Here is a 57671-nt window from a genome sequence, read left to right on the forward strand (position 1 = left end):
AAGACGACCCATGCCGTCAATGGTGATGACAGCAAAGTCTTGCTGGAGATGAAAAGTACTAGTTATTGTGGATAACCTTGTGCATTCACCCCAAGATATAGACAGGCCGATCCAGATCAGATCGGCGCTGGTGGAATTATAGGGATCATCGCGATCCCTTTCCAGCCCTTTAAGATCGCGGATTTAGCTAAACCCCCATAACGATCCCCTGATCGGATCCTGCGGCAAAGATCAAGGATCATTTCTGGGGATAACCTCCTGGTTTGCTATAGCGATCACTGCCCAAGGCGGGTAAAATTGATCCTCTTTTGGACTGACAACCTTGGGGCTTTTGCGGTGAGTTTACCGGTATGGCAGCAGTGCGTTGAGCGACTCCGCGATGAGTTGCCGGCACAGCAATTCAGCATGTGGATCCGCCCTTTACAGGCAGAGCTCATGGGCGACACCCTGGTCCTCTATGCACCGAACCGTTTCGTGCTGGACTGGGTGCGGGACAAATACCTGAACTCCATCACTGCGTTCCTTGCGGAAACTTTGGGCGACCAGGCCCCGGCGCTGCAGTTTGATATTGGCAGCAAGCCGGAAGCGCGTCCCAAAGTGGACATCGGCACCCCGCGTCCGGCGGCGGCCGTTCCGGCCAGCCCCGTTCGTACTGAGCCGCCGGCCAGCAGCAACCAGAGCGTTCGCAGCAACATCAACCCCAACTACCAGTTCGACAACTTTGTAGAGGGTAAGTCCAACCAGTTGGCCCGTGCTGCGGCCAGTCAGGTGGCGGACAACCCCGGTGGCGCGTACAACCCGCTGTTCCTCTATGGCGGCACTGGCCTGGGTAAAACGCACCTTCTTCATGCTGTGGGTAACGGCATCATGAAGCGGAAACCCAACGCCAAAGTGGTTTACATGCACTCTGAACGCTTCGTTCAGGACATGGTAAAAGCCCTGCAGAACAACGCCATTGCCGAATTCAAACGCTACTACCGTAGCGTCGACGCCCTGCTGATCGATGACATCCAGTTCTTTGCCAACAAGGATCGATCCCAGGAGGAGTTCTTCCACACCTTTAACGCGTTGTTGGAAGGCAATCACCAGATCATCCTGACCTCAGATCGGTATCCGAAAGAGATCGATGGCGTGGAAGATCGCCTGAAGTCTCGCTTCGGCTGGGGTCTGACCGTGGCGATTGAGCCGCCGGAGCTGGAAACCCGGGTGGCGATCCTGATGCGCAAGGCGGAGGAGAGCAATATCCACCTGCCGGACGAAGTGGCGTTCTTTATCGCCAAGCGTTTGCGCTCCAACGTCCGTGAACTGGAAGGGGCACTGAACCGGGTTATCGCGAACGCGAACTTCACCGGACGCCCGATCACCATTGATTTCGTTCGTGAAGCCCTGCGAGACCTGCTGGCATTGCAGGAAAAGCTTGTTACGATTGACAACATTCAGAAGACGGTTGCCGAGTACTACAAGATCAAGGTGGCCGACTTGTTGTCAAAACGTCGTTCGCGTTCCGTGGCGCGGCCGCGCCAGGTGGCGATGGCCCTGGCCAAAGAATTGACCAATCACAGCCTGCCTGAGATAGGCGATGCCTTTGGTGGCCGCGACCATACTACGGTGCTTCATGCCTGCCGCAAGATTGAACAGTTGCGGGAGGAGAGTCATGACATCAAAGAAGACTACGCGAACCTGATCCGTACCTTGTCCTCCTGATGGGTGAGTGAACATGCAATTTGTCATCAACAGGGAAACCCTGCTGAAACCGCTGCAACTGGTTTCTGGAGCCGTTGAGCGGCGACACAACCTGCCGATTCTGGCCAATGTGTTGCTGGAAGTAAGTGGTAACTTACTTAAGGTGACCGGCACCGACCTGGAGGTCGAACTGATCGGCCAGGTTGAAGTGGAAGGGGATATCCAGCCGGGCCGCACCACCGTGCCTGCCCGCAAATTCCTCGATATCTGTAAAAGTCTGCCTGACCAGGCCGAACTGCGTATTGAGCAGCAGGACAACCGCTTGCTGATCAAGTCCGGCCGTAGCCGATTCTCGCTCTCCACCCTGCCGGCGGATGAGTTTCCGGAGATCGGCGACTGGAAAGGCGAGCTTCAGTTTACTTTGCCGCAAGGGGTACTGAAGTCGTTGATCGAGGCGACTCAGTTCTCCATGGCGCATCAGGACGTCCGTTACTATCTCAACGGCATGCTGTTTGAAACCGAAGGTAATGTACTGCGTACCGTGGCCACCGATGGCCACCGTCTGGCGGTCAGCCACCGGGTGATTGAAGCCTCTCTGCCGGAGAAGCAGGTGATCGTACCCCGCAAAGGGGTGATTGAGCTGAGTCGTCTGTTTGAGGACGAGCAGGCTGAGATCACTCTGTGCATCGGCGAAAGCAGCATCCGCGCGGTGACTCGTGATGCCATCTTCACCTCCAAACTGGTGGATGGCCGGTTCCCGGACTACCGTCGCGTATTGCCCAAAGATGGCGATAAAGTGGTGGTGGCTGAGCGTGACGCGCTGCGCCAGGCGTTTGCCCGTGCCTCCATTCTCTCCAATGAGAAGTTCCGTGGCGTTCGCCTGTTGCTGGAGAACGATCGCCTGACCATCACCGCCAACAACCCTGAACAGGAAGAGGCGGAAGAGGTACTGGACCTGGCTTACCCCTACACCTCACTGGAGATCGGCTTCAACGTCTCCTACGTGCTGGACGTGCTGAATGCCCTGAAGCAGGAGAACGTCAAGATGGTGCTTGGTGAGGCCAACAGCAGCGCCCTGTTTGAGAACGCGGATAACGATGAATCACTCTACGTGGTGATGCCGATGCGACTCTGATGGGGATTGACCGTCTTCATATCCAAAATCTCCGTAATATTCAGGCCGCCACGCTGGAACCAGCCGGTGGCCTGAACCTTATTTACGGCGATAACGGCAGTGGCAAAACCAGTGTGCTGGAAGCGATCTGGTTTCTCAGCGTGGGCCGCTCTTTCCGCACTCACCTCGCGCCTCGGGCGATCCGCCACGATGAACCTAACCTGGTGTTGTTTGCCCGTACCACGGCAGGCGAGAAGTTGGGTTTACGACGGGGAAGGGATGGCGACAATGAGGTGCGGATTAATGGTGAGCGGCCGGAACGGCTGGCGGATTTGGCGGCGTGCCTGCCACTGCAGTTGATCAGCCCCGAGAGCTTCGCACTGCTGCTGGAGGGCCCCCAGGCCCGACGTGAATTTATCGATTGGGGGGCGTTTCACTCAGACCCTCAATTTATCGGCATCTGGTCGCGCTACCGGCGTCTGCTTAAGCAGCGTAATCAGTTATTGCGACAACAGGCGCCCGATCACCAGTTCGCCATTTGGGACAAGCAGTTAAGCGAATATGGCGAAGCGCTGACGGCGATACGGAAACGCTGGGTAAGCTCGTTAAATGACACTTTGACGGGTATAATAAATCAGTTTTTGCCCGACCTTCCGATCCGGGTCAGCTTCAGCCAGGGGTGGGACAGTAAATCCCCGCTCTCTGCGCAGATCCAGGGTCAACTGGAGCGCGACAAACAGCTTGGGTATACGGTGTCCGGTCCGCACAAGGCGGACCTGCGCCTGCGGGTGGGCAACCTGCCGGTGCAGGATGGATTGTCCCGCGGTCAGCTCAAGTTACTGGTGTGTGCGCTCAAGATCGCTCAGGGCAAGATCCTGGGACAGAAAGACACCAGCCGAGGTTGCATCTATCTGGTGGACGATCTGGCATCCGAGCTGGATGAGAGCCACCGGACGCTGTTGCTGGAACAGCTTATCTCCACGGGCGAGCAAGTGTTTGTGACCGCCATTGAACCGGGCCAGCTGGCCATGATCCCCTGGGATAAACGGTTTCACGTGGAACAGGGTCGGGTAACCGAACAGAATTAATCAACGAGACAGGCGAATGGCAGAAAATAGCTACGATTCCTCGAGTATTAAGGTACTCAAAGGCCTGGACGCAGTGCGTAAGCGCCCGGGTATGTACATCGGTGACACCGACGACGGTACCGGTCTGCACCACATGGTGTTTGAGGTCGTGGATAACTCCATCGACGAAGCCCTGGCGGGTCACTGCAGCGACATCGTGGTCACCATCCATGCCGACGGTTCTGTTTCCGTACAAGATGATGGCCGGGGTATCCCGGTGGACATGCACCCGGAAGAGGGCGTGTCCGCGGCTCAGGTGATCATGACCGTACTGCACGCCGGCGGTAAGTTCGACGACAACTCCTACAAAGTCTCCGGTGGTCTGCACGGGGTGGGTGTGTCGGTGGTGAACGCGCTGTCCGACAAGCTGGAACTGACCGTTCGTCGTCAGGGCCACATCCATGAGCAGGAGTACAGCCTGGGTGACCCGGTTGCCCCGCTGAAGGCCGTAGGCGATACCGACAAAACCGGTACCACCATCCGATTCTGGCCGAGCTCTCAGATCTTCTCTGACACCACCTTCCATTACGACATCCTGGCCAAGCGCCTGCGTGAGCTGTCGTTCCTGAACTCCGGTGTCTCCATCCGTCTGGTGGACGAGCGTGATGCCAAAGAGGATCACTACTGCTACGAAGGCGGTATCCACGCCTTTGTTGAGTTCCTCAACCAGAACAAGACCCCGGTGCACCAGCAGGTGTTCCACTTCACCATCGAGCGCGAAGATGGCATCGGTGTGGAAGTGGCGATGCAGTGGAACGATGGTTTCCAGGAAAACATCTACTGCTTTACCAACAACATCCCGCAGCGGGATGGTGGTACTCACCTGGCTGGTTTCCGTGCCGCGCTGACCCGTACCTTGAACAACTACATGGACAAGGAAGGCTACAGCAAGAAGGCCAAGACCAGCGCTTCCGGTGATGATGCCCGTGAAGGTCTGACTGCGGTAATCTCGGTCAAGGTGCCGGATCCGAAGTTCTCCTCCCAGACCAAAGACAAGCTGGTGTCCTCCGAGGTGAAGACCGCGGTAGAGCAGACCATGGGTGAACAGCTGCAGGACTTCCTGCTGGAGAACCCGGGCGACGCCAAAACCGTTGTAAGCAAGATCATCGATGCAGCCCGTGCCCGTGAAGCGGCCCGTAAAGCCCGCGAGATGACCCGCCGTAAAGGCGCCCTCGACCTGGCTGGCCTGCCCGGCAAGCTGGCGGACTGCCAGGAGAAAGACCCGGCACTGTCCGAACTGTACATTGTGGAGGGTGACTCTGCGGGCGGTTCCGCCAAGCAGGGTCGTAATCGTAAGTACCAGGCCATTCTGCCGCTGAAGGGTAAGATCCTGAACGTAGAGAAGGCCCGTTTCGACAAGATGCTCTCCTCTCAGGAGGTGGCCACCCTCATCACCGCGATGGGCTGTGGTATCGGTCGTGACGAGTACAACCCGGACAAAACCCGCTACCACAACATCATCATCATGACGGATGCTGACGTGGACGGCTCCCACATTCGTACTCTGCTGCTGACCTTCTTCTACCGTCAGATGCCGGAGCTGATCGAGCGTGGCTACATCTACATTGCTCAGCCGCCGCTGTACAAAGTGAAGAAGGGCAAGCAGGAGCGCTACATCAAAGATGAAGCGGCCCTGACTGAGTACCTGACCAGCCTGGCTCTGGACAACGCTTCGCTGCACGTGAACCAGGATGCCCCGGGCATCAGCGGTGAGCACCTGGAGCGACTGGTGAATCAGTACCGCGAAGTTCAGGATGTAGTTGAGCGTCAAAGCCGCCGTTTCCCCAAGAGCCTGCTCAACAAGCTGGTCTACGTTCCGGGACTGTCTGAAGGCAGCCTCAAGGACAAAGCGGAGATCACCGAGTGGACTGAGCGTCTGGTGTCTGAGCTCAACGAGCTGGACCTGGAAGGGGCGACCTACCGCTACGAACTGCAGGAAGAGAGCGAGCGTGGCCTGTGGCTGCCTAAGCTGGTGCTGCGTCAGCACGGTGTGGAAAGCAACTACCTGCTGACCTTCGACTTCATCAACTCCAGCGACTACGGCCGCATTGTTGCCCTGGGCAACGCCATTGGTGACCTGATGGAGGAGGGCGCTTACGTCCGCCGTGGCGAGCGTACCCTGCCGGTAGACAGCTTCGAGAAGGGCCTGACCTGGCTGATGAACGAGTCCAAGCGTGGCCTCTACATCCAGCGCTATAAAGGTCTGGGCGAGATGAACCCGGACCAGCTGTGGGAAACCACCATGGATCCGGAAACCCGCCGTATGCTGCGCGTGACCATCGAAGACGCCATCGGTGCCGATCAGCTGTTCACCACCCTGATGGGTGATCAGGTAGAGCCGCGTCGCGACTTCATCGAGAAGAATGCGCTGTTGGTGGCGAATCTGGACGTGTAATCGCGCACAGCCTCAGACAAAAAAGCAGCCTTCGGGCTGCTTTTTTATTGGCTGTATTCCGCTCTCTGCTGCCGTTGAGCAAAAGCGCCAGATATGTTTCACGTGGAACATGGCAAAAAAAACGCTGCCCCTGGGCAGCGTTTCTGTTTCGCGTTGGTTCAGGCCGCTCAGTTAAAGATGCGGTTTTCCTGCTCCTGTACGCGGATAAAGGTGGTGCGCTTGGTCAGCTCTTTCAGCTTGGAGGCGCCCACGTAGGTGCAGGTGGAGCGAACGCCACCAAGGATGTCCTGGACGGTGTTCTCTACCGGACCACGGAAGGGCACCAGAACGGTTTTGCCTTCGGATGCGCGGTAGGTGGCAACACCACCGGAGTGCTTGTTCATGGCGGTGTCAGAGCTCATGCCGTAGAACTGCATCATCGGCTTGCCGTCTTTCTCTACCAGCTCACCGCCGGCTTCTTCGTGGCCAGCGAACATGCCGCCGATCATCACAAAGTCGGAACCACCGCCGAAGGCTTTGGCGACATCACCCGGACAGGTGCAACCGCCGTCAGAAACGATCTGACCACCCAGGCCGTGGGCTGCATCGGCACACTCGATAACGGCAGACAGCTGCGGGTAACCCACACCGGTCTTAACACGGGTGGTACATACGGAACCCGGGCCAATGCCCACCTTAACGATGTCGGCGCCGCTGATGATCAGCTCTTCCACCATCTCACCGGTCACCACGTTGCCAGCAACGATAACACGGGTCGGTTGGGCTTCACGTACTCGGCGAACAAAGTCGACAAAGCTCTGCTGGTAGCCGTTGGCCACATCGATGCAGATAAAGCGCAGTTTCGGGTTGGCTTTGAGGATGGCACTCAGCTTTTCGAAGTCGGCCTGAGAGGTGCCGGTGGACACCATCACGTGGTCGAAAATGGTCTCCGGTTGAGTGGCCAGCCAGGCAGTCCACTGCTCGACAGTGTAGTGCTTGTGTACGGCGGTCAGCATCAGGTGCTGCGCCAGGGCTTCGGCCATCTCAAAGGTACCGACGGTATCCATGTTGGCGGCGATAACCGGGATGCCGGTCCAGCTGCCTTCGGCGTGCTTGAACTGGAAGGTACGGCGGATGTCGACCTGAGAACGGCTGGACAGAGTAGAACGCTTAGGACGGAAAAGTACGTCTTTAAAGCCCAGTTTCAGATCCGCTTCGATATGCATGGAGATACCCTATTTCAAATATAAACTTCTATGAAATCAGGGCAGATGACGGGAATAGAGGAGGCTATTCAACCGGTACATCTGGCCTAATCAATTAGCACGCGCACCGGTTTTGGGCATTCTAACGACAGATCCTTCTGAAGCAAGATCTCTCGTTAGAACACTGTGTTCCGTAGAAAGGAAAAAGGCCACCCGAGGGTGGCCTTTTGTTTAAATACAACAGCTTACTGTTGAAGCAGGGAGATATCCGCGACCTGCATAAACAGTTGGCGCAGCTGTTTGAGCAGCGCCTGGCGGTTGGCGCGCAGGGCCGGGTCTTCCGCATTCACCATCACGGCTTCAAAGAAAGCGTCCACCGGTTCGCGCAGATCGGCCAGGGCCAGCAGCGCATTCTGGTAGTCGCCAGCGGCGAACATCGGCTCTACTTTGGCGGCCACCTGGGCCACGATATCAGCCAGTACCTTCTCGGCATCATCCTGCAGCAGGGCGGCATCAACCTGATCGGCAATCGGGCCTTCTACTTTGGCCAGGATGTTGCCCACGCGCTTGTTCGCGGCTGCCAGAGCTTCTGCGGCGTCGAGGCTGCGGAAGTGCTGTACCGCTTTCACGCGGCGGTCGAAGTCCACCGGACGGGTCGGACGAACGGCCAGCACGGCCTGAATTACGTCAGCCGGGAAACCCTCTTCCTGATACCAGGCGCGGAAACGGCCCAGCATAAAGTCGACCACCTGGTTGCAGATCTCGGCGCCTTTCTTGCCGTCGGCATCCAGTTTTTCCTGCTCGGCGAACAGGCTGTAGCTGAAAGCGGCCAGGTCAAACAGGTCCAGCGGCAGCGCTTTATCTACCGCAATGCGCAGGATACCAATGGCAGCACGACGCAGGGCGAAGGGGTCTTTATCCGCTTTCGGCGGCTGGCCGATGCCGAAGATGCCCACCAGGGAATCCATCTTGTCAGCAATCGCCAGTGCCTGAGCCACACCGGAGGAGGGCAGCTCATCGCCGGCAAAGCGCGGCTGATACTGCTCATTCAGAGCAACGGCAACGGCTTCAGCTTCGCCATCATGGCGGGCGTAGTGCATGCCCATGATGCCCTGGGTGTCGGTAAACTCGAACACCATGTTGGTCATCAGGTCGCACTTGGAGAGCTGACCGGCACGGGCGGCGTGAGCGCGGTCAGCGCCAATCAGGCCAGCGATGTGCTCAGCCAGAGCCTGGATGCGGTCGGTCTTGTCTTTCAGGGTACCCAGCTGTTTCTGGAACAGCACGGTTTCCAGACGCGGCAGCAGGGATTCCAGAGTCTGCTTCTTATCGGTTTCGAAGAAGAATTCGGCGTCGGCCAGACGGGGACGCACCACCTTCTCGTTACCGGCGATCACCACAGCGGGGTCTTTGGACTCCAGATTGGAGACAAAGATGAACTTCGGCAGCAGCTTGCCTTCGGCGTCGTATACCGGGAAGTACTTCTGGTCACCCTTCATGGTGTACACCAGTGCTTCAGCAGGGACGGCCAGGAACTTCTCTTCGAAGGAGGCGGTCAGCACCACCGGCCATTCAACCAGAGAGGTTACCTCTTCCAGCAGCTCGTCATCGAGATCCGCGTGGCCGCCGATCTCGGCAGCCGCAGCCTGGATGTCGGCAACGATTTTGGCTTTACGACGCTCGTAATCGGCGATCACCTTGCCTTGCTCTTCCAGCAGGGCCGGGTACTGTTCGGCGTGCTCAATGGTAAGTACCTGCTCACCCATAAAGCGGTGACCCAGCAGGGTGTTACCACTGGCTTTACCCAGAATGGTGGCCGGCAGCAGGTGCTCGCCCAGCATCAGGGTCACGGTTTGTACCGGACGGATAAACTGGGTGTCGTAGGCGCCCCAACGCATCGGCTTGGGGATAGGCAGCTTGGCCAACGCTTCGCTGACCATCTGGGGCAGCAGCTCAGCAGCACTCTGGCCTTTTACCTCGGCTTTGTGCAGCAGCCATTCGCCCTTATCGGTAGCGATGCGGCCCGCTTCAGCCACGGTGATGCCGTTGGAACGGGCCCAGCCTTCAGCGGCTTTGGTGGGGTTGCCGTCGGCATCGAACGCGGCCTGTACTGCCGGGCCACGTTTCTCAACGATTTTGTCAGCCTGTTGGGCCGCCAGCGCGCTGACCTTGATAGCCAGGCGACGGGGGGAGGCGAACCAGGTCAGGTCACCGTAAGGCAGCTCAGCCGCATTGAGGCTGTCCACCATATTGGCGGCAAAGGATTCGGCCAGGGTACGCAGCGCCTTCGGCGGCAGTTCTTCGGTACCGATCTCTACCAAAAAAGTCTGTTGTTCCATTACTGCCTCATTTCGCCGGTTTGCACATCGGGAAGCCCAGGGCTTCACGGGACGCGTAGTAGGCTTCCGCCACGGCCTTGGTCAGGGTGCGGATGCGCAGGATGTAGCGTTGACGCTCGGTCACCGAGATCGCCTTACGGGCGTCCAGCAGGTTGAACGCGTGAGCGGCATCGAGGATGCGCTCGTAGGCGGGCAACGGCAGCGGCTTCTCCAGCGCCAGCAGCTTCTGACACTCCTTCTCGGACTGGTCGAAGTGGGCGAACAGGAAGTCGACGTCGGCGTGTTCGAAGTTGTAGGTGGACTGCTCAATCTCGTTCTGCAGGAACACGTCACCGTAGGTGATGGTGCCGAACGGGCCGTCACACCAAACCAGGTCATAGACGTTGTCGACGCCCTGGATGTACATGGCCAGACGCTCAATACCGTAGGTGATCTCACCGGTTACCGGCTTACACTCGAGGCCACCAACCTGCTGGAAGTAGGTGAACTGGGTCACTTCCATGCCGTCGAGCCACACTTCCCAGCCCAGACCCCAGGCACCCAGAGTCGGGTTTTCCCAGTTGTCTTCCACAAAGCGGATGTCGTGCACCTGAGTGTCTACACCCAGTGCGCGCAGGGAACCCAGGTAGAGATCCTGGATGTTGTCCGGGCTCGGCTTCAGCATCACCTGGAACTGGTAGTAGTGCTGGAGACGGTTGGGGTTTTCGCCGTAGCGACCGTCGGTAGGACGGCGGGAGGGCTGAACGTAAGCGGCGGCAAAGGGCTCCGGGCCCAGAGCACGCAGGCAGGTGAGTGGGTGGGAGGTTCCTGCTCCCACTTCCTTGTCCAGAGGCTGGACAACGGCGCAGCCTTGCTGGGCCCAGTAGTCCTGCAGGGCAAGGATCATGCCCTGGAAGGTCTTGGTATCATACTTCTGCATGGGATCGACCTGAATGCGGTAGAAAATGACGGTAAATGGGGGTGATTATACCCTGTGCTACGGTCGAATGTAGGTTAAATTTTATGCCCGGAGCCGTTGAGCCATAAGGAAAAGCGATGAGTGAAGGACGATGCACTTGGTGCGGGGACGATCCCCAGTATGTGGCCTACCACGACAATCAGTGGGGCCGACCGGTCTACGACAAATATGAGCTGTTCGAAAAGCTGTGTCTGGATGGTCAGCAGGCGGGACTATCCTGGCTGATCATTCTGCGCAAAACCGAGCACTACCGAACCGCTTTTGACGGCTTTGATCCGGCCAAGATAGCGCAATACGATGAGGCCAAAGTGGAGGTCTTATTGCAAAACCCCGGCATTGTCCGTAACCGGCTTAAGGTGAACTCCATCATCCGTAACGCCAAAGCCTTTTTGGCGATGGAGCAACAGGGCATCGATTTCAGTGCGTTTCTTTGGGATTTTGTCGGAGGGCAGCCAAAACTGAACCATTGGCAAACCACCGCCGAATTGCCCGCCACCTCAGCCGAGTCTGATGCCATGAGCAAAGCGCTGAAGAAGGCGGGCTTTAACTTTGTGGGGTCCACCATCTGTTATGCCTTTATGCAGGCGGTGGGGATGGTGAACGACCATCTGGTCAGCTGCCCACAGCACGCGGAATGTCAGCGCTGATCGGATTGCAAAAAAAGGGGAGCCGCAGGCTCCCCTTTTTGGTTGGGCCATCAGTTACAGGCGGGTCTTCTCGAAGAAGAAGGCCTGTCGCTCTTCACCCTTGCTGTCGATGCGGTCCATGGTCGCGGCATCGTACAGGCGGCCGTTGACCATGGTGTACTGCACCTTGTCACTGTCGCGAATGTTCGCCAACGGGTCACCGTCAATCACCACCAGGTCAGCCAGTTTACCCGGCGTGACGGAGCCAAGCTGGTGATCCATACCGAAGTGGATGGCTGGATTGAGGGTGGCGGTTTTCAGCGCTTCAAGGTTGCTCATGCCGCCCTGGGCGAACATCCAGATCTCCCAGTGGGCACCCAGACCTTCCCGCTGTCCGTGGGCACCGATGTTGCTGTGAACGCCAAGGTCGCCCACCTCTTTGGCTCCGCGCGCCACATTAAAGTGGTTGTAGTGCTCATCCGGCGCCGTCGGGCGACGCATGGCGCGGCTGCGCAGAATGTCATTGGGGACATAAGCGGACAGGCGAGGGTGGTTCCACACCTCGGTTTTGTCGTACCAGTAGTTCTCGCCCCAGATGCCACCATAGGCCACCACCAGAGTGGGGGTGTAACCCACTTCGGTCTGAGACCAGAACTGTTTGATGTCGTCATACAGTTTGGCGGCGGGCAGGGAGTGTTCGATGCCGGTATGACCGTCGGCGATCATGCTCAGGTTGTGCTGCAGCAGTGAACCCCCTTCCGGTACCACCATCATCTCCAGTTCACGGGCGGCGGCCACCACCTGCTGACGTTGGTTACGGCGGGGCTGGTTGTAGCTCTTCACACTGAACGCGCCCACGGCTTTCAGACGCTCAAGGTGGAATTTGGCGTCCTCGTAGCTGTCGATGTGGGCGGTGTAGCCCGGGCTGTTGGCACCGTACAGAATGGTGCCGGTGGAGAAGATGCGGGGACCGGCGATGATGCCGGCTTTTTGCATCTCGCTGGCGGCGAACACCTCTGTGGTGTCGTTGGAGGGGTCGTGGATGGCGGTGACCCCCAGTGCCAGACCGGCGTAGTTGATCCAGTTCTGCTGAGGGATGATCTCGTCCTGACCCTGGGAACCGTGAGCGTGGGCATCGAAGATCCCCGGCATCAGGGTTTTGCCCTGGATGTCGATCACCTGAGCACCCTCGGGCACGGCCACCTCATCGCGGCTGCCGACGGCGGCAATCTTGTTGTTTTCAACAATCACCACGGCGTCCTGCAGGACGTTGTCGCCCTCCATGGTGATCACCTGGCCACCCACAAAAGCGATGGTTCCACGTGGAACATCCGCGTCGGCTTTAAAGCCAATGTTGGTGATGCTGGGTTCCGCTTCCAGTTCGCTGCCGGGATCCAGCAGGCCGTCCAGAGACACCTGGTACAGGTTCGGGCCCAAGCTCCAGTGCAGGGACTGGCCATCGAGGCGCCAGCTGATGTTTTCACCGGCGCGTTGGGACAGCTGTTTCACTGGCAGGCTGCCACCGTCCGGGCCCAGGTGCAGGGTTTCACCGTGTTGGGCAAACGGGGTGAGGAACACCTTAAAACGCTCGGCAAAGGCCAGGTGCTTGCCGTCCGGGGACACATGCCATTCGCTGGCGTGATCGGAGGTAAAGTGCACCCGCTCTTCGAAACCGTGGGTGCCGACGCTGGCCAGGGCGGTTTTACCCCCCTCCATGGTGGAGAAGAACACGCGGTCAGACTGGCCCCCGAAGTGCGGGGTGTGGCCGCGGCGGCTGATGCGCTGTGGCTCCGCTTTCTTGGCATCGAGGTCGACCCAGTAGATGCCCGGCTCGCGGTTCCAGCTGCGGGGGGTGATGTAGTAGCCCTTGGACTTGCGGAACACCAGCGCCTCACCATCCGGAGAGAAGGCCGGTTCGACGTACTTGCCTGGTTCAACGGTAATCACGGTATTGCGCTTGCGACGCAGGTCGCGCACCACCACCTGGCCCTGCTCTTTATCGTCCCAGGTGACGTAAGCCAGTTTGCGGCCATCGCGGGACCAGGCCGGGAACAGTTCGAAGGTGTCGTCTTGGCGGGTCAGTCGCTGGGGTTTGCCATCGGGCAGGCTGCGCAGCCAGATCTTGCCGAGGGCTTCAAAGGCCACCTGCTCGCCATCCGGGCTGATCTGCACCTGGCGCAGCATCTTCAGGTCGAAGCGGTCTTCGTCCAGGTTTTGCTGGAAGCGCAGAGCCGGCTGCACCTGCTTATCCACGGTGACCTGGAAGGGGATCGCTTCCACCTCACCGGAGTCGAGGGTGAGCTTGCGGATCTCGCCGCCCGCCCAAAACAGGATGGCATCGTTATCCGGAGTCCAGGCCATGGTCGGGTACACACCGTGGATGGCCCAGGTCTCCTGCATATCGCGGTCGAGGTCAGCGTACACCTGACGCTTGTCGCCGGATTCCAGGTCATAGAGGTAGAGGGCGCTCTGGAACCCGTCGCGGGCGATGTAAGCCAGCTGGCGGCCATCCGGGCTCGGGGTGGGGCGAATGGCCCCGCCGCTGCCCTCCAGCAGCACTTCGATCTCACCGGTCTGGCGGTCGTAGCGCTGAATCTTGTAGATCCCTTTTACCGAATCCTTGGAGTAGTGGAAGGTTTTTCCAGGCGTGGCGTCCTGGGAGAAGTAGATGTAGCGACCGTCCGGAGAGAAGGCGGGCTCACCCAGGTCTTTCTGATCATTGGGGCGCTCAGTCAGCTGAATCCCTTTGCCGCCACTGATGTGGTACATCCACACCTCACCGGCGCCGAGACTGCGTTGGGCGGTGTAGTGTTTGCGGCCCACCAGGTATTGGCCATCCGGGCTCCAGGCCGGGCTGTTCAGCAGGCGGAAGGTCTCCTTGGTGACCGGCTGCATATCGCTGCCGTCCAGTTTGACGGTCCAGATGTTGTCGCCGCCATCCTGATCGGAGGTAAAGGCGATGCGCGTGCCGTCGGGGCTGAAGCGCGGCTGCATATGCCAGGCGATGCCTTTTACCAGCGGCGTGGCGTCACCGCCGCCGATGGGCATGGTGTAGATGTCGCCGAGCAGGTCGAACACCAGGGTCTTGCCATCCGGGCTGATGTCCAGGTTCATCCAGGTGCCTTGGGAGACATTAATCTGGATGGTTTCCATCGGACCTTGCGGGGCATTGACGTCCCAGGTGGGCTTATCGTCGGCGGCGAGAATCGGGGTACTGATCAACAGGCCGGCGCCGAGCAGGGCGGCGGCGAGGGGGGAGGTTCGAAACATGACACGTCCTGTAGTCTTGTTGTTATGCCTATGTATACAAAATTCATAGTACCAAGATCACAGGAAAAACGAATAGGGCGGCCGAAGCCGCCCCATGGGAATTTGTGTTGGGATGTGTCAGAGGCCCTTGCGGATCAGGTAACGGTAGGGCGCCTGCTCGGTTTCACTGGCCACCAGAGTGTGGTCCATAAACTGGCAGAAACTGGGAATGTCGCGGGTGGTGGACGGGTCATCCGCGGTCACCAGCAGGGTTTCACCGTCGGCCATATTGCGCACGGTTTTGCGCACCATCATCACCGGTTCCGGACAGCGCAGTCCGATGGCATCAAGGGTGTGTTGGGCGCTAACAAAAAGTTCTGACATGGTGAAACTACCGAAGACTTAACGATGAGGCGGCTATGATACGCCGACGCGGTATCCGATCAACTCCTGCTCATTTTTTGAGCCTAGCAGAGTGATCCGGGTATCAAAAAAGGGCAGCCTGAGCTGCCCTTTTGTGGTTATCGCGTTGGACGCGTTATACCCGCTCAAACACCGTGGCGATGCCCTGACCCAAACCGATGCACATGGTGGCCAGACCCAGGGTGGCGTCCTTGTGCTCCATCAGGTTCAGCAGGGTGGTGGAGATGCGCGCGCCGGAACAACCCAGCGGGTGCCCCAGGGCGATGGCGCCACCATTCAGGTTCACCTTGTCGTCCACCTGATCCATCAGGCCCAAGTCTTTCACGCAGGGCAGGGACTGGGCCGCGAACGCTTCGTTCAGCTCCACCAGGTCGATGTCCTGGATGGTCAGGCCGGCACGTTTCAGCGCCTTCTGGGTCGCCGGTACCGGACCGTAACCCATGATGGAGGGATCGCAGCCTGCGATGGCCATCGACTTGATGCGGGCACGGATAGGCAGCCCCAGCGCTTTGGCCTTGGCTTCGCTCATCACCAGCATGGCGGCGGCGCCGTCAGACAAGGCTGAGGAGGTGCCAGCGGTCACGGTGCCGTTGACCGGGTCGAACACCGGGCGCAGTGCACCGAGGCTCTCGACGGTGGTCTCCGGACGAATCACCTCGTCATGGCGCACCTGGATCAGGCTGCCGTCGGCGTCGTGACCTTCAATGGCGACGATCTCGTTGTCAAAGCGGCCTTCCAGAGTGGCGGCGTGGGCACGCTGGTGAGAGCGGGCACCAAAGGCGTCCTGCTGGGCACGGGTGATGCCGTGCATCTTACCCAGCATCTCTGCGGTCAGGCCCATCATGCCGGCGGCCTTGGCCACGGACTTGGCCAGTCCCGGGTGGAAGTCCACACCGTGGTTCATCGGCACATGACCCATGTGCTCGACACCGCCGATGATAAAGGCGTCGCCATCACCCACGGCAATGGCGCGGGTGGCGTCATGCAGTGCCTGCATGGAGGAGCCGCACAACCGGTTCACGGTCACTGCGCCAACCGATTTGGGCAGGCCCGCCAGCAGAGAGGCGTTACGGGCAACGTTGAAGCCCTGCTCCAGCGTCTGCTGAACACAGCCCCAGATCACGTCTTCCAGTTCGTTCGGGTCCAGCGCCGGGTTGCGGATCAGCAGCTGGCTCATCAGGTGAGCGGAAAGGGTCTCCGCTCGTACGTTGCGAAATACCCCGCCCTTGGAACGGCCCATCGGGGTACGGATGCAATCGACAATAACAGCCTGGTTCATCTTCTCGCTCCTTACTGTCCTTGATAGAAACGAGCGCCCTGGGCGGCCATTTCACGGAGTTTATCGGTGACCTGGTACAGCGGGCCCAGGTGGGCGTACTGGTCGGCCATGGCGACAAAGCGGTCGAGGCCGATGGTATCCAGGTAGCGGAAGATGCCGCCGCGGAAGGCGGGGAAACCGATACCGTACAGCAGTGCCATGTCGGCTTCCGCCGGGGAGGCGACGATGCCCTCTTCGAGGCAGCGCACGGTTTCGTTGATCATCGGCACCATGGTGCGGGCGATGATGGTTTCGGCATCGAACGACTTGGGTGCGCCGTAGGCGTCGGTCAGCATGGCCAGCGCCGCGTCATCAACGGTCTTCTTCGGCTTGCCCTTGCGGTCCGGGGCGTACTGGAAGAAGCCTTTGCCATTCTTCTGGCCGTAGCGGTCAGCCTTGAACATCAGGTCAACCGGATCGTTTTCCATCTTGCCCATACGCTCCGGGAAACCGGCAGCCATTACGTCGAGGCAGTGGTGGGCGGTGTCGATGCCGACCACGTCGAGCAGGTAAGCCGGGCCCATCGGCCAGCCAAACTGCTTGCTCATGACTTTGTCGATCTGCTGGAAGTCGGCGCCCTCTTTCAGCAGCAGGCTGAAACCGGCGAAGTAGGGGAACAGCACACGGTTAACGAAGAAGCCGGGGCAGTCGTTGACCACGATGGGGGTTTTGCCCATCTTGGCGGCGTAGGCGACCACTTTGGCCACGGTCTCGTCGCTGGTCTTGGCACCGCGAATCACCTCAACCAGGGGCATACGATGCACCGGGTTGAAGAAGTGCATACCGCAGAAGTTCTCCGGACGCTTGAGGCTCTGGGCCAGCAGGTCGATGGAGATGGTGGAGGTGTTGGACGCGAGCACCGCATCCTCCGCCACGACGCCTTCCACTTCGGCCAGCACAATCCCTTTCACCTTGGGATTCTCCACCACCGCTTCCACCACCACGTCGGCGTGGGCCACCGGGGCGTAATCCAGGCTGGGCACGATGTTGTTCAGTACCTTGGCCATGCCATCGGGCTTGAGACGACCGCGCTCAACCTGCTTACCCAGCAGCTTGGCGGCTTCGTTCAGGCCGAGATCAAGCGCCGGTTGGGCGATGTCTTTCATCACCACCGGGGTGCCTTTCACGGCAGACTGGTAGGCGATGCCGCCACCCATAATGCCGGCACCCAGTACCGCTGCCTGCTCGACCGGTTTGGCCAGCTTGGTGGCTTTCTTGGCTTTGCCTTTGACGTACTGGTCGTTGAGGAACAGGCCGATCAGCGCAGTGGCCACATCGGTTTTGGCCAGCTTAATAAAGGCGGCGTGTTCACCCTGCAACGCTTCAGCACGACCCTGGCCGGACACCTGCTCAATCAGCGCGACTGCAGCGTGTGGGGCGGGGTAGTGCGGGCCGGCTTTCATCGCCACCATACCTTTGGCGGTGGTGAACGACATGGCCGCTTCAATCTTGGAGAGGGTCAGGGGAGCCTGCTTGCGGGCACGACGGCTCTGCCAGTCGATCTCACCGGCAATGGCACGTTTCAGCATGGCCACGGCGGCGCTGCTGAGCGCGTCCGGTGCCACTACGGCGTCAATGGCACCCACCTGCAGCGCCGCGTCAGGGCGGTGCTCTTTACCGGTGGTGATCCACTCCAGCGCATTATCGGCGCCAATCACGCGGGGCAGGCGAACGGTGCCGCCAAAGCCGGGGATCAGGCCCAGCTTGGTTTCCGGCAGGCCGATGCGGGCGCTGCTGTCCGCCACTCGAAGGTCACAGGCGAGAATCGCCTCGCAGCCGCCACCCAGAGCGTAGCCATTGATGGCAGCAATGGTGGGAACCGGAAGATCTTCGAGCTTATTGAAGATGAGGTTGGTCTCTTCCAGCCAGTGTTGCAGCACCGATTCGGGCTCAGCAAACAGGGTCAGGAATTCGGTGATGTCGGCACCGACGATAAACGCGCCTTTGGCGGACGCCACCACCAGGCCCTTCAGGTCAGGCAGGTCATGGAGAACATTGAGGGCGTTGTGGAAGTGCGTCAGGGTGTTGCGGTCGAACTTGTTGACGGAGCCTTCGGCATCGAAGGTCATCTGGGCGATGCCGGGTTCCAGCCAATCGACGCTGAGGGCATTACTCTCAAAGATCATGGTTGGGTTCCTTTTTTACCACATCCGAGTGATGGCATTGTGAGCAAGTGTGAGGCGGGTCACGGTAAATTGCAACACCTATTTAAAACGGGTGTTTAAACTCCGTGGCATGAATTGCCCCAAGCCCGGTGATACACTCCGGGCATTCAATGCTGAACGACTGCCGAGTACGCGATGGAACGACTAGCCCACACCTATCCAGACCACATCCAGACCCTGCGCCAACGTGCCGATGCACTGCTCGCTGAGCATGAGCTGGAGGGGATGATCATCCACGCCGGTGAACCGCACCGAATCTTCCTGGATGATATGGACTACCCCTTCAAGGTTAACCCGCATTTCAAGCACTGGGTGCCGGTAGTAGACAATCCTCATTGTTACCTGGTGGTGAAGGCGGGCGAGAAACCCACTTTGCTGTTCTATCGTCCGGTGGATTTCTGGCACAAGGTGCCGCCGCTGCCGACCGAATACTGGGTTGAGCAGGTCAACCTGGTGGCCTTTGCCAAGTTGGATGAGGTGGCCGGCCTGCTGCCGGCAGAGCGCAGCCGGTTTGCTTATATTGGTGAGCATTCACAGCGTGCTGCCGAACTGGGGCTGAACCTGATCAATCCGCAGGCCCTGATGGACGCGCTGCACTTCCGTCGCAGCATTAAGACTGACTACGAGATCGCCTGTATGGATGAGGCCAACCGCATTGCGGTACTGGGCCACATCGCGGCCCGCGATGCCTTTCTGGCTGGCGGTTCTGAGTTTGCCATTCAACAGGCTTATCTGACGGCCACCGAACACGGTGAGAACGATGTGCCTTACGGCAATATCGTCGCCCTGAATGAGCACAGCGCCATCCTGCACTACACCAAGCTGGAGCGTCAGGCGCCCGAAGAAAGCCGCAGCTTCCTGATCGATGCTGGTGCGGCCGTTAACGGCTACGCCGCTGACATCACCCGAACCTACGCCAAAGACCCGGACAGCCGCTTTGGTCGCCTGGTGGCCGCCATGGATGAGGCTCAGCTTGAGATCATCGACGCCATCCGCCCGGGCCTGCGTTACACCGAGCTGCATGAGATGATGCACCGCAAGGTGGCGGAACTGATGGTGCGCTTTGAGCTGGCCAACGCCACTGCCGAGCAGGTGTTTGAATCCGGCCTGACCCGCGCCTTCTTCCCCCACGGTCTGGGCCACCCCATCGGCCTGCAGGTGCATGACGTTGCCGGCTTTATGCAGGACGAGCAGGGTACCCACCTGGCGGCACCGGAGGCATACCCGGCGCTGCGCTGCACCCGTGTGCTGGAGCCGGGCATGGTGGTCACCATCGAGCCGGGTCTGTACATCATCGACACCCTGATCGAGGCTCTGCCTGCCGAAGCCCGTGCGCTGCTCAATACCGCCGTGATCGACGAGTTGCGTCCCTTTGGTGGCATCCGCATCGAAGACGATGTGGTGGTGACCGAAAACGGCATCCTCAACCTGACCCGGAAGCACGGCCTGGCCTGATGACCGAGGCGTTCGTGGTACCGGCCGCGCCGGTGCAGGTGGAGGAGATCATCAAACGCAGCCGTTTTCTGACGGTGATTGAGCGCATCCACAATGGCGCGGAAGCCCGCGCCCTGCAGGCGCGTCTGAAAGCGCAGCACCCGGAGGCCAGCCACCACTGCCTGGCCTTTGTGGCGGGCCCGCCCGGTTGCACCCGGGATATTGGTGCCTCGGACGATGGTGAGCCGGCCGGTTCTGCCGGTCGGCCAATGCTGAATGTGTTGCTGGGGGCCGAGGTGGGTCAGCTGGCGGCGGTGTCCGTGCGCTACTACGGCGGCACCAAGTTGGGGGTGGGGGGCTTGGTCCGGGCTTACGCCGGTGGCGTTAAGCTGGCGCTGGAATCCCTCACCACCATCCCCTTTGTGCCTATGGCGACCGCCAGGGTGCGGGGTGGCTACGGGGACGTTACCCTGTTGGAATATCTGGTGGCCCAGCATCAGGGCGAGGTGGTTGAGCAGCAGTTCAGCACCGAAGTGTGCCTGACCCTGTCACTGCCTCAGGCGGCGCTGTCAGCGTTCGAGGCGGATCTACGCCAACGCAGTGGCGGAAGACTATCGCTGGATAAACCGTCTCAGGGGTGAATACGGTGCCGCTCTCAAGTATCCTAGCGGCAAAGTAATTCATCAAACTGTCAATGGAATACCGGACCATAACCCGGATCATCGGCCTGTTGGTGGCGCTGTTCAGTACCACCATGCTGCCTCCGGCCCTGATTGCCGTGATCTATAAAGACGGAGGCGGTACCACCTTCGTTCAGGCCTTTGTGCTCTCCTTAGTATTGGGGCTGCTGCTCTGGTACCCCAATCGTGATGCCAAACAGGAGCTTCGCTCACGCGAAGGCTTCCTTATTGTGGTGCTGTTCTGGACGGTACTGGGCTCCATCGGTGCAATCCCGCTGGTGCTGGCGGACTCTCCTAACCTCAGCTTTACCGACGCCATGTTTGAGGCCTTCTCGGCCCTGACCACAACCGGCGCCACGGTGATCACCGGACTGGATAACCTGCCCAAAGCGATCCTGTTCTACCGCCACCTGCTGCAATGGCTCGGCGGCATGGGGATCATTGTATTGGCGGTCGCGGTACTGCCGATGCTGGGCGTTGGTGGCATGCAGCTGTATCGCTGTGAGACGCCGGGGCCGGTCAAAGACAACAAGATGACGCCGCGCATCGCTGAGACCGCCAAGGCGCTGTGGTACATCTACCTGACGCTGACTATCGCCTGTGCACTGGCGTACTGGCTGGCGGGAATGAACCTGTTTGATGCGGTAGGCCACGCCTTTTCCACCGTATCCATCGGTGGCTTCTCCAGTTACGATGCCAGTATGGGCCACTTTGACAGTCGGCTGATCAACGCCATCTGTGTGGTGTTCCTGCTGATTGCGGGGGTGAATTTCAGCCTCCACTTTACCGCCTTCGGTCGTCGTGGCGTCAACCTGAAGACCTACTTCCGCGACACCGAAGTGAAGGTGTTCCTCGGCTTCCAGCTGGGGGTTACTGCGATCTGCTTCCTGGTACTGCTGAACAGCGGCATCTACGATTCTCCGGAATCCACCCTGGACCACGCCATGTTCCAGGCGGTATCGATCTCCACCACCGCCGGCTTCGCCACCCAGAGCTTCTCCGAGTGGCCGCTGTTCCTGCCCATTCTGCTGATCCTGGCCAGTTTTATTGGTGGCTGTGCCGGCTCGACCGGTGGCGGCATGAAGGTGGTGCGCATTGTGTTGCTGCTGAAGCAGGGCGGACGTGAGGTGAAGCGCCTGATCCACCCCCGGGCGATGTACGCCATCCGCCTGAACAACAAGGCGGTGGGCGACCGGGTGATTGATGCGGTGTGGGGCTTCTTTGCCGCTTACGCTGGCCTGTTTGCCCTCTTTATGGTGGCGCTGATCGCCACCGGCATGGATGACATCACCGCGTTCAGTGCCACCGTGGCCTGTCTGAATAACCTGGGCCCGGGTCTGGGGGCGGTGGCCAGTCACTTTGGTGACATTACCGATACGGCAAAATGGTTGCTGGTATTGGCCATGCTGTTTGGCCGACTGGAGATTTTCACGCTGCTGGTGCTGTTCTCACCGGCGTTCTGGAAGAGCTGATAAGGAGCGGGTAATGACGCGGGTATTGATTCTCTATTCCACGGTAGATGGCCAGACCCGGCGCATTGCTCAGCGTATCGAAGCGCAGCTCCAGGCTCAGGGCCAACAGGTGACGCTGGCGGATCTGAGTGAGGGGGCGGCGCTGTTGCCTCAGGCCGATAAAGTGGTGCTGGGGGCGTCGATTCGCTACGGCAAATTCCGGCCTGAGCTGATGGCGTTTATTGAGGCCAATCTGGCGGCGTTGTCAGAGCGGCCCAGCGCGTTTTACAGCGTCAATCTGGTGGCCCGAAAAGCCAACAAGAATACGCCACAGACTAACCCCTACATGCTCAAGTTCGTGGCCCGGAGCCCGTGGCAACCGACGTTGTTGGGGGTGTTTGCCGGTAAGCTGAATTACCCCATCTACGCCTTCTGGGACCGCCAGGTCATCCGCTTTATCATGTGGATGACCAAGGGGCCCACCGCCGCAGATGCGGTGGTGGAGTACACCGATTGGGAAGAGGTCGAGCGCTTTGCCGGGCGGGTTGCCGCGTTATAAGGCTTCCGGCGCGCAGTAGATGCTGTGCAGGGTGGAGAGGATGGCTTCCACTTCGCGGCTGGCCAGGCGATACCACACCATCTGTGCCTCTTTGCGGGTGCTGACCAACCCCTCTTTGCGCAGCACCGCCAGATGCTGAGACAGGGCTGATTGGCTCAGCGGCACCTTATCGTTCAACTCCCCTACCGTGAGCTCTTTCTCAAGCAGCAGGCAGAGGATCATCAGGCGATGACCATTGGCGATCGATTTAAGCAGACGTGAGGCCGCTTCGGCGTTTTCCGCCATGTCGGAAATATCGATGTTCAGCGCCATAACCACCTCGTAGAAAAATTAGACAGGACTAATATTAATTCTATCCGCCAGGTTTGTTAATACTTAGAGCCAGATCCCGTTTTTTCGTTAACCCTTGTCCTAGGTCCGGGGCTTTGTGATCCCCGGCTCTGCAAAGGGCGAGGGCTGGGGTCACACTGAAAGACCCAATCCCGTTTCACCAACCAGGAGAGCACATGTCACGGACATTGGTGTTGTATATGAGCCGCGGAGGCCACACCGCCCGGGTGGCTCGCACCATTATGGAAACCCTGCAGGAAGCCGGTGAGCCCTGCGATATGATGGACCTGATGGAAGCGGAACGGGAAGGCATTGAGTGGGCCCGCTACCAGCGTGTGGTGCTGGGCGCTCCGGTGCTGTACGGGACTTACGACAAAACCGTGTTTGCCTTTATTGAGGCCAACCGGGCGGAGCTGGAAGCCCGTCCCAGCAGCTTCTTCAACGTTTCCGTGGTGGCCCGGACCCCGGAAAAAGCCACGGTTGAGGGCAACCGCTACATGCAGAAGTTCCTCGAGCTGTCGCCCTGGCGTCCCACTGACCTTAAGGTGATTGCCGGTAAAGTGGATTACCCCAACTGGGGGTTCTGGGACAGCCTGGCCATTCGCCTGATCATGAAGATGACCAATGGCCCGACCGATCCCAAAACCGTGCTGGATTACACCGATTGGGATGACGTGCGCGACTACGCCCGCCATCTCGCGACCCTGTCCTGATTCAGTAACCCCAGAAGGTACGCAGGAACAGCACGGCGACGGTCACGATCTCGAGCCGTCCCAGCAGCATGCCCACACTCAGGGCCCATTTGGCCGCGTCCGGCAGTGACGCGAAATTGCCAGCGGGCCCTATCACCTCTCCCAGCCCCGGCCCCACATTCGTTACCGCGGTGACCGCGCCAGTCAGGCTCGATACCGGGTCCACTCCCACCAGCACCAGAAACAGCGCCAGTACGGCGATGGTGGCCATAAACAGCATGGTAAAGGCGACCAGAGAGCGCAGAATGTCTTCGTTGATGGGGCGTCGGTTATAGCGCTGCGGCACCACCGCATGGGGATGGATGTGCTGGCGCAGGGCTTTGAATACCACGGCTCCGGCAATCTGGAAGCGGAAGATCTTGATCGCCCCGGAGGTGGAGCCGGAACAGGCGCCGACAAACATCAGCAGGAAGAAGATGATGTTGGCCGCCGGGCCCCACTGGCTGTAGTCGGTGGAGGCAAACCCGGTGGTGGTCACTACCGACACCAGGTTAAAGGCGGCCAGGGTCAGGGCAGGGAAGAAGGCCATGTCCTGCTCCCGCGCCAGCCAGATACCCAGCACCACGGACGCGACGATGACAAAGCGGGTAAAGCCGATCACCTGTTGGTCACGCCAGGGCGCCCAGGAGCGTCGGTAGAGGCTCTGTACGTAGAGCAGCATTGGCAACCCACTGAGGAACATAAACAGGGTGCCGTTCCAGTGGGCGGCCACGCTGAAGTGGGTCATGGAGCTGTCGGAGGTGGAGTAGCCGCCGGTGGAGACTGTGGTCATGGCGTGGTTGATCGCCTCGAACACTGTCATCCCCGACAGGTAGTAACCGACGCCACACAGCAGGGTAAGCAGCAGGTACACTTTCACCAATGCGCGGCCAATCTCTTTGGTGCGCGGCATCGATTTGTCCGACCAATCGGAAGATTCGGTGCGGAATAAGCGCATCCCGCCCACGTTAAGCAGGGGCAGAATCGCCACGCCCACCGCAATGAAGCCAATGCCTCCCATCCACTGCAACAGCGAACGCCAGATCAGTATCGACCAGGGGGCCGAGTCCAGGCCGGTCAGCACCGTGGAGCCGGTGGTGGTGATGCCGGACATGGTTTCAAAAAAGGCGTCGGTGTAGCTGATGGCGTGGAAGAAGGTGAAGGGCAGGGCGGCGAACATGGCCACCACAAACCAGGTCAGGGTGGTGAACAGGTAAAAATCGCGGGTGTGCAGGGTGACTTTGCAGCCCCAGCTGCTGCCGAGGGCGACAAACGCCACGCCGCCGGTGAGGGCGGCGGACAGCATGAAGTCCTGAACCAGGCCTTCATTGTGATAGAGGGAAAACCCCACTGGCACCAGCATCAGGCCTGCCAATACTGCCAGGAACAAACCGAGCAGCAGCAGCAGGGGTCTGACATTGATCATCCCGGTCTCCTTATGAGCCTCGAAGATCAGATAAACAGCGCGCTTGGCTGGAACAGTTTTTCCACTTCCCGAATGTGTTTCTTATCCACCAGGAACAGGATGACGTGGTCGTCCTGCTCGATGACCGTGCGGTCGTGGGCCATCATCACTTCGTCCCGACGAACGATGGCGCCGATGGTGGTGCCCGGCGGCAACTTGATCTCCTGCACCTGGCGGCCCACCACCTTGGAGGTGCTGGGATCGCCGTGGGCCACCGCTTCGATGGCCTCGGCTGCGCCCCGGCGCAGGGAGTAAACGTTATTGATGTCACCCTGGCGGACGTGGGTCAGCAGGGCGGAGATGGTGGCTTGTTGCGGCGAGATGGCGATGTCGATGTTGGCGTCCTGCACCAGATCGACATAGGCTTCGCGCTGGATCAGCACCATCACCTTTTTCGCCCCCATGCGCTTGGCCAGCAGTGCCGACATGATGTTGGCCTCATCGTCGTTGGTGACGGCGATAAAGACATCCACCTGGCTGATCTGCTCATCGCTGAGCAGCTCCTGATCGGAGGCGTCACCGTGGAACACCGTGGTGTCTTCCAGGTACTCCGACAGCTGGCTGGCGCGCTCGGCATTGCGCTCAATCAGCTTAACCTCGTGGAACGGCTCTAGCGCTTTGGCCAGGCCAAAACCGATGTTGCCGCCCCCGGCGATCATGATGTTGCGGTAGCTGGACTCCAGCTTCTGCATCTCACTCATCACCGCTCGAATGTGCTTGGAATCGGCCACGAAAAACACTTCGTCGTCCGCTTCAATCACCGTGGTGCCCCGGGGCATGATCGGCCGGCCCTGGCGGAAAATCGCCGCCACCCGGGTATCAATATTGGGCATGTGCTCTTTCAGTGCAGAGAGCGCACTGCCCACCAGGGAACCCCCGTAGTAGGCCTTAACCGCGACCAGGCTGGCCTTGCCATCAGCAAACTCCAGAACCTGCAAAGCGCCCGGATATTCTACTAACCGGCGTATGTAATTGGTCACTAACTGTTCGGGGGCGATCAGTTCGTCGATAAAGAACCGACCCCGGCTGTCCGGGTCGGCACCGCCACTCTGGAACAGCTCGGCCCGCTTGGACAGGTAAGCCGGACTGCGGATACGGGCGATCTTGGTGGGGGTGCCGTAGAGGGTGTACGCCAGGTGGCACGCCACCATATTGGTGTCGTCCGAATTGGTCACCGCAATCAGCATGTCGGCATCCTCGGCACCCGCGTCACGCAGCACATGGGGGAACCCGGCGTGGCCATGCACCACCCGCAGGTCCAGTTTGTCCTGCAGGGCCCGCAAGGCCGCGATGTCGTTGTCGACGATGGTGATGTCGTTGTTTTCCCCGACCAGGTTTTCCGCCAGGGTGCCGCCGACCTGGCCGGCGCCGAGAATGATGATCTTCATGCTGTCTGGGTGGCCCCGTCCTGCCGTTTAATCAAGCGCGCGTAATAGAAGCCATCACCCCCCTCAACGGTTGGCAGCAGCTGCCAGCCGGGAGTGGTGTCGTCTTCGCCCGCGACGATGGGATCGAGCATAGCATCGGGGGTATTTTGAAGAAACGCTTGGATCTGCTGCACATTTTCGTCCGGCAGTACTGAACAGGTGGCGTAAACCAGAGTGCCGCCGGGCTTCAGCATCTGCCAGCAGGCACGCAGGATTTTGCCCTGCAGTTCGGCCAGTTGGGCGATGTCTTCGTCGCGACGCAGCCACTTGCTGTCCGGGTTACGACGAATAACGCCGGTGGCGGAACAGGGAGCGTCCAGCAGGATGCGGTCAAACGCCTGGCCGTCCCACCAGCTTTGTGGGTCGGTACCGTCACCGCACTTGAGGGTGGCGGTCAGGCCGAGACGGTCCAGGTTCTGTTGCACCCGGGTCAGGCGCCACGGGTCCACATCCAGGGCCACCAGCTCAGCCAGTTGCGGCTGCTGCTCCAGGATATGGCAGCTCTTGCCGCCGGGGGCGGCACAGGCGTCCAGCACCCGCTCGCCCGGTTGGGCATTGAGCAGGCGGCCGCTGATCTGGGCGGAGTGGTCCTGCACGGACACCGCGCCTTTGGGGAAACCGGGCAGGCCAGTCACATCCCGCGGCTTGGGCAGGCGGATCGCTTCCTGCTCCTCACCGGCGACGGCTTCCACCCCGGCATCGGCCAGTTGCTGCAGGTAGGCGTCGCGACTCTGCTGCAGAGCGTTGTTGCGCAGCCACAGCGGCGGAGCCTCGTTATTGGCATCGAGAATGGCGGCCCACTGGTCCGGATAGGCCTGTTGCAGACGCTTGATAAACCAACCGGGATGACGATAGTGCACGCTCGGGGCATCGAACTGCTCCGCCTGCAGGGCGTCCATATCCCGGTCCAGCGCGCGCAATACGCCATTGACCAGTCCGGTCATGCCCGGTGCACCGATTTCGCGGCAGGCATTCACCGATTCGGCCACCACCGCGTGAGAGCCCACCCGGGTGTGCTTAAGCTGGTACAAACCGGCCAGCAGCAGGCCATGGATGATGCGTTTCTTACCGCTGAGCGGCTTCTGCAGGCAGCGGCGCAGCTGAGTGTCCAGCTGGGGCAGCTGACGCATTACGCCGTAGGCGATCTCGGCCAGCAGGGCTTTATCGCGGGCGTCGCGCAGTTTGCTTTGGGCTTTGGGCAGAGCCTGGGACAGCGAGTGCCCCTGGTCAATCACCTGGATCACCACGGAGGCGGCCAGGGCGCGCAGGTTGGGTTGGCTCATGACAGTTGGGTTCCTACCTCAAACCACTCTTTGCGGGCGTTGAGGATGTCCGCGACTGCCATCGCTTTCTTGCCGGGCAGTTGCAGGTTGGTGAGGTTCAGAACTCCGTCGCCGGTGGCGACCCGGATGCCCTGTTTGTCCGCGCCGATAATGGTGCCTGGAGCGGCATCATGTTGCTGTTCCAGCACGTCACAGGCCCACAGCTTGATGGTCTGCTCTGCCACCTGGAAGTGGCTGACCGGCCAGGGGTCGAAGGCACGGCACTCGCGCCACAGCGCCAGCGCGGATTTGCTCCAGTCCACCGCCGCTTCCTCTTTGGACAGCTTCTCGGCGTAGTTGGCCAGGGTGTCATCCTGCACTTCCGCCACCGCAGTGCCATCGGCCAGCGGCGTCAGCGCGTCCAGCAGCGCCTTCGGACCCAGCTCAGCCAGTTTGGTGTAGAGGCTGGCGGAGGTGTCGGTGTCTTCGATGGGCAGTGCGGCTTTGTGCAGCATGGCGCCGGTGTCCAGACCTTCATCCATCTGCATGATGGTGACGCCGGTTTCGGCATCGCCGGCCCAGATGGCACGCTGAATCGGCGCGGCGCCGCGCCAGCGGGGCAGCAAGCTGCCGTGCACGTTGATGCAACCCAGGCGGGGCATCTCCAGCACCGCTTTGGGCAGGATCAGGCCGTACGCCACCACCACCATCAGGTCGAAGTCGATGGCGCTCAGCTCCGCCTGGGCCTCGGCCTTACGCAGTGATTGGGGCTGGTAAACCGGTAGGTCGTGTTGCAGCGCCAGCTGTTTCACCGGGCTGGCGGTCAGTTTCTTGCCACGGCCCGCCGGACGGTCCGGCTGGGTGTAAACCGCGACCACCTGATGGTGGGAATCCAGCAGGGCTGCCAGATGTTGAGCGGCAAAATCCGGCGTACCGGCAAAGACAATTTTCAGTGCAGTCAAAGTGGTGTCCTAGGAAGCGTGTTTGGCGTCAAGGCGGGCCTGTTTCTCCAGCTTTTGCTTAATGCGCTGGCGCTTCAGGGGAGAGAGGTAGTCCACAAACAGCTTGCCCAACAGGTGATCCATCTCGTGCTGGATGCAGATGGAGAGCAGCTCGTCCGCTTCCACGGTAAAGGGGTTGCCTTCACGGTCCTGAGCTTCAAACACGACGTGCTCGGCGCGCTCAACTTTGGCGTACACGCCCGGCACGGAGAGACAGCCCTCTTCATTGGTGAAGTGGCCTTTCTCTTCGATGATTTTGGGGTTGATGAACACTTTGGGCTCGCTGCGGTCCTCGGAGTGGTCCATCACGATCACCTGAACGTGCTCATTGATTTGGGTAGCGGCCAGGCCGATACCGCGCTCTTCGTACATGGTGTCGAACATATCGTCCACCAGCTGCTGAAGGGCCGGGCCGAAATCGGTCACCGGTTCTGCGACGGTGCGCAGGCGTTCATCGGGAAAACGCAGAACTTCTCTAACGGCCATTTCCAATCTCATTAATTTCTATAAAAAATTTGACAACAACCGGTCTACAATTAGGCTGTTTTGGGGTAATTTTAACCCTTTGCTGCCGCCTTTTACAGGTAAGGGAAGCTCCGGGATGGTGGAACAAGGACGTAGGATGAGAATTGCAATAATAATGCTGGCAGCGCTGCTCAGCCTGCCATTGGCTGCAGACACCCTGACCCTTAAGCCTGGTCACCCACAAACCTATGTGGTGAAAAAGGGGGATACCCTCTGGGACATCTCGGCGTTGTTCCTCGATGATCCCTGGCGTTGGCCGACATTGTGGGGGGCGAATCCACAGATTGCCAACCCCCATCTTATCTACCCGGGCGATCGCCTTAACCTCGTTTACCTCGATGGCCAGCCCCGACTGGTGCGCAAACCGATGAAGCGGATGTCACCGCAGATGGATGTGCAGCAAAAAGGCGGTGCGATTCCGGCCCTGCCCCTGTCGATGATTGAGCCCTATCTGAGCTTCCAGCAGATCCTCGGTGAGAAAGCGCTGGCGGATACCCCGCAGGTGATTGGTGGCGAGCGCGATGCGGTGCGTTACGCCAAAGGCGACGTGGTGTTCATCAATGAACGCCTGCCGCTGGGGGAGAAGTTCGGCATCTACATGCTGGCACGCCGTTTTGTCGATCCGGACACCAAAGAGTTTCTGGGTCAGGAGGCGCTGATGACCGCCACCGGCCGGGTGATTGAGAGCGGCACCGTATCCCGTATTGAGCTGCTGAGCATGCGCCAGGAGGTGAAGACCGGGCATCGGGTTATGGCACTGGAGGATGACCTGCTGCTGCCCGCCTATATGATGCCGACGGCGGCACCGCACGGCGCGGACGGCCGGGTGATCGCCTCCGATGCCATGGTGCGTGAGATTGGTCCGCTGGAAGTGGCCATCATCAACCGCGGCAGTGAGGATGGCGCTGCGGCGGGCCAGGTTTATGCCATTTCCAAAGAGGGCACCGAAGTGGTGGAGCAGGGGGATGGCGAGTTTGTCCAACCGGAAGACCGCCGTGCCTATGACGAGATGGTGGCCACCCTGTCCGATGGCCGAACCATCAAGCAGCCTGAGGTCTACCGTGGTGAACTGATGCTGTTTAAGACCTATGACCGGGTCAGCCTCGGGCTGATTGTGAACGGTCGCCACCCGGTGCGCCTGCTGGATGTGTTGAGCCGGCCGGAACCGCTGGTGTTTGGCAGTGACTCCGACTAATGAGTTAGCCCGCTGGCTTGCCCTGGACGCGGTGTCCAGGGTGAGTCGGGTGCGGAAGAGGGCGCTGCTGGAGCGAATACCCTGGCGCCAGCTCTGGACCGAGGCGGAGCGGGGTCGAATACCCGGCTGGTCGGCGGCACAACACCGGGCTCTGTTGGAGCCGGACTCAGCCGCGATAGACCAAGCCCTCAGTTGGCTCAACGCTTCTCCCCATCATCACCTTGTTACTCTCTCCGATTCGCTCTACCCCTCTTCACTAAAACACCTTCCTGATGCGCCCATCCTGCTGTTCGTGGCAGGCAACCCCGATCTGCTTCAACACAGTTCTATAGCCATGGTTGGCAGCCGCAACGCTTCACTCGCTGGTCGGCAACTGGCTGAACGGTGGGCGAGCCAGCTGGCGGAGCTGGGCTGGTCGGTGGTGTCCGGGCTGGCGGAGGGGATCGATGGTGCGGCCCACCGCGGTGCACTGGCGGTGGGAGGCGTCACCATCAGCGTTGAGGGGTGCGGCCTGGACCGCATCTATCCGCGACGCCATCGTACTCTGGCTGAACAGATTGAACAGCAGGGCGCCCGGGTTTCGGAGTTCTGGCCCGGTATCGCACCGCGTCCCGCCCACTTTCCCCTTCGCAATCGCATTGTCAGTGGCCTGAGCCTGGGCACCATTGTGGTGGAGGCGGGGCTGCGCAGTGGCTCGTTGATCACCGCCCGGCTGGCGGCTGAGCAGGGGCGGGAGGTGTTTGCCGTACCGGGCAGTGTGCAGGACCCGAACCGGATGGGATGCCATCAATTGATTCAGAATGGTGCCAAATTGGTCACTGATCCGGTCGATATCCTTGAGGAGCTGATGTTGCAGTTGCCGCAGGCGGCACTGGAGCGGATGATCAGCTCGTCGCAGGGCGACGTACAAAGTTTGCCTGTCCCGGCGTTGTTAGATAGTGTGGATTACGACGCAACACCTATCGATAACGTGGTGGCTCGCAGCCAGTTACCGGTGGAGGTTGTGCTAGAGCAACTGACCGAGATGGAACTGGACGGGTGGGTTGCAGCGGTGCCCGGTGGCTATGTTCGGCTTAGGGGGAAATGATTATGTTCGACATTTTAATGTACCTGTTTGAGACCTATGTACAGAGCGATGTTGAACTTTTGTTCGACCGCGAAGAGTTGACCGATGAATTGAGCCGGGCTGGCTTTCGTTCCGACGAGATTGGCAAAGCGCTGATCTGGATCGAAAAGCTGGCGGCATTGCAGGATTCGGACCGCCACCCCTATCTCACCGGCGTAGAGCCCGGCAGTTTCCGGATCTACACCGCTGAAGAGGTGGCTCGTCTCGACACTGAAAGTCGGGGCTTCCTGATGTTCCTGGAGCAGATCCAGGTACTCTCCGCCACCACCCGTGAAATGGTGATTGACCGGGTTATGGAGCTGGATGGAGAACCGTTGTCACTGGATGACCTGAAATGGGTGGTACTGATGGTGCTGTTCAATGCCCCGGGCAACGAACAGGCTTACACCCAGATGGAAGACCTGATATTTGAGGAGCCGGAAGGGCTGCTCCACTAAGGGCAAAAAAACAGGGCGCCAATTTGGCGCCCTGTTTGCGTTCAGAAGTGAAGGTGACCTTCACTGTTGGCCAGCTGTGCCGGACGCAGGTAGTCACGGTAGCCATAGCGGTTCAGCTTGCGCGGGTAGGGCGAGGCATCCGCCTCTTCTGGCAGCGGTGCTGCTGCCCACTCCGTCAGCCACTGGCTGAAGCCGGCCTGGTGGGCCTCGGCAGTGTCACTCAGGATGGTGGCGTACCCTTCGGCGTAATCCCCTTTAAGCGGCTTGGTGATCGCCACCAGGCTGTCGGGCGCCTGCTCTGCCAGGTAACGCACCGCCATGTAGCTCCAGCGGTAGGTGCGGTCCAGCCCGTCGTCATATTCGGTGGCAAAGATGGTCTCCAGACTCGGCCACTCCGCCGGATCGGTATCCTGCAGCAGCTTCTGGGCCTGGCGGTTGTCCTCACCCTTTGAGATGTATTCCGCCATCCCTTCAGCCCACCACACCATCTGGCCGGGGAAGTGCCCGAAGCCGCCGTACTTGATGTAGCGACCGTCGAGATAGTGGATGTACTCGTGGTTCAGATTCCAGACATTGAACTCCGGCAACCACCAACCACGGAACGCAAAGAAGCGGGCCTGGTTGCCCTCCGCCTGCGGCGTGCCCTCAATGTACATCCCACCGTTGTCGGTGCTGATATCAAACAGCAGCTGGCCGTAGGCGTTGTACTGGCTCCAGTTCTTAAACACCACCACTTCCAGTGCGGTGTTGTAGTCGTTGACCACCGGGGTCATGCCGGTGCCCAGCAGCTGGTGGAAGTGATCCTCCTGGGAGGTCAGCTTGTCGCAGCTTTCGGCCAATTCGGCTTCATTGAGATCCTGAGTTCGAATCACCAGGCGTTCGGTACAAGCGTGGGTGATGGGCAATACCGCTTCCGGCTCGGGGATGGCGCACAGGTCGCCATAGGTCTCTTTGCAGGCTTCCTGACCCAGGAAGGCGTTGACCAGATAACCGAGGGTAAAGGCGGTTTTGGCTGCGTCACCGCGTTGGCTGAGATCCTGGCGGGCGATGGCAGCCACGGCCTGATCCTGGGCTTCGCCCTTCTCTTCGGACAGCAACAGGCGCTGGTGGGCCAGTACCCAGTAGGCGTTCTGCAGCGGCCAGTCCTGGCCCTGATAGTGGGCACCGGCGCTGGCGGCGTAGCGGGTCAGGGCCTCGGTCAGCTCACGTTCCGTCAGGGCAGCGTGCAGCGGATTCTCAGCGTCTTTGCGACGCACCTGGTGCATCAGCAGGCCGGGGGCACGCAGCAGTTCCCATAGGGCGTACTCCTGAGCCAAGGTTTGCGGTGCCTGTTCAGCGAAGCGGTCCAGTTGGCGGATCAGGCTGGGAAGGAGCGCTTCAGCATAAGGCTGCATCGCTTCCTGACCGTAGTAGCGGTAGAACGCCACCGCCCACTGTTCGGCAAGACGGGGCTCAGCCAGTGCATCGAGGGATTTGCCCTGAGCCAGCATCGCGCTGTGCAGTTGCTGCTGTTGCGCTTCGGTCAGGGTGTCGGGATCACCGAAATAGGAGAAGGCGCGCAGGTAATCCAGTGCCGGTTCGGCTTCGCCCCGGCTCAGGTTATCGAGTGCCAGTGGCAGTTGGGCCGGGTCCGGTTGCTGCCAGTTGGTGAGCGTAACCGGTTGGGGTTGAGGCAGGGTGGTACAGGCGCCCAGCAGGCCGGTTAGGGCCAGGGGGAGAAGTAAACGCATTGTCAGTCCCTTGTTTATTTTTGTATACAATATTCCACTGTGCGACCCCAATGCAATCCCACCCCGAGTGCTGGTAAAATCAACTCAGTTCATTGAGTGGTTGGAAAAGGTTCATGTCCAAGATCGACCAGCAGCTGTTCACGACCCACGAACATGCCCTGGAACGGGAATACGGTGTTTGCCCTGAATGCGGCAGCGAACTGGCTGTGCGCCACGGTAAGCACGGCGCCTTCCTGGGCTGCCAAAGCTACCCCACCTGTGAATACCACCGTCCCCTGGTGGAGAAAACCACAGTAGAAGCCGAGATCCTCGAGGGCACTGAGTGCCCGCTGTGTGGGCACCCCCTGGCCCTCAAGTCGGGACGCTACGGTTTCTACATCGGGTGCAGTGACTTTCCCCAGTGTCACTACATTGCCAAGGATGAGCCTGAAACGCCGGCCACTAAGGTTGCGTGCCCAAGCTGTCGAAGCGGTGAGTTGATGGAGCGAACCAACCGGTTTGGCAAGAAGTTCTACGCTTGCAGCGGTTACCCAAAATGCAAGTATTTGCTCAATTTCCCGCCGGTAGCGGAGCCCTGTCCCGACTGTGGATGGCCGCTGCTGGTTGAGAAAAACGTGCGTGGACAGCGGCGTTGGGTCTGCCCCCAGCGTTCATGCAAATATCAGTCTGAGACGATATAATCCGCGCCACAATAACAATACTTCTGTCACCCACAACAAGGATTACCACCATGAGCACCCCGTTTGTTGCCGTACTGATGGGCTCCGATTCTGACCTTCCGACCATGCAGAGCACCCTCGATGTGCTGAAGGGCTTTGGCATTCGCTACGAAGCCAAAGTGACCTCTGCTCACCGCACTCCAGCCGCCACCCACGCCTACGTTCAGGACGCGGAAGCCCGTGGCTGTAAGGTGTTTATCTGTGCCGCTGGTCTGGCTGCCCACCTGGCTGGTGCCGTTGCCGGCATCACCACCCGTCCGGTGATCGGGGTGCCGATCGACAACGGGCCGTTGCAGGGCCACGATGCACTGCTGTCTACCGTTATGATGCCGGGCGGCGTACCGGTAGCGACCGTGGCCATCGGCAGTGCCGGTGCCAAGAACGCCGGTTACCTGGCTGCCCAGATGCTGGCGGTGGGTGATGACGAACTGGCCGCTGCCGTTAAAGCGGAGCGCCAGAAGAGCGCCGAGGCCGTTCAGGCCAAAGACGCGGCCCTGCAGGCCAAGCTGGCCGGTTAAAACAAGGAGGTACTGGTGAGTCGTATGCTGACCGTCAGTGAGGGCGCTGCCCTGATGGCCAAAGGTGGGGTCGTTGCGTACCCCACCGAAGCGGTTTTCGGATTGGGATGCGACCCCAGTAACGAGGAGGCGGTGTCCCGCCTCCTCGACATTAAGCAACGGCCGGTGGAGAAGGGACTTATCCTGATCGCCGCCAACTACGGTCAGTTGCTGCCCTTCGTCAATGATTCCGCCCTGCCAGACGCCCGCCGTGAAGCGGTGATGGCGCGCTGGCCGGGGCCGACCACCTGGGTGATGCCGGCACAACCGTCGGTACCCGGTTGGGTGACGGGTCAATTTGATACTCTGGCGGTTCGGGTGACCGATCACGCCATTGCCGCGGATCTGTGCCGCGCCTTTGGTGGCCCGGTGGTTTCCACCAGCGCTAACCTGACCGGTCAACCACCGTGTCGCAGTGCCGATGAGGTACTGGCTGCACTGGGCGACCGGGTGGATGGTGTGGTGATGGGTGACGTAGGGGGCCGCAAAGACCCCTCGATGATTCTCGATGCGATGACCGATCAGGTCTTCCGCACCTAAATTCCCTGTTCAAAAGGACTTGATATGGCTCCGGACGTGAACGCCGTAAAGCATTACCTTCTCTCTCTTCAGAACCAGATTTGTGAAGCCCTCGAGGGTGCCGATGGCGAAGCCCGCTTTCAGCGCGACCAGTGGCAGCGGGAAGAGGGCGGCGGCGGTGAGAGCCGGGTGCTGCGTGATGGCGCGGTGTTTGAACAGGCCGGGGTCAACTTCTCCCACGTGATGGGCGCCCAGATGCCGGCATCGGCCACCGCCCATCGCCCTGAGCTGGCGGGTCGTCGCTTTGAAGCGATGGGGGTGTCCCTGGTGATCCACCCGCACAACCCGCACATTCCCACCACCCACGCCAACGTGCGCTTCTTTATTGCCGAGAAGGATGGGGAAGATCCGGTGTGGTGGTTTGGCGGCGGTTTCGACCTGACCCCCTATTACCCGGTGGACGAAGACATTCGCCACTGGCACCAGGTGGCCCACGACCTGTGTGCGCCTTTTGGCGACCAGGTTTACGATGAATACAAAGCATGGTGTGACCGCTACTTCTTCCTGAAGCACCGGGATGAAACCCGTGGCGTGGGCGGACTGTTCTTTGATGACCTTAATGCGCCGGGCTTTGAGCAGAGCTTTGCCCTGATGCAGGCGGTGGGCAACGGGTTCCTCGATGCCTACCTGCCCATCGTGGCGCGCCGTAAAGACGATGCGTATGGTGAGCGGGAGCGCCAGTTCCAGCTGTACCGACGCGGTCGCTACGTGGAGTTCAACCTGGTGTATGACCGGGGCACCCTGTTTGGCCTGCAAACCGGTGGTCGCACCGAGTCCATTCTGATGTCGATGCCGCCGCTGGTGCGTTGGCAGTACCAGTACCAGCCAGAGGCTGACAGCGCGGAAGCCCGACTGTACGACTACCTGCGCCCGCGCGACTGGCTGGCAGAACTGCGCTGAGTTACTCGGGTGCCCGAACCGGGCACCCCTCTTCGGTATTGCGCATATGGTCGGCTAGGGGGATCAGCGCCTCCAGCATGGCGCGCCGCACCTGCCGATCTTTCACCTCCTGCTCCAACGCCCGCTTCATGCAGTGCAGCCAGAGATTGCGCTGGCGCTTATCCACCCGGAAGGGCAGGTGGCGGGCGCGCAGCATCGGGTGACCATACTTCTCCTCAAACAGTGGCGGCCCACCCAGCCAGCCACTGAGAAACTCAAACAGCTTAAGCTCGCTGCCGCTGAGGTCATCCGGATGGATGGCACGCAGGTCAGCGTAGTCCGGGTCATCCGCCATCAATTGATAGAAACGGTGGGCAATGGCTCGCACCGTGGGTTCGCCCCCCATCCTTTCATAAGCGGACGCGGGTTGCTTGCGGCTCAGGTGTCGGCGTATAAGTGACAGCATCTTCTTTCCTACAGCGATCAGGCAGGACCATGGATCAGTACGCGGTGTTTGGTCACCCCATTGCCCACAGCCAATCTCCCTTTATTCATCAGGCCTTCGCCGGGCAAACCGCCCAGGAGCTGGAGTACCGGGCCATCCTAGCACCAACCGATGGCTTCGCCGAAGCGGTACGGCAGTTCCGACAGCAAGGCGGATTGGGAGCCAACGTCACCCTGCCGTTTAAGGAGCAGGCGGCGGCATTGTGCGATCAGCTGACCGAACGGGCTCGTCTGGCCGGAGCGGTGAACACCCTGCACTGGCTGGCGGATGGCTCACTGCTTGGAGACAACACCGATGGGGCCGGCATGGTGGCGGATCTGCACCAACATGGTGTGACGCTGACCAACCGCCGGATCCTGATCCTTGGCGCTGGGGGGGCGGTACGCGGTGTCTTGGAACCGGTACTGGCCTGTCAGCCTCGTCAGCTGGTGATCGCCAATCGCACTGCGAGTAAAGCGGAAGCACTGGCGCGGGATTTCGCCGGGCTGGGAGAGGTGGTTGGTTGCGGCTTCGACCAGATAGAGGGGGCGTTTGATCTGATCATCAACGGCACCTCTGCCTCGCTGTCCGGAGACCTGCCGCCGCTGCCTCCCCATTGCCTGATTGCTGGTGGGATCACCTATGATATGGCTTATGGGGTTAACGCAACGCCGTTTCAGTGCTGGGGCGAGCGCCATGGCGGGCGACTCAATCTGGCGGGACTTGGCATGTTGGTCAACCAGGCGGCGGAGAGCTTTTATCGCTGGCGCGGGGTGCGGCCGGACACCGGTCCGGTGCATCAGGCGTTGCTGGCGCGACTGGAGGAAAAACAATGAATCAGCAGATCCTCTTTAACGACCATGTCGAAATTGAGTGGGAGCAGGGCTGGGCGAAGTTTCACGCTATGGTGGCGGGTCAGCAGGTGCCCTGCCTGGTCGGGCTGAATGTACTGGCCAATAAACTGGACAGCACATTAACCAGTGCCGAAGAAGCGGCGGCCGCGTTTGAACAGCTGCGCTTTGATCTGGAAGCGGAGGCGGAAATGCTGATTGAAGATGAAGCGTATGATGCACAAGGGCGGATCTGGCTGGGCCATCCGCCCATCTGAATCAGTCGGCCTCAGCCAGATACTTATCTTTCAGCCGCACATAATGTGCGGCTGACTCTTTCAGGAAGGCGAACTCCCCCTCGGTCAGCGGACGAGCCTGCTTGGCCGGGCTGCCAACATAGAGGTAGCCACTCTCCAGACGCTTGCCCGGTGGCACCAGTGCGCCGGCGCCAATGATCACATCATCCTCTACGATCACGCCGTCCAGAATGATGGCGCCCATGCCAACCAACACCCGGTCACCAATGGTGCAGCCGTGCAGCATCGCTTTATGGCCGACGGTAACGTCATCGCCAATGATCAGCGGAAAGCCATCAGGGTGGCCGTTGCCCGGACGGGACACGTGGAGAACGGACGCATCCTGGACATTGGTTCGTGCGCCGATGCGGATAAAGTTAACGTCGCCACGAGCTGCAACCAGGGGCCAGACACTGCTGTCCTCAGCCAGAGTAATGTCACCGTACAGAACGGCACTGGGTTCAACAAAGACGCCTTGGGCCAATTGAGGCAGCTGCCCCTGATAGGGTTTGATCGTCATTGTGGGCTCCATTTGGGGGGTAGGGGCCGCCATTATAGCGCCCATTGCTGGCGGAATATGCAGGATTGGCGACTTTTGAAGCAGTCAGAACTTTTGTGTGGTAAAAGCCTTGCGCCCGTAAATTCCCTCCCTATAATGCGCCCTCACGTTGACGGGGAAGGCGGCCAAGCGCAGAGCCACCGGTTAACGAGGCAGCAGCCACTCAATAAACTTCATCAAAAAGGGCTTGACCCGATGAGTTAACTGAGTAAAATGGCGCTCCGCTTCAGGGAAAGAGCCGAAAGGCACAAAACCTGAAGTTTTGAAGTTCAACGCTTCGCTTCGAAAGAACGAAAAAATGCTTGACTTCACTAAGGGACAGCGTAGAATGCGCATCCCGCTTCGGTAAGAAAACGAAGCGACGCTCTTTAACAATTTGTCAGACAATCTGTGTGGGCACTCACGCAGTGTTGAGAAATCATCATTTTCTCGATGCTACTGAGTGACACCAAGTTAATTCAGTATTCATTGAGTAGCTTCTACGGAAGCAAATCAAAATCTTTAATTGAAGAGTTTGATCATGGCTCAGATTGAACGCTGGCGGCAGGCCTAACACATGCAAGTCGAGCGGCAGCGACAACATTGAACCTTCGGGGGATTTGTTGGGCGGCGAGCGGCGGACGGGTGAGTAATGCTTAGGAATTTGCCCAGTCGAGGGGGACAACAGTTGGAAACGACTGCTAATACCGCATACGCCCTACGGGGGAAAGCAGGGGCTCTTCGGACCTTGCGCGATTGGATAAGCCTAAGTGAGATTAGCTAGTTGGTGAGGTAATGGCTCACCAAGGCGACGATCTCTAGCTGGTTTGAGAGGATGATCAGCCACACTGGGACTGAGACACGGCCCAGACTCCTACGGGAGGCAGCAGTGGGGAATATTGCACAATGGGCGAAAGCCTGATGCAGCCATGCCGCGTGTGTGAAGAAGGCCTTCGGGTTGTAAAGCACTTTCAGCGAGGAGGAAAGGTTAGCGGTTAATACCCGCTAGCTGTGACGTTACTCGCAGAAGAAGCACCGGCTAACTCCGTGCCAGCAGCCGCGGTAATACGGAGGGTGCGAGCGTTAATCGGAATTACTGGGCGTAAAGCGCATGCAGGCGGCCAAGTCAGTCAGATGTGAAAGCCCCGGGCTTAACCTGGGAATTGCATTTGATACTGCTTGGGCTAGAGTCCTTGAGAGGGGGGTAGAATTTCAGGTGTAGCGGTGAAATGCGTAGAGATCTGAAGGAATACCAGTGGCGAAGGCGGCCCCCTGGCAAGAGACTGACGCTCAGATGCGAAAGCGTGGGGAGCAAACAGGATTAGATACCCTGGTAGTCCACGCCGTAAACGATGTCTATTAGGAGTCTGTGCCCTTGAGGCGTGGGTTCCAAAGCTAACGCATTAAATAGACCGCCTGGGGAGTACGGCCGCAAGGTTAAAACTCAAATGAATTGACGGGGGCCCGCACAAGCGGTGGAGCATGTGGTTTAATTCGATGCAACGCGAAGAACCTTACCTACCCTTGACATCCAGAGAACTTACCAGAGATGGTTTGGTGCCTTCGGGAACTCTGAGACAGGTGCTGCATGGCTGTCGTCAGCTCGTGTTGTGAAATGTTGGGTTAAGTCCCGCAACGAGCGCAACCCTTGTCCTATGTTGCCAGCGCGTAATGGCGGGAACTCATGGGAGACTGCCGGTGATAAACCGGAGGAAGGTGGGGACGACGTCAAGTCATCATGGCCCTTACGGGTAGGGCTACACACGTGCTACAATGGTCAGTACAAAGGGTTGCCAACTCGCGAGAGTGAGCCAATCCCATAAAGCTGGTCGTAGTCCGGATTGGAGTCTGCAACTCGACTCCATGAAGTCGGAATCGCTAGTAATCGTGGATCAGAATGCCACGGTGAATACGTTCCCGGGCCTTGTACACACCGCCCGTCACACCATGGGAGTGGGCTGCAAAAGAAGTGGGTAGTTTAACCTTCGGGAGGACGCTCACCACTTTGTGGTTCATGACTGGGGTGAAGTCGTAACAAGGTAGCCCTAGGGGAACCTGGGGCTGGATCACCTCCTTAACGACATGAATTCTTGCCTGCGTCGAGTGTTCACACAGATTGTCTGACGAAAAGTAGAGAGTGGCTGCAATTGCAGCGCACGGCGATGGGTCTGTAGCTCAGTTGGTTAGAGCGCACCCCTGATAAGGGTGAGGTCGGTAGTTCAAATCTACTCAGACCCACCAATCTTCTGGATTGGTTCGCCACACGGTATGGGGCTATAGCTCAGCTGGGAGAGCGCCTGCTTTGCACGCAGGAGGTCAGCGGTTCGATCCCGCTTAGCTCCACCACTTACTCTTAGGGAATAAGAGGCCAAAGATAAATTGCATAATTTACCTTTGGCTTTTTTAAGCCTTGCTCTTTAACAATTTGGATAAGCTGATAAATTTCTCGAGAAATTGTAAGAGTAAACTTCTTGCAAGTGTCTTGATATCCGGCGATTCAGCGTAAAGCTGAATAACGAAACATTTGGTTGCGTCATATGCGTAATGTGCTTTGCAAAGCTCATTACGGTTGCAACGAGATTTGGTTCTACCAAAGCTCAAGCAAGACCCCTTGGGGTTGTATGGTTAAGCGACTAAGCGTACACGGTGGATGCCTTGGCAGTCAGAGGCGATGAAGGACGTGCTAACCTGCGAAAAGCTCAGATGAGGCGGTAAGAGCCACTTGAGTCTGAGATGTCCGAATGGGGAAACCCGGCACCATAAGGTGTCATCAGTTACTGAATACATAGGTAACTGAGGCGAACCTGGGGAACTGAAACATCTAAGTACCCAGAGGAAAAGAAATCAACCGAGATTCCCTTAGTAGCGGCGAGCGAACGGGGATTAGCCCTTAAGCATTGAGGAAGTTAGTGGAACAAGCTGGAAAGCTTGGCGACACAGGGTGATAGCCCCGTACATGAAAACGACCACAGTGTGAAATCGAGTAGGACGGGACACGTGTTATCTTGTCTGAACATGGGGGGACCATCCTCCAAGGCTAAATACTCCTGACTGACCGATAGTGAACCAGTACCGTGAGGGAAAGGCGAAAAGAACCCCTGTGAGGGGAGTGAAATAGAACCTGAAACCGTGTACGTACAAGCAGTAGGAGCCCTTCGAGGGTGACTGCGTACCTTTTGTATAATGGGTCAGCGACTTACATTCTGTAGCAAGGTTAACCGAATAGGGGAGCCGTAGGGAAACCGAGTCTTAACTGGGCGTCATAGTTGCAGGGTGTAGACCCGAAACCCGGTGATCTAGCCATGGGCAGGTTGAAGGTGCCGTAACAGGTACTGGAGGACCGAACCGACTAATGTTGCAAAATTAGCGGATGACTTGTGGCTAGGGGTGAAAGGCCAATCAAACCGGGAGATAGCTGGTTCTCCTCGAAAGCTATTTAGGTAGCGCCTCGTGTCTCACCATTGGGGGTAGAGCACTGTTTGGGCTAGGGGGTCATCCCGACTTACCAACCCCATGCAAACTCCGAATACCAATGAGTGCAATCACGGGAGACACACGGCGGGTGCTAACGTCCGTCGTGGAGAGGGAAACAACCCAGACCGCCAGCTAAGGTCCCAAAGTTATCGCTAAGTGGGAAACGATGTGGGAAGGCTTAGACAGCTAGGAGGTTGGCTTAGAAGCAGCCACCCTTTAAAGAAAGCGTAATAGCTCACTAGTCGAGTCGGCCTGCGCGGAAGATGTAACGGGGCTAAGCGATACACCGAAGCTGCGGAAGCACACTTGTTGTGCTTGGTAGAGGAGCGTTCTGTAAGCGGTTGAAGCGGAATTGAGAAGTTCCGTGGACGTATCAGAAGTGCGAATGCTGACATGAGTAACGTTAAAGCGGGTGAAAAACCCGCTCGCCGGAAGACCAAGGGTTCCTGTCCAACGTTAATCGGGGCAGGGTGAGTCGGCCCCTAAGGCGAGGTCGAAAGACGTAGTCGATGGGAAACGGGTTAATATTCCCGTACTGCTGATTACTGCGATGGAGAGACGGAGAAGGCTAGGCCAGCACGGCGTTGGTTGTCCGTGTTTAAGGTAGTAGGCGGTGAACTTAGGCAAATCCGGGTTCACATAACGCTGAGAGCTGATGACGAGCCACTACGGTGGTGAAGTGGTTGATGCCATGCTTCCAGGAAAATCTTCTAAGCTTCAGGTAATTAGCAACCGTACCCCAAACCAACACTGGTGGTCAGGTAGAGAATACCAAGGCGCTTGAGAGAACTCGGGTGAAGGAACTAGGCAAAATGGTACCGTAACTTCGGGAGAAGGTACGCTCCTGCCGGTGATGAGACTTGCTCTCTAAGCTAGTGGGAGTCGCAGATACCAGGTGGCTGCAACTGTTTATCAAAAACACAGCACTGTGCAAACTCGTAAGAGGACGTATACGGTGTGACGCCTGCCCGGTGCCGGAAGGTTAATTGATGGGGTTAGTTTTCGGACGAAGCTCTTGATCGAAGCCCCGGTAAACGGCGGCCGTAACTATAACGGTCCTAAGGTAGCGAAATTCCTTGTCGGGTAAGTTCCGACCTGCACGAATGGCGTAATGATGGCCACGCTGTCTCCACCCGAGACTCAGTGAAATTGAAATCGCTGTGAAGATGCAGTGTACCCGCGGCTAGACGGAAAGACCCCGTGAACCTTTACTACAGCTTGGCACTGAACATTGAACCTACATGTGTAGGATAGGTGGGAGGCTTTGAAGCAATGACGCCAGTCGTTGTGGAGCCGTCCTTGAAATACCACCCTTGTATGTTTGATGTTCTAACGTTGGTCCCTTATCGGGATTGCGGACAGTGCCTGGTGGGTAGTTTGACTGGGGCGGTCTCCTCCCAAAGAGTAACGGAGGAGCACGAAGGTTGGCTAATCATGGTCGGACATCATGAGGTTAGTGCAAAGGCATAAGCCAGCTTAACTGCGAGACAGACACGTCGAGCAGGTACGAAAGTAGGTCTTAGTGATCCGGTGGTTCTGAATGGAAGGGCCATCGCTCAACGGATAAAAGGTACTCCGGGGATAACAGGCTGATACCGCCCAAGAGTTCATATCGACGGCGGTGTTTGGCACCTCGATGTCGGCTCATCACATCCTGGGGCTGAAGTCGGTCCCAAGGGTATGGCTGTTCGCCATTTAAAGTGGTACGCGAGCTGGGTTCAGAACGTCGTGAGACAGTTCGGTCCCTATCTGCCGTGGGCGTTTGAGAATTGAGAGGGGCTGCTCCTAGTACGAGAGGACCGGAGTGGACGAACCTCTGGTGTTCCGGTTGTCACGCCAGTGGCATTGCCGGGTAGCTAAGTTCGGAATCGATAACCGCTGAAAGCATCTAAGCGGGAAGCGAGCCTCAAGATGAGTTCTCACTGACTCCTCGAGAGTCCTAAAGGGCCGTCGAAGACTACGACGTTGATAGGCAGGGTGTGTAAGCGTTGTGAGGCGTTGAGCTAACCTGTACTAATGACCCGTGAGGCTTAACCATACAACACCCAAGTGGTTTTGTGAGTCGGATATCCGACCTTGTAAGAAGCGCTTACAACGAGAAACAGCTTTTCCGAATTGTACGATTTTTGCCTGGTGGCAATAGCGTCGTGGCCCCACCTGATCCCATGCCGAACTCAGAAGTGAAACGCGACCGCGCCGATGGTAGTGTGGCAGTTGCCATGCGAGAGTAGGTCACCGCCAGGCTCCTAATTAGAACGAACCCCGTCTCGAAAGAGGCGGGGTTTTTTCGTTTTGGTGCGTTTTATCGGCTGAGCGGGGTAAAAAAATTCATTTCCCCCCATTGGCTCGGTTTACTCTCCGGGGAATATCGGTTAAACCATAGCCCTATGGTGACGTTTTTTGGAACAGAGGCCGAACGGCTTAACGACGATCCCCCATCGTCCCACCACTTTATTCAACAGCACCCGGCTCTGTACGGGGATCTGCTCTATCCCGCATTTGACCTTCGCTTGCTGCATCGTTACCTGGTGGAACAGTGCGGTGATGAGGTGGGCGATGCTCTGCTGCGATGTGTCGACATTGCCCCAAAGGAGCTGGCCCAGCGTCAGTTTATCCTGGCCTGGCAGATGCTGAAGGCGATGGAGTTGGCGGCACAATCCCTCCCACCCCCAGCCGCGGGGCTGATCTTTGGCCGTACCTTTAAAGCCAGTGACCTGGAAGGGTTGCAGGGCCCGCTTTCCCACTCCCGTACGTTGGCTGAGGCCTACCACATCACCCGCCAGAACCCGAACCTGACCGGCAGCTTCACCGATAACCTTGAGCGGATCGAAGACGGCAAGTTGGTGGTGCGGGGGGTGAATGTGGCGCAGATCGAACCGGCGACTCTGCAGTTTGTCTTTGAGCAGGGGCTGGGCTCAATGATGGCGATTGCCGAAGAGTTAAGTGGGGAAGCACTGCAACTGAGCTGGGTGCGCTTCCCGGCACCGGCGCCCTGGCCGGTGGATCGTACCGAATACGAAGACCTGCTCGGCTGCCCGGTGGACTTCGAGGGTGACTTCTTCGAGTGGGCCATCGATCTGCAAGAGTTGGAAGCCCCGGTGCTCTGGCGCCCGACCGACGTGGCACTGGAGCTGGAGCAGGAACCGCCGGCTCAGGATACGTCGCTGGTTAACCGCATCATTACGCTGTTGCTGGCCGTACCGGAAAACTGGCCGACCCAGGAGCAGGTGGCCGAGGAGTTGATGGTGTCACGCCGTACTCTGCGTCGCCGACTCAGCGAGATGGGGACTTCTTACCAGCAGATCCTCAATCAGGTGCGCTGTCAGTTGGCCATTGAGTGGCTGCAGCAGGGTGAGAGCGACATTCTCTGGATCGGTGAGCGTCTTGGTTTCCGGGACGTCAGCAACTTCCGCCACGCGTTTAAACGCTGGATTGGCAAACCCCCCGGCGCGTTTCTGCGCCGGGGCTGATTCTCCTACTGGCAACTGCCCAGTGCGGGGTCCAGGGTGTCGATCCAGTTGCGTATCAGGTCGACGGCGTAGTCGTGAACCACCGCCCGTCCCACCGGTGGCATCTTATCTTTCGGCTCGAGGTGCGCCATGCGGTAGGGGAGGATGGACGCGAGGCCGTTGCCCGGCACGATGTCGTAATCCAGACCCGCTGCACCACCATCGTAACCCGGAGGCTGTTTGCAGATGCCGTACTCCATGGTGGTGTGGTCAACGAAGTAGCCCAGTCGCAGCCCTGAGATGCTGGCAAACCCTTCGGCCCGATGACAGTGGGCACAGTTCACATCGAGATAGCCTTTAGCCCGTTCGGTCAGGCTGGCCGTGGTGTCATACAGGTCGGCGGCGGTGGGGATACTTTCCGGTACCCGGTCCAGCCAGCCCTGGCTGAGCCAGTGCTGCAGCTGGTTGCTGCCGTTGTCACCGGGACGGTTCAGCAGCCTGGCTTTGATGCCGATGGGACTGAACCGGGCCGTGGTGCCGTCGGACAGCTGGTGACACATCTTGCATTGGGGCTGGGAGGGCACTTCGTAGTTGAAGGCCAGGGTCTCGTCCTGGTGGATCATCTGATGGGCCACCAGAGTGCCGGCCGGCGTAAACTCTGCATCGTTGCCCTGCCACAGATAGGGCAACGCCACCCATCCAGACTCCCGATGGATCAGCAGCCGCGTTTCAATCACAGTTTCATTGTCATCACCCGATAGTGCGGTATCCGCAGGCAGGGCAAAGGTTTTCACCAGTACGGTACCCACTGGCAAGCCGAAGGTTTCGCTATCGTGGTAGGTCATCTGTGTCCCGGGGGGCAGGAACAGGAAGCGATACTTGCTGGCGTAGTCCGAGAACAGCGCCGTAGTGAGCTGGTATCGCAGGCCGGGTACACGGGCATCCCGGGTGGGCACGGCCGGGTCGACAAACAGGCCGTACTGAGACAGCAGCTCGCAGTTTTCGCTCATCAATGCGTCCCAGTTCACTTCACTGGTGGCCGCGTCACAGGGCGTAGCGGGGTCGGCAGGGTCCGGGTTGGTGGGCGGTGGTGCCGGAGGCTCCGGCGGAGGCGGTTCAGAGGCGCTTTCCCCTCCGCCACCGCAGCTTAGCAGGCCCAGCAGCAGGGGCAGGTAGAGATACTTCATGATGGATTCCTCAGCAAAAAAGGGCCGGCGATTGCCGGCCCTTTGAGGCTTACTCGGAGCAGGTGGCTGCAGGCAGGCGGGTAATCCACTCGCGGATCAGGTCGACCCCTGCGTCATGGGCCAGGCTGCGGCCGATCTCCGGCATCCGGTCACCCGGTTCGGTGGCGGCCATGCGGAAGTGGGTGATGGACTCATCCGGGTTGCCCGGGACGATGTCGTAACCCAGGGAACCGCCGCCATAGGCCACCGGCGACTTACACTCACCGTGGGCCTGCTCATTGCCCTCGTAAGGACGCCAGTACTCCAGCTTGAGGCCGGTGTTGGAGGCGTTGCCTTCAGGGCGGTGGCAGTGCGCACAGTTGATGTCCAGGTAGCCCTTGGCCAGGTCCATCACTTCGGCGTCGGTGGCACCGCTCAGGTCACCGTTACCCAGCAGCTCAAAGGCCGGAACGGTGGGGATGGAGGCCAGGTCAGCCGGCGTGCCGGTCAGGATGCCGTGGGCGGTCCAGGCGGTCAGCTGATTGGTGCTGCCATCGGCGTACTCGTAGTTGCCATTGAGGTGGCGGGCTTTCGGGCCAATCGGCATAAAGCGGGCGATGCCATCCTCACCACTGTACTGGTGACACTGCTTACACTGGTTCAGGCTCGGAACCACATAGTCAAACTCGATGGTTTCACCTTTGTGGACCACGGACTGATTCATGATGCTGCCAGGCTTGGCCAGTACCGCTTCGTCTTTATTGGCGTTCCAGACGTAGGGCAGGGCACTCCAACCGGCTTCACGATGGATAAGCAGACGGGTTTCCAGGATCTCTTCGTTTTCGTTGCCCGGCGTGGCAGTGTCATCCGGCATGGCGAAGGTTTTCACCAGTACGGTACCCACCGGGAAGTCGAACACCTCCTGCGCGTCGTACGCTGCGGCTTCGCCACCGGGGACGAACACGTAGCGGTACTTGCTGGTGTAGTCGGTGAACAGCGGGCTGTTCAGGTCATAGGGCATGCCGCCGCTGTTGGCTGCACCTTTCGGATTGGCGCTGTCGGCAAACAGGTTGTAGTCAGACAGGTTGGCGCAGTTGGCGCCCAGCAGGGCACTCCAGTTCACTTCGCTGCCGCTGGCTTCACACAGGCTCAGGTCGCCGTCACCCACCAGTCCGCCTTCCCCTTCGCCGATGCTGCCGCCATTGCCGACGGTCTCACCGCCATCACAGCCGGCCGTGTCGTCGTCGATACCACAACCGAACACCTCATCACCGATGGTGACGGTGTGAACCGGCAGCGATACCTGGGTACAGTTCATCAGCTTGTCCTGGCTGCTCTCAAACAGGATGTCCGGCACTTCCAGCGTGGCGGGAGAGTGGTCACCGGCGTAGAGCTGACCCAGGGACACGTCGCCGTTGTTGGACACACAGACGTTGTCACTGCCATCAGCGGCAAACGGCGGCTCCTTGTAATCAATCATCGCGCTCGGGCCGGCAAACAGGCCGCTGTTGGCCACAGCTTCACCGAGGCCATCGTACAGAATCGCCGGGAACACGCCGTGGATCTGGGTGTAGGCGCCGATGATGTCTTCGATCAGGTAACCATTGGGGTTGCTGCCACTGTTGGTGATCTCGTTACTGTGGATGTGGATATTGCGCGGTACCGCGCGCCAGCCATCATCGATGATGCCGCCGGGCTGGGCATAGTTCATGGCGAACGCCCCGGTCACGTCCGGCTCAGCAATAAAGAAGCTGGAGGCGGTAATGGACAGGGTGTCGTGGTCGCGGATGACGTTGTTGAAGATCTCAACGTCGTCGGTGGACAGAATGATGATGCCGGTGCCGGGCGGAACGATGTGTACCCCGGCCGGGTTGGCGCTGGCGTTGGCAAAGTTCTTGGTGTTGTTGCCTTCAACCAGGTTATCGAAGATCCGCACGCTGCTGCCGTAACGGTGGTTACCGATGGGCAGGTCGAACACCAGAATACCACCGGTGTTGGCGACCGCGTGGTTATCGTAAACGTCGGCGTACTTGGAGTTTTCAATCTCGATGCCCGCGACGTTTTCGATGGCCACGTTGCGACGCACCACGATGTATTCGGACTGACCCACGTAGATGCCCGCATCGGCGGAGCCGCGCACGTAGGTGTCTTCAATCAGGATATTCTGACACTCCACCGGGTAGAGACCGTAGGCGCCGTTCTCTTCGTTCAACTCGCCAGCCCAGATGGTGGCCAGACGACGCAGGATGATGCCGTTGGAGTTCTTCAGCTTGATGCCGTTGTTCTTGGCTTCGTTAACGGACAGGTCCTGAATGGTGATGTTGACGGCGTTCTGCACAAAGATGCCGTCCCCGGAGGCCGCTTCCGAGAAGTCGAGGATGGTTTTGTCCTGACCGTAACCCATGATGGTCACGTTCTTGGCAAACACCCCATCTCCATCCGCGTCGCCGTCGAACAGCAGGGTGCGGTCGAGTTTGAACTCGCCTTCCGGCAGTACGATGACGTCGCCACTCTGGGCATTAATAAAGGCTTCGGTGATGTTGGCGCCGAGGTTCTCACCCACTTCGACCATGATGGCGCCTTCCGGGAAGGTCGGTCCTTCCGGCTCCGGCGGGGTGGTGGTCGGCGGCGGTGGCGTGACCGTTACGGTTTCATCGTCGCTGCCGCACCCGGCCAGGTTGAGGGCCACTGCGGACGCCAATAGGGTCGGCAGTAACCAGGATCGCTTCTCCCGCATCTTGTTATCTCCATGTTGTTGTTATGTGATACCGGTCAAACTTCGAACACTCGTTTAATAAAATCAATGTGCGAAGTGGCCAACGTGAGGCAGGGCCATCAGAAGGCGGGGGGAGAAACTGTGAACTCGGGCGGAAAAAGCACACTTTGCTGGGCAATTGACCATAGGTGGTGGCACTATCTACTGTCCGAACCAGGTCTATACCGATAATAAAGTGGAAACAAACCATGAGCTCCGAAGCACAAGCGCCGCAATCTGAAAACGGGCGTCTGGCCCGTATTCTGGATGGCATTGAGAAAGTGGGGAACAAACTCCCTGATCCGGCCATCCTGTTCCTTTGTCTGATGTTGGTTGTGTGGGGTGTATCAGCCCTGCTGTCCAACATGAGCTTTACTGAGATCGACCCGCGCACCGGCGAAGCGGTCGTAATCAAAAACCTGCTGACTGCCGAATCCCTGACCAGCTTCCTGACCGGTATGGTCAAAACCTTTACCGCATTTGCCCCACTGGGCGTGGTACTGGTTGCGATGCTGGGTGTGGGCGTGGCCGAACACTCCGGCTTTATCAACACCGCCCTGAAAAAGATGCTGCGCATCACCCCGGTGAAGCTGATCACCCCGGCTGTGGTTGCGGTAGGTATCATCTCCCACACCGCGACTGACGCGGGCTACGTGGTGGTGATTCCGCTGGCTGGCGTGATCTTCTACGCCGTAGGCCGTCACCCGATTGCCGGTATCATGGCGGCGTTCGCCGGTGTGTCCGGTGGCTTTTGTGCCAACTTTATTCCGTCTGCCATCGACCCGCTGCTGCAATCCTTTACCCAGGCTGCAGCGCAAACCCTCGATGCGGACATTCAGCTGAACCCGCTGAACAACTGGTTCTTCGCTGCCTCTTCCACCCTGCCGATCATCGGTATCATCTGGTACCTGACCGACAAGGTGATGGAGCCGCGCCTGATGCGTTCTACCCCGCTGGATGAGGGCATCGATGCCCCGGCCCTGGACGAGATTGGTGAGCGCGAAAACAAAGCGTTCCGCTGGGCCTCCCTGGCGATGCTGGGCTCCATGGTGCTGGTGGCGGTTCTGGCCATGCCGGAAAGCTCCACCCTGCGTGATGCCAGTGGCAGCCTGACCAACTTCAGCGCGCCGCTGATGCAGGCCATCGTTCCGCTGATCTTCATCTTCTTCGTGATCCCGGGTGTGGTATTCGGTTACGCCAACGGCGTATTCCAGAGCTCTGCCGACATCATCAAGTCCATGAACAAGGCGATGGAAGGCATGGGTGCCTACATCGTCATGGCGTTCTTCTGCTCCCTGTTCATCGCCGCGTTCTCCCAGTCTGATCTGGGTGTGCTGCTGGCCGTTAAGGGCGCCAACTTCCTGCAGTCTCTGGGCATGCCGGCTGGCGTGACCATCGTGGGCATGGTGTTCCTGGTGGGCTTTGTGAACCTGTTTATGGGCTCCGCTTCTGCCAAGTGGGCTCTGATTGGTCCGGTTCTGGTACCGATGCTGATGCAACTCAACATCTCTCCGGACCTGTCCCAGGCGGCCTACCGCATTGGTGACTCCTCCACCAACATCATCACCCCGCTGATGCCGTACTTCCCGCTGGTGGTGGTGTACTGCCAGAAGTATGTGAAGAACACCGGTATCGGCACCCTGATCGCCGCCATGCTGCCGTACTCCATGGCGCTGCTGGCTGCCTGGACTGCCTGGCTGCTGATCTACTGGGGCATCGGTCTGCCCCTGGGCCTGGGTGCAAGCTACACCTACGGACTGTAATAGCCGAACGATCTGGTACGGAAAAGGGGCCTCATTGGAGGCCCCTTTTTTATGGCCAGTTCAGCCAGTATCCGAACAGGGGAAGCGCCAATCCGTGACGCTGTGAACGGAGCCGAAAGCAGACCCTGCCGCGGCAGGCGATCCAGATGGAGTCCGGCCGGTAGTTAAGCGGATTCGGGACAGGGGCGTAGCGCCTCAGTGCCCTGAGGTGCCACAGCAGCATAAGCGATGAGACAGACAGCAGGACCCGGTGAGGCCGGCACCGCAGAGTGAATTGTTCACCCCGGTGTTCAACCGTTAATCGCCCGGCCAGGGCCAGCCCCCGGGGCATTGGTGTATTCACTGGTTGCGGGCGCGGATGCTGATCTGGCCGTTAACCCGCCAGCGCGCATGCTGAGCGTCCTCTTCGGAGTGACTCGGCACCTGCACTTCAACGTTGGCAAAGTCGTAAGTCAGTTCGGCGTTGCGTTCGCACAGTTTGTCGTACAGTGCGGCGGCCAGTTCCGGCCAGTTGGTGGTGTGTTTGTCAGCCATGGGGAATGCCCTCTTTGTGAAATGGCATTCCCTCTAACGGGACAATCCTGAGGCTGGTTCAACCCTGCTGATGCACGTACTCGGCAATCGCCTTGCGACTCACTTTCAGGCCCGTCTGGTTGAGCGCCTCCGGCCAGGGCAGGTAACGGCGCGGGCGCATAAAGCGCGGCAGCTTTTTCAGTACCCGCTTTTCCCATTGCTCCGGCTGCCAGGCGCCTTTCACCACGGCCACCGGCAGATGGCCGAACACCTCATCCTCAACCGGGATGATGATCGCCTCTTCAACGCCCTCACAGCGCTTCAGTACCGACTCAATCGCTTCGGGCTGCACGTTCTCTCCGCCACTGACAAACATGTTATCGGCCCGGCCCAGTACCTTGAGTTGCTCACCGACAAACTGCCCTAGATCCCGGGTGGCAAACCACCCTTCGTGATCAAACGGGCGGGTCAGGGTGCCGTTGGCGTAGTAACCGAGGAAGCGGCAATCGCCGCGAACCTCGATAAGGCCTTCGTTAAGGCGTACCTGACGGCCCGCCAGGGGGTAGCCGGAGAGGCCCTGATCATTGGCGGGACCGGTGGTGATCTGGCTGCCCATCTCGGTCATGCCGTAGCTGGTCAGTACCTTAATCGGGTAGGGCTTGAGCCGCTCCAGCAGGCTGGCGGGAATGGCCCCGCCACCCAGCAGCAGGGTGGTGATGGAGCGCATCACCTCATCCGCGTCGTCGCGCTCCAGCAGCCGCACCAGTTGGGTGGCGACCAGAGAGAGGTGGGTGATGCGCTGTTGCCTGAGGTTGCTGGCCAGATCCTGATGCCCCGGAAGGACTGCCGTGGCTCCGCAGCTCAGGCAGCGGAACAGGATGGCCAGCCCGCCGATGTGGAACAGGGGCAGGCTGAGCAACCAGCGGTCGCCCCGATTCAGCGGCGTCTGGTCGTGGCTGCCTTCTGCGGCCGCAATATGCTGGGCCAGACCATGCATGGCGGCCTTGGGATGGCCACTGGAACCGGAGGTCAGGATCAGGGTCAGCGGTCGATCCAGGTCCACCTGCCAGCGCTGAGCCTCACTGGCGCTGGTCACGCTGAGGGCGCGTACCCCTTCGGGCAGCTCCCCTTCGCTCCAGCACCACTGGATATCGAGTTCGCGGATCAGCTGGTCACGCTGCGCCTCTGGAAAACGCGGGGAGAGCGGGGCGAAGACCGCGCCTAAGCGCATGGCGGCGTACAACAGCAGAATCGCCTCCAGCCGGTTCTGACCCAGGTAACCGATATGGTCACCGGCCTGTAGCCCTTGCCCGGCCAGGTGATGAGCCAGGGCGGTTACCCGGCCATCCAGCGCTTCGTAGCTGAGGCTGCCTTCCGGTCCGCACACGGCAATGGCGTCGCCCCAACGACGGGCGGCACTGTGCAGGGGGCAAAGGATTAGGTTCATAGCGGTGTCAGCTCCGATTCGGTGATCACGGGCTTGGCCAGACCCCAGGGGTTGGCTTCCAGCAGATCGGCGCCCAGCGGCGCCAGGGTATCCAGTCCGGGCACGCTGTCTGGGGTCAGTTCGGCGGCCAGATGGGCCAGATGGGTCAGGCCGATGTTGCTCTCAAAGCTGGAGGAGAGCACCACTTCGACGCCATCCAGACGGGCCTGTTGCACCAGTTGTTGCAGTCGCGCCAGGCTGCCTATCAGGGTGGGCTTCAGCACCAGTGCCCTGACACCTGGCAGGGACTCGTACTGGTAGTCGGCGACCTGAGTGGTTTCATCCAGTGCCAGTGGCAGGCGATGCTGGGCTGCCACGCGCAGGCTGTCATTGAGGTTGGCGCAGGGCTCTTCAACATAGCGCAGAGCGGCCGGGGGAACGCTGGCGGCAAAGTGGCTGGCCTGCTCAGCGCTCCAGCCACGGTTGGCGTCGATGCGCAGCAACAGCTTCGGTTGCCGCTCCAGCAGGGCATAAACCAGCGCGATCTCCTGCTCCAGTGGCGCTCTTGCCAGCTTGAGTTTGACCTCACCCGGGGGCGTGGTCAGGGCATCAAACTGGGCCAGTTGTTGCTCGGGGGTGCCCACCAGCAGGGGGATGTTGGCGGGCAGGGTCAGTCGCCGTGGGCCCTCGCACTGCCAGCGGGCGCAATCCAGTGCAAAGCGGGCGGCAGGGGGCAGCGCCGCTTCGTCGATTTGGCCTGAGGCCAGGGCCTGCAGGGCGCTCTGGCATTGTGCCAGTGATTCGTGGGAGAAGCCCGGCAACGGGGCGCAATCGCCCCAGCCGGTGTGGCCGTCACGCTCCAGCTTGATCAGCAGACCGTGGCGCTGGTCCAGGCTTTGGCCGGCAAAACGCAGCGGCGTTGCCAGTGGCAGGGCATAGGGATAGAGCTTCATCACGTTCCTTGATGGCGGTGGTACTGGTCACAGTGGCCGCAGTGTAGCAAGAAAGGCATCCGGACGGGCGCGGTGAACGTTGTGGCCCGCGCCTTCTATCACCTGGTGTTGCCAGCCGGGCTGGAGCCATTGCTCGGCCAGCTGGCGGAATTTACTGTCCCGGGCGCCGCTGATCAGCTGCACCGGACAGGCCAGAGTGAGGTGTCGCAGGTTGTGCTGGTGGCCCAGGCTGGTGCCCAGGTAGAGCGCCGCCAGAGCGGCGGGGTCATTGTCCAGTCGGGCCTGCACCATCTCTGCCCTGCGCGGTTCCGACAGGTCGGCAAACACCGGCTGTCGATACCAGGCATCGAGCCAGTCGGCATTGGCTTCGGTGGCCATACGCTGATGCCAGGCGGCGTCGCTGGCCAACCGTTGCTGGCGCTGTGTGGCGTCGGTCAAGCCCGGGTGGGTGGATTCCAGAGTGAGGCTCAGCAGCCGGTGCGGTTGGTGTTGGGCTAAAGCGTGTGCCAGATGCAGAGCGAGACGGCCACCCAGTGAGTAGCCGAGCAGGTGGAAACGGTTAATCTGGTGATGGTCGAGCGTGGCCAGGATCTGCGCCACCACCTCATCGAACGCCGGAGTGGCAGAGACGGAGAGGGTGCGGCTCAGGCCGTGGCCCGGCAGGTCCAGCGCCAGGCAGTCGAACTGCTGGCCCAGTGCGTCTGGCCAGTCGCGGTGATCACCGAGAAACCCGTGCAGCAACAGCATTGGGGCGCCCTGGCCCCAACGCCGTCCCTGCAGCAGAGGCGGGTGCTCAGTCATCGCCCCGGATCTGGCGTGCCATCTCCACAATCAGCTCGGCCGATTCGTTGGGCGGCACCACCACCTCGATCACACTGGCACCGTCACGCTGCAGCCCTTCGCTGAGGGCTTGCTGCAGGGCATCCAGACTGTCGGGGCGCTGGTAGGGCAGATGGAACTGGCTGGCGGCCCCTTCAAAACCAAAGCCGTGGCCAAGGCGGTAGTACTGCTGACGCAGGGCGTCACTGGGCACCGGCAGCATATTGAAGATGCTGCCGCCGTCGTTGTTAAGCACCATCACCACCAGCGGGCTGGTCAGGCTGCGGGCCAATGCCAGGGAGTTGAGGTCGTGCAGCAGTGACAGGTCGCCTACCACCAGAACCGTCGGTTTGCCTTCGGCCATTGCCACGCCACAGCTGGTGGCGAGCAGGCCATCAATGCCGGAGGCGCCACGGTTGGTGAAGATGGCCGGGGCATCACCCGGGGCTGCCAACATGTCAAACAGGCGGATCGGCAGGCTGTTACCGATAAACAGCTGCTGGTCAGCGCCCAGTTGGCGCGACAGCAGACGGACGGCGGACAGTTCGGTCAATGCGCCCTGATCATGCTGCTCTGCGGCCAGCCGTTCCACTTCGTCACTGTAGGACTCCAGCGCATCGGCCCAGCCGGAGCCGGGCAGCAGTGGCCAGGGCAGGGCGGCCAGCATCGGCAGGCTGCCGACAAAGCGGCGCTTGCGCAGATGGGCCGGATCCAGATTCTCGGCGTGGCCCATGTAGTGCCAGAACGCCTGCCACGGATGCTGGGCGATAAAGCTCATCAGTCGCTTGGAGAGCAGACGTCCGCCAATCAGCAGCAGATGTTCAGCTTTGCCCAGAAGCTTCAGTGCCTTGGGGTGATGCATCAGCTGGTCGATGTGGTGTACCACACCCTCGGCCTGACGCAGTTGCGATTGGGCATCGGCCAGAATGGGCCAGCCCAGTCGGCGGGCCAGAGCCAGAATCTGTTCCGGTTGCTGGTGAGGGCCCAGGGTGCCTACCACGATGATGCCCTTGCCCTGGGCAAAGCTGCAGCAGTCGTCGGCGCTGGGCAGGGCACTGCGGCTCATGGCCGGGGTAGCGGCCCAGGGCTCAGCGGTTTTGCGCCACTCACTCAGCGGTGTCAGGTAGGTCTCAAACGGCGCGTCCAGGCCTTCCGGATAGAGCGGCTCGCGGTACATGCAGTTGATGTGCAGCGGGCGGTCGAGATCCACCATCACCTGGTCGAGCTGGGCCAGCAGGGTCTGCGGCGGGATCTCCAGGCTTGGGGTCGGCAGGTCGAGACGACGGGCGTAGTTGGCAAAGATGGCTGGCTGGATGATGGCCTGGTTGGCACCACAGGCGATCAGCTCCGGCGGTCGGTCACCGGATAGCACCACCAGCGGAACGCCGGTCTGATAGGCTTCGATCACCGCCGGATAGAGGTTGGCGACGGCGGTGCCGGAGGTGGTGATGATGGCGACCGGGCTCTGGCTGGCTTTGGCCAGGCCGAGGGCGGCGAAGCCCAGGCCCCGTTCATCGAAATGGGTGTGGCGTTGGAAACCGTCGTGACCGGCCGCAGCCAGGGTCAGCGGGGTGGAGCGGGAACCCGGTGCCAGGCAGAGATGACGCACACCAAGGCGGTGCAACTCCTCCAGCATCAGTCGCGCCCACAACAGGTTCAATTCGGCGCAGTGCGAGGTGTTCATAGTCCGTTTAGGATCCCGAGTACCGTAGTCAGTTTGTTGTTCAGCTCTTGCCACTCGGCGTCGGCTTCGGAGTGGGCCACGATGCCGGCTCCGGCATACAGGGTGACGCGCTCCGATTCAAAACGGGCGCTGCGGATGGCCACGGCAAACTCGGTTTCATGGGCACCGAAGTAGCCGCAGGCCCCGGCATACCAGCCCCGGGCAAAGCCTTCCCGCTGGCGGATAAAGCTCATGGCGGATTCGCGTGGCAGCCCGCCCACTGCGGGGGTGGGGTGCAGGGCACCGAGCAGCTGCAGGTCATTGACCCCGGCTTTGAGCTCGGCCCGAATCGAGCGGTGCAGGTGCTGAATGTGGTTGAGCTTGAGAATGGTGGGGGTCTCCTCCGAGCCGACGTAGTCGCTCAGGGGGCCCAGTTGTTGTTCGATCAGCTGGCGGACCAACAGGTTCTCGTTGCTGTTCTTGCCGTCCGCCAACAGCGCGTTGGCCAGCGCTTCATCCTCGGCCTCGGTAAAGCCGCGGGTGGTGGTGCCGGCCAGCGCCTCGGTGGACAGTTCACGGCCGTGGCGGTGGAACAGGCGCTCCGGTGTACAGCTGATAAAGCTGTGGCTGTCGGTGAACTGGAAGCCGAACTGGTAGCTGCCGGGGTTCAACAGTTGCCAGGCGTGCAGCACGGTCCAATGGTTGGGCAGGGCACTGGTGGTCAGCCGGGTTTCGCGGGCCATCACCACTTTGGGGGTGGCGGCAAGGAAGGCTGGGTCGGTGATCTGTTCAACCAGCTCGCGCCAGCGTGGCTGGTCCGGGGTGTCCTGGCGGGCCAGGACGTGGGCCGGGCCAAGCGGCGACAGCGGTGCCG

45 protein-coding genes, 2 tRNA genes and 3 rRNA genes (1 of these 50 running past the window's edge) are annotated in these 57671 nt (G+C 59.8%); 26 read left to right on the forward strand and 24 right to left on the reverse strand.

The window, feature by feature from the left end; all coding sequences use genetic code 11:
- Positions 1-336 precede the first annotated feature (336 nt).
- The 4 genes from dnaA to gyrB are packed head-to-tail and all read left to right on the forward strand — an operon-like array spanning position 337 to position 6319.
- Positions 337-1704, forward strand: coding sequence for a chromosomal replication initiator protein DnaA (dnaA, locus tag FBAL_RS00005; protein WP_041251383.1), 1368 nt, complete (start codon positions 337-339; stop codon positions 1702-1704).
- Between the two features lie 13 nt (positions 1705-1717).
- Entirely contained in the window at positions 1718-2818 is a 1101-nt protein-coding gene (gene dnaN, locus FBAL_RS00010) for a DNA polymerase III subunit beta (RefSeq protein WP_013343522.1), read from the forward strand.
- A complete protein-coding gene (gene recF, locus FBAL_RS00015; protein WP_013343523.1) occupies positions 2818-3885 on the forward strand; it encodes a DNA replication/repair protein RecF in 1068 nt (355 codons plus the stop codon). Before dnaN ends, recF begins: the two co-directional genes overlap by 1 nt.
- A gap of 16 nt (positions 3886-3901) precedes the next feature.
- A complete protein-coding gene (gene gyrB / locus FBAL_RS00020) occupies positions 3902-6319 on the forward strand; it encodes a DNA topoisomerase (ATP-hydrolyzing) subunit B (protein WP_013343524.1) in 2418 nt (805 codons plus the stop codon).
- A gap of 167 nt (positions 6320-6486) precedes the next feature.
- Here gyrB and FBAL_RS00025 read toward each other — a convergent pair whose 3' ends face one another.
- The 3 genes from FBAL_RS00025 to glyQ all read right to left on the reverse strand — a co-directional run bounded on the left by FBAL_RS00025 (position 6487) and on the right by glyQ (position 10761).
- Positions 6487-7524 (reverse strand): GMP reductase, encoded by a 1038-nt coding sequence (locus FBAL_RS00025; protein ID WP_013343525.1) that lies wholly within the window; start codon positions 7522-7524, stop codon positions 6487-6489.
- Between the two features lie 224 nt (positions 7525-7748).
- Positions 7749-9842: a glycine--tRNA ligase subunit beta gene (gene glyS / locus FBAL_RS00030; RefSeq protein WP_013343526.1), complete on the reverse strand. Its 2094-nt coding sequence runs from the start codon at positions 9840-9842 to the stop codon at positions 7749-7751.
- 7 nt (positions 9843-9849) lie between these two features.
- Complete coding sequence (glyQ, locus tag FBAL_RS00035; protein ID WP_013343527.1) at positions 9850-10761, reverse strand: glycine--tRNA ligase subunit alpha; 912 nt, start codon at positions 10759-10761, stop codon at positions 9850-9852.
- 116 nt (positions 10762-10877) lie between these two features.
- On the opposite strand from glyQ, the gene FBAL_RS00040 reads away from it, so the two are divergent.
- Positions 10878-11447, forward strand: a complete 570-nt coding sequence (locus FBAL_RS00040; protein WP_013343528.1) for a DNA-3-methyladenine glycosylase I — start codon at positions 10878-10880, stop codon at positions 11445-11447.
- A gap of 54 nt (positions 11448-11501) precedes the next feature.
- Here FBAL_RS00040 and FBAL_RS00045 read toward each other — a convergent pair whose 3' ends face one another.
- From FBAL_RS00045 to fadB, 4 genes are all read right to left on the reverse strand, one after another.
- Positions 11502-14696 carry an amidohydrolase family protein gene (locus FBAL_RS00045; RefSeq protein ID WP_013343529.1) on the reverse strand — a complete coding sequence of 1065 codons (3195 nt, stop codon included), beginning with the start codon at positions 14694-14696 and terminating at the stop codon, positions 11502-11504.
- Positions 14697-14813: 117 nt separating this feature from the next.
- A complete protein-coding gene (tusA, locus tag FBAL_RS00050; protein WP_013343530.1) occupies positions 14814-15059 on the reverse strand; it encodes a sulfurtransferase TusA in 246 nt (81 codons plus the stop codon).
- Between the two features lie 154 nt (positions 15060-15213).
- Positions 15214-16377, reverse strand: a complete 1164-nt coding sequence (fadA, locus tag FBAL_RS00055) for an acetyl-CoA C-acyltransferase FadA (RefSeq protein WP_013343531.1) — start codon at positions 16375-16377, stop codon at positions 15214-15216.
- An 11-nt stretch (positions 16378-16388) separates the two neighbouring features.
- Positions 16389-18542, reverse strand: coding sequence for a fatty acid oxidation complex subunit alpha FadB (fadB, locus tag FBAL_RS00060; protein WP_013343532.1), 2154 nt, complete (start codon positions 18540-18542; stop codon positions 16389-16391).
- A 174-nt stretch (positions 18543-18716) separates the two neighbouring features.
- Here fadB and pepQ point away from each other — a divergent pair, with 174 nt between their 5' ends.
- From pepQ to hemG (FBAL_RS00080), 4 genes are read left to right on the forward strand one after another with little or no spacing between them, the layout of a single operon-like run.
- Positions 18717-20036 (forward strand): Xaa-Pro dipeptidase, encoded by a 1320-nt coding sequence (gene pepQ / locus FBAL_RS00065; protein ID WP_013343533.1) that lies wholly within the window; start codon positions 18717-18719, stop codon positions 20034-20036.
- Positions 20036-20656: a YigZ family protein gene (locus FBAL_RS00070; RefSeq protein WP_013343534.1), complete on the forward strand. Its 621-nt coding sequence runs from the start codon at positions 20036-20038 to the stop codon at positions 20654-20656. Before pepQ ends, FBAL_RS00070 begins: the two co-directional genes overlap by 1 nt.
- Positions 20657-20709: 53 nt before the next feature.
- Complete coding sequence (locus FBAL_RS00075) at positions 20710-22167, forward strand: TrkH family potassium uptake protein (RefSeq protein WP_013343535.1); 1458 nt, start codon at positions 20710-20712, stop codon at positions 22165-22167.
- A 13-nt stretch (positions 22168-22180) separates the two neighbouring features.
- Positions 22181-22705 (forward strand): menaquinone-dependent protoporphyrinogen IX dehydrogenase, encoded by a 525-nt coding sequence (gene hemG / locus FBAL_RS00080; RefSeq protein ID WP_013343536.1) that lies wholly within the window; start codon positions 22181-22183, stop codon positions 22703-22705.
- On the opposite strand, the gene FBAL_RS00085 is transcribed toward hemG (FBAL_RS00080), so the two are convergent.
- Positions 22700-23017 (reverse strand): ArsR/SmtB family transcription factor, encoded by a 318-nt coding sequence (locus FBAL_RS00085; protein WP_013343537.1) that lies wholly within the window; start codon positions 23015-23017, stop codon positions 22700-22702. The genes hemG (FBAL_RS00080) and FBAL_RS00085 overlap by 6 nt on opposite strands.
- Positions 23018-23211: 194 nt before the next feature.
- Here FBAL_RS00085 and hemG (FBAL_RS00090) point away from each other — a divergent pair, with 194 nt between their 5' ends.
- Positions 23212-23748, forward strand: coding sequence for a menaquinone-dependent protoporphyrinogen IX dehydrogenase (hemG, locus tag FBAL_RS00090; RefSeq protein ID WP_013343538.1), 537 nt, complete (start codon positions 23212-23214; stop codon positions 23746-23748).
- Between the two features lies 1 nt (position 23749).
- Here hemG (FBAL_RS00090) and FBAL_RS00095 read toward each other — a convergent pair whose 3' ends face one another.
- From FBAL_RS00095 to def, 5 genes are read right to left on the reverse strand one after another with little or no spacing between them, the layout of a single operon-like run.
- Complete coding sequence (locus tag FBAL_RS00095) at positions 23750-25192, reverse strand: TrkH family potassium uptake protein (protein ID WP_013343539.1); 1443 nt, start codon at positions 25190-25192, stop codon at positions 23750-23752.
- 26 nt (positions 25193-25218) lie between these two features.
- Positions 25219-26619, reverse strand: a complete 1401-nt coding sequence (gene trkA, locus FBAL_RS00100; protein WP_013343540.1) for a Trk system potassium transporter TrkA — start codon at positions 26617-26619, stop codon at positions 25219-25221.
- A complete protein-coding gene (gene rsmB / locus FBAL_RS00105; RefSeq protein ID WP_013343541.1) occupies positions 26616-27941 on the reverse strand; it encodes a 16S rRNA (cytosine(967)-C(5))-methyltransferase RsmB in 1326 nt (441 codons plus the stop codon). Before rsmB ends, trkA begins: the two co-directional genes overlap by 4 nt.
- A complete protein-coding gene (gene fmt, locus FBAL_RS00110) occupies positions 27938-28882 on the reverse strand; it encodes a methionyl-tRNA formyltransferase (protein WP_013343542.1) in 945 nt (314 codons plus the stop codon). The genes rsmB and fmt overlap by 4 nt, the downstream gene beginning before the upstream one ends.
- A gap of 9 nt (positions 28883-28891) precedes the next feature.
- A complete protein-coding gene (def, locus tag FBAL_RS00115) occupies positions 28892-29407 on the reverse strand; it encodes a peptide deformylase (RefSeq protein WP_013343543.1) in 516 nt (171 codons plus the stop codon).
- A gap of 136 nt (positions 29408-29543) precedes the next feature.
- Between def and FBAL_RS00120 the strand changes: the two genes are divergently transcribed.
- From FBAL_RS00120 to FBAL_RS00130, 3 genes are read left to right on the forward strand one after another with little or no spacing between them, the layout of a single operon-like run.
- Positions 29544-30641, forward strand: coding sequence for a LysM peptidoglycan-binding domain-containing protein (locus tag FBAL_RS00120; RefSeq protein WP_013343544.1), 1098 nt, complete (start codon positions 29544-29546; stop codon positions 30639-30641).
- A gap of 49 nt (positions 30642-30690) precedes the next feature.
- Entirely contained in the window at positions 30691-31728 is a 1038-nt protein-coding gene (gene dprA / locus FBAL_RS00125; protein WP_245544365.1) for a DNA-processing protein DprA, read from the forward strand.
- A gap of 2 nt (positions 31729-31730) precedes the next feature.
- On the forward strand, positions 31731-32204 hold the full coding sequence (locus FBAL_RS00130; RefSeq protein WP_041251105.1) for a DUF494 family protein: 474 nt from the start codon (positions 31731-31733) through the stop codon (positions 32202-32204).
- Between the two features lie 41 nt (positions 32205-32245).
- On the opposite strand, the gene FBAL_RS00135 is transcribed toward FBAL_RS00130, so the two are convergent.
- Positions 32246-33934, reverse strand: coding sequence for a collagenase (locus tag FBAL_RS00135; RefSeq protein WP_013343547.1), 1689 nt, complete (start codon positions 33932-33934; stop codon positions 32246-32248).
- A gap of 113 nt (positions 33935-34047) precedes the next feature.
- On the opposite strand from FBAL_RS00135, the gene FBAL_RS00140 reads away from it, so the two are divergent.
- From FBAL_RS00140 to hemF, 4 genes are read left to right on the forward strand one after another with little or no spacing between them, the layout of a single operon-like run.
- Positions 34048-34614, forward strand: coding sequence for a DNA topoisomerase family protein (locus tag FBAL_RS00140; RefSeq protein ID WP_013343548.1), 567 nt, complete (start codon positions 34048-34050; stop codon positions 34612-34614).
- A gap of 50 nt (positions 34615-34664) precedes the next feature.
- Positions 34665-35171, forward strand: coding sequence for a 5-(carboxyamino)imidazole ribonucleotide mutase (purE, locus tag FBAL_RS00145; RefSeq protein WP_013343549.1), 507 nt, complete (start codon positions 34665-34667; stop codon positions 35169-35171).
- 15 nt (positions 35172-35186) lie between these two features.
- Positions 35187-35750: an L-threonylcarbamoyladenylate synthase type 1 TsaC gene (tsaC, locus tag FBAL_RS00150; RefSeq protein ID WP_013343550.1), complete on the forward strand. Its 564-nt coding sequence runs from the start codon at positions 35187-35189 to the stop codon at positions 35748-35750.
- Between the two features lie 24 nt (positions 35751-35774).
- Positions 35775-36689, forward strand: coding sequence for an oxygen-dependent coproporphyrinogen oxidase (gene hemF, locus FBAL_RS00155; protein ID WP_013343551.1), 915 nt, complete (start codon positions 35775-35777; stop codon positions 36687-36689).
- A gap of 1 nt (position 36690) precedes the next feature.
- Here hemF and FBAL_RS00160 read toward each other — a convergent pair whose 3' ends face one another.
- Positions 36691-37134, reverse strand: coding sequence for a group II truncated hemoglobin (locus tag FBAL_RS00160; protein ID WP_013343552.1), 444 nt, complete (start codon positions 37132-37134; stop codon positions 36691-36693).
- Positions 37135-37163: 29 nt separating this feature from the next.
- Between FBAL_RS00160 and aroE the strand changes: the two genes are divergently transcribed.
- Both aroE and FBAL_RS00170 read left to right on the forward strand, forming a co-directional pair.
- Positions 37164-37988: a shikimate dehydrogenase gene (gene aroE / locus FBAL_RS00165; RefSeq protein WP_013343553.1), complete on the forward strand. Its 825-nt coding sequence runs from the start codon at positions 37164-37166 to the stop codon at positions 37986-37988.
- Positions 37985-38260, forward strand: a complete 276-nt coding sequence (locus FBAL_RS00170) for a DUF1488 family protein (RefSeq protein WP_013343554.1) — start codon at positions 37985-37987, stop codon at positions 38258-38260. The genes aroE and FBAL_RS00170 overlap by 4 nt, the downstream gene beginning before the upstream one ends.
- Position 38261: 1 nt before the next feature.
- Here the strand turns inward: FBAL_RS00170 and FBAL_RS00175 are convergent, their stop codons facing one another.
- On the reverse strand, positions 38262-38798 hold the full coding sequence (locus tag FBAL_RS00175) for a gamma carbonic anhydrase family protein (protein WP_013343555.1): 537 nt from the start codon (positions 38796-38798) through the stop codon (positions 38262-38264).
- A 541-nt stretch (positions 38799-39339) separates the two neighbouring features.
- Here FBAL_RS00175 and FBAL_RS00180 point away from each other — a divergent pair.
- The 6 genes from FBAL_RS00180 to FBAL_RS00205 all read left to right on the forward strand — a co-directional run bounded on the left by FBAL_RS00180 (position 39340) and on the right by FBAL_RS00205 (position 45760).
- Positions 39340-40893, forward strand: a 16S ribosomal RNA gene (locus FBAL_RS00180).
- Between the two features lie 87 nt (positions 40894-40980).
- Positions 40981-41057, forward strand: a tRNA-Ile gene (locus tag FBAL_RS00185).
- Positions 41058-41086: 29 nt separating this feature from the next.
- Positions 41087-41162 (forward strand) — tRNA-Ala (locus FBAL_RS00190).
- Between the two features lie 277 nt (positions 41163-41439).
- Positions 41440-44328, forward strand: a 23S ribosomal RNA gene (locus FBAL_RS00195).
- Between the two features lie 91 nt (positions 44329-44419).
- Positions 44420-44534 (forward strand): 5S ribosomal RNA (gene rrf / locus FBAL_RS00200).
- Together the 16S, 23S and 5S rRNA genes with 2 tRNA genes alongside form the textbook arrangement of a ribosomal RNA operon.
- A gap of 143 nt (positions 44535-44677) precedes the next feature.
- Positions 44678-45760 carry an AraC family transcriptional regulator gene (locus tag FBAL_RS00205; protein ID WP_013343556.1) on the forward strand — a complete coding sequence of 361 codons (1083 nt, stop codon included), beginning with the start codon at positions 44678-44680 and terminating at the stop codon, positions 45758-45760.
- 5 nt (positions 45761-45765) lie between these two features.
- On the opposite strand, the gene FBAL_RS00210 is transcribed toward FBAL_RS00205, so the two are convergent.
- Positions 45766-46926 carry an SO2930 family diheme c-type cytochrome gene (locus tag FBAL_RS00210; RefSeq protein WP_013343557.1) on the reverse strand — a complete coding sequence of 387 codons (1161 nt, stop codon included), beginning with the start codon at positions 46924-46926 and terminating at the stop codon, positions 45766-45768.
- Between the two features lie 49 nt (positions 46927-46975).
- Positions 46976-49642 carry a parallel beta-helix domain-containing protein gene (locus FBAL_RS00215; protein ID WP_013343558.1) on the reverse strand — a complete coding sequence of 889 codons (2667 nt, stop codon included), beginning with the start codon at positions 49640-49642 and terminating at the stop codon, positions 46976-46978.
- A 227-nt stretch (positions 49643-49869) separates the two neighbouring features.
- On the opposite strand from FBAL_RS00215, the gene FBAL_RS00220 reads away from it, so the two are divergent.
- Positions 49870-51423, forward strand: coding sequence for an AbgT family transporter (locus tag FBAL_RS00220; protein WP_013343559.1), 1554 nt, complete (start codon positions 49870-49872; stop codon positions 51421-51423).
- Between the two features lie 339 nt (positions 51424-51762).
- Here FBAL_RS00220 and FBAL_RS00225 read toward each other — a convergent pair whose 3' ends face one another.
- The 6 genes in view from FBAL_RS00225 to FBAL_RS00250 are tightly spaced (at most 58 nt apart) and all read right to left on the reverse strand, a layout consistent with a single transcriptional unit that may run on beyond the window.
- Entirely contained in the window at positions 51763-51957 is a 195-nt protein-coding gene (locus FBAL_RS00225; RefSeq protein WP_013343560.1) for a hypothetical protein, read from the reverse strand.
- A gap of 58 nt (positions 51958-52015) precedes the next feature.
- Positions 52016-53383 (reverse strand): o-succinylbenzoate--CoA ligase, encoded by a 1368-nt coding sequence (gene menE / locus FBAL_RS00230; RefSeq protein WP_013343561.1) that lies wholly within the window; start codon positions 53381-53383, stop codon positions 52016-52018.
- Positions 53380-54315 (reverse strand): o-succinylbenzoate synthase, encoded by a 936-nt coding sequence (gene menC, locus FBAL_RS00235; RefSeq protein ID WP_013343562.1) that lies wholly within the window; start codon positions 54313-54315, stop codon positions 53380-53382. Before menC ends, menE begins: the two co-directional genes overlap by 4 nt.
- A gap of 27 nt (positions 54316-54342) precedes the next feature.
- Positions 54343-55116, reverse strand: a complete 774-nt coding sequence (menH, locus tag FBAL_RS00240; protein ID WP_041251108.1) for a 2-succinyl-6-hydroxy-2,4-cyclohexadiene-1-carboxylate synthase — start codon at positions 55114-55116, stop codon at positions 54343-54345.
- Positions 55109-56818, reverse strand: a complete 1710-nt coding sequence (menD, locus tag FBAL_RS00245; protein ID WP_013343564.1) for a 2-succinyl-5-enolpyruvyl-6-hydroxy-3-cyclohexene-1-carboxylic-acid synthase — start codon at positions 56816-56818, stop codon at positions 55109-55111. Before menD ends, menH begins: the two co-directional genes overlap by 8 nt.
- Positions 56815-57671 carry the 3' portion of an isochorismate synthase gene (locus tag FBAL_RS00250; RefSeq protein ID WP_013343565.1) on the reverse strand. Its footprint extends 454 nt past the window's final position, so the window shows 857 of its 1311 coding nt (coding positions 455-1311); its start codon lies beyond the right edge, outside the window; it ends in the stop codon at positions 56815-56817. Before FBAL_RS00250 ends, menD begins: the two co-directional genes overlap by 4 nt.

Source organism: Ferrimonas balearica DSM 9799 (genome assembly GCF_000148645.1).
In the GTDB taxonomy this organism is placed as follows: domain Bacteria; phylum Pseudomonadota; class Gammaproteobacteria; order Enterobacterales; family Shewanellaceae; genus Ferrimonas; species Ferrimonas balearica.

Coding starts and splice junctions, on each gene's coding strand:
- dnaN (WP_013343522.1), top strand. CDS start 1,718: ATGCAATTTGTCATCAACAGGGAAACCCTGCTGAAACCGCTGCAACTG.
- recF (WP_013343523.1), top strand. CDS start 2,818: ATGGGGATTGACCGTCTTCATATCCAAAATCTCCGTAATATTCAGGCC.
- gyrB (WP_013343524.1), top strand. CDS start 3,902: ATGGCAGAAAATAGCTACGATTCCTCGAGTATTAAGGTACTCAAAGGC.
- FBAL_RS00025 (WP_013343525.1), bottom strand. CDS start 7,524: ATGCATATCGAAGCGGATCTGAAACTGGGCTTTAAAGACGTACTTTTC.
- glyS (WP_013343526.1), bottom strand. CDS start 9,842: ATGGAACAACAGACTTTTTTGGTAGAGATCGGTACCGAAGAACTGCCG.
- glyQ (WP_013343527.1), bottom strand. CDS start 10,761: ATGCAGAAGTATGATACCAAGACCTTCCAGGGCATGATCCTTGCCCTG.
- FBAL_RS00040 (WP_013343528.1), top strand. CDS start 10,878: ATGAGTGAAGGACGATGCACTTGGTGCGGGGACGATCCCCAGTATGTG.
- FBAL_RS00045 (WP_013343529.1), bottom strand. CDS start 14,696: ATGTTTCGAACCTCCCCCCTCGCCGCCGCCCTGCTCGGCGCCGGCCTG.
- tusA (WP_013343530.1), bottom strand. CDS start 15,059: ATGTCAGAACTTTTTGTTAGCGCCCAACACACCCTTGATGCCATCGGA.
- fadA (WP_013343531.1), bottom strand. CDS start 16,377: ATGAACCAGGCTGTTATTGTCGATTGCATCCGTACCCCGATGGGCCGT.
- fadB (WP_013343532.1), bottom strand. CDS start 18,542: ATGATCTTTGAGAGTAATGCCCTCAGCGTCGATTGGCTGGAACCCGGC.
- pepQ (WP_013343533.1), top strand. CDS start 18,717: ATGGAACGACTAGCCCACACCTATCCAGACCACATCCAGACCCTGCGC.
- FBAL_RS00070 (WP_013343534.1), top strand. CDS start 20,036: ATGACCGAGGCGTTCGTGGTACCGGCCGCGCCGGTGCAGGTGGAGGAG.
- FBAL_RS00075 (WP_013343535.1), top strand. CDS start 20,710: ATGGAATACCGGACCATAACCCGGATCATCGGCCTGTTGGTGGCGCTG.
- hemG (WP_013343536.1), top strand. CDS start 22,181: ATGACGCGGGTATTGATTCTCTATTCCACGGTAGATGGCCAGACCCGG.
- FBAL_RS00085 (WP_013343537.1), bottom strand. CDS start 23,017: ATGGCGCTGAACATCGATATTTCCGACATGGCGGAAAACGCCGAAGCG.
- hemG (WP_013343538.1), top strand. CDS start 23,212: ATGTCACGGACATTGGTGTTGTATATGAGCCGCGGAGGCCACACCGCC.
- FBAL_RS00095 (WP_013343539.1), bottom strand. CDS start 25,192: ATGATCAATGTCAGACCCCTGCTGCTGCTGCTCGGTTTGTTCCTGGCA.
- trkA (WP_013343540.1), bottom strand. CDS start 26,619: ATGAAGATCATCATTCTCGGCGCCGGCCAGGTCGGCGGCACCCTGGCG.
- rsmB (WP_013343541.1), bottom strand. CDS start 27,941: ATGAGCCAACCCAACCTGCGCGCCCTGGCCGCCTCCGTGGTGATCCAG.
- def (WP_013343543.1), bottom strand. CDS start 29,407: ATGGCCGTTAGAGAAGTTCTGCGTTTTCCCGATGAACGCCTGCGCACC.
- FBAL_RS00120 (WP_013343544.1), top strand. CDS start 29,544: ATGAGAATTGCAATAATAATGCTGGCAGCGCTGCTCAGCCTGCCATTG.
- FBAL_RS00130 (WP_041251105.1), top strand. CDS start 31,731: ATGTTCGACATTTTAATGTACCTGTTTGAGACCTATGTACAGAGCGAT.
- FBAL_RS00135 (WP_013343547.1), bottom strand. CDS start 33,934: ATGCGTTTACTTCTCCCCCTGGCCCTAACCGGCCTGCTGGGCGCCTGT.
- FBAL_RS00140 (WP_013343548.1), top strand. CDS start 34,048: ATGTCCAAGATCGACCAGCAGCTGTTCACGACCCACGAACATGCCCTG.
- purE (WP_013343549.1), top strand. CDS start 34,665: ATGAGCACCCCGTTTGTTGCCGTACTGATGGGCTCCGATTCTGACCTT.
- hemF (WP_013343551.1), top strand. CDS start 35,775: ATGGCTCCGGACGTGAACGCCGTAAAGCATTACCTTCTCTCTCTTCAG.
- FBAL_RS00160 (WP_013343552.1), bottom strand. CDS start 37,134: ATGCTGTCACTTATACGCCGACACCTGAGCCGCAAGCAACCCGCGTCC.
- aroE (WP_013343553.1), top strand. CDS start 37,164: ATGGATCAGTACGCGGTGTTTGGTCACCCCATTGCCCACAGCCAATCT.
- FBAL_RS00170 (WP_013343554.1), top strand. CDS start 37,985: ATGAATCAGCAGATCCTCTTTAACGACCATGTCGAAATTGAGTGGGAG.
- FBAL_RS00175 (WP_013343555.1), bottom strand. CDS start 38,798: ATGACGATCAAACCCTATCAGGGGCAGCTGCCTCAATTGGCCCAAGGC.
- FBAL_RS00205 (WP_013343556.1), top strand. CDS start 44,678: ATGGTGACGTTTTTTGGAACAGAGGCCGAACGGCTTAACGACGATCCC.
- FBAL_RS00210 (WP_013343557.1), bottom strand. CDS start 46,926: ATGAAGTATCTCTACCTGCCCCTGCTGCTGGGCCTGCTAAGCTGCGGT.
- FBAL_RS00215 (WP_013343558.1), bottom strand. CDS start 49,642: ATGCGGGAGAAGCGATCCTGGTTACTGCCGACCCTATTGGCGTCCGCA.
- FBAL_RS00220 (WP_013343559.1), top strand. CDS start 49,870: ATGAGCTCCGAAGCACAAGCGCCGCAATCTGAAAACGGGCGTCTGGCC.
- FBAL_RS00225 (WP_013343560.1), bottom strand. CDS start 51,957: ATGGCTGACAAACACACCACCAACTGGCCGGAACTGGCCGCCGCACTG.
- menE (WP_013343561.1), bottom strand. CDS start 53,383: ATGAACCTAATCCTTTGCCCCCTGCACAGTGCCGCCCGTCGTTGGGGC.
- menC (WP_013343562.1), bottom strand. CDS start 54,315: ATGAAGCTCTATCCCTATGCCCTGCCACTGGCAACGCCGCTGCGTTTT.
- menH (WP_041251108.1), bottom strand. CDS start 55,116: ATGACTGAGCACCCGCCTCTGCTGCAGGGACGGCGTTGGGGCCAGGGC.
- menD (WP_013343564.1), bottom strand. CDS start 56,818: ATGAACACCTCGCACTGCGCCGAATTGAACCTGTTGTGGGCGCGACTG.